General features: G+C 71.1%; 49 protein-coding genes (1 of these 49 cut by a window edge). 25 read left to right on the plus strand and 24 right to left on the minus strand.

Annotation, left to right across the window (positions count from 1 at the left end):
- Positions 1 to 57: 57 nt before the first annotated feature.
- Together MTQ12_RS09730 and MTQ12_RS09735 are read left to right on the plus strand one after the other, a co-directional pair.
- Positions 58 to 1224 (plus strand): thiolase family protein, encoded by a 1167-nt coding sequence (locus MTQ12_RS09730; RefSeq protein WP_247618436.1) that lies wholly within the window; start codon positions 58 to 60, stop codon positions 1222 to 1224.
- Positions 1225 to 1318: 94 nt separating this feature from the next.
- Complete coding sequence (locus tag MTQ12_RS09735; RefSeq protein ID WP_247618437.1) at positions 1319 to 2491, plus strand: TAXI family TRAP transporter solute-binding subunit; 1173 nt, start codon at positions 1319 to 1321, stop codon at positions 2489 to 2491.
- A 74-nt stretch (positions 2492 to 2565) separates the two neighbouring features.
- Here MTQ12_RS09735 and MTQ12_RS09740 read toward each other — a convergent pair whose 3' ends face one another.
- The 3 genes from MTQ12_RS09740 to MTQ12_RS09750 form a co-directional block, all read right to left on the minus strand.
- On the minus strand, positions 2566 to 4104 hold the full coding sequence (locus MTQ12_RS09740; protein ID WP_247618438.1) for a hypothetical protein: 1539 nt from the start codon (positions 4102 to 4104) through the stop codon (positions 2566 to 2568).
- Positions 4105 to 4184: 80 nt separating this feature from the next.
- On the minus strand, positions 4185 to 5639 hold the full coding sequence (locus MTQ12_RS09745) for a hypothetical protein (RefSeq protein ID WP_247618439.1): 1455 nt from the start codon (positions 5637 to 5639) through the stop codon (positions 4185 to 4187).
- 79 nt (positions 5640 to 5718) lie between these two features.
- Positions 5719 to 6888 carry a CoA transferase gene (locus tag MTQ12_RS09750; protein ID WP_247618440.1) on the minus strand — a complete coding sequence of 390 codons (1170 nt, stop codon included), beginning with the start codon at positions 6886 to 6888 and terminating at the stop codon, positions 5719 to 5721.
- A gap of 160 nt (positions 6889 to 7048) precedes the next feature.
- On the opposite strand from MTQ12_RS09750, the gene MTQ12_RS09755 reads away from it, so the two are divergent.
- From MTQ12_RS09755 to MTQ12_RS09775, 5 genes are read left to right on the plus strand one after another with little or no spacing between them, the layout of a single operon-like run.
- Positions 7049 to 8080 carry a phosphotransferase family protein gene (locus tag MTQ12_RS09755; protein WP_247618441.1) on the plus strand — a complete coding sequence of 344 codons (1032 nt, stop codon included), beginning with the start codon at positions 7049 to 7051 and terminating at the stop codon, positions 8078 to 8080.
- A 1-nt stretch (position 8081) separates the two neighbouring features.
- A complete protein-coding gene (locus MTQ12_RS09760) occupies positions 8082 to 9353 on the plus strand; it encodes an acyl-CoA dehydrogenase family protein (protein ID WP_247618442.1) in 1272 nt (423 codons plus the stop codon).
- A complete protein-coding gene (locus MTQ12_RS09765) occupies positions 9350 to 10381 on the plus strand; it encodes a phosphotransferase family protein (protein ID WP_247618443.1) in 1032 nt (343 codons plus the stop codon). The genes MTQ12_RS09760 and MTQ12_RS09765 overlap by 4 nt, the downstream gene beginning before the upstream one ends.
- Positions 10378 to 11223 (plus strand): SDR family oxidoreductase, encoded by an 846-nt coding sequence (locus tag MTQ12_RS09770; RefSeq protein WP_247618444.1) that lies wholly within the window; start codon positions 10378 to 10380, stop codon positions 11221 to 11223. Before MTQ12_RS09765 ends, MTQ12_RS09770 begins: the two co-directional genes overlap by 4 nt.
- Positions 11224 to 11266: 43 nt before the next feature.
- Positions 11267 to 11959, plus strand: a complete 693-nt coding sequence (locus MTQ12_RS09775; protein WP_247618445.1) for a histidine phosphatase family protein — start codon at positions 11267 to 11269, stop codon at positions 11957 to 11959.
- 99 nt (positions 11960 to 12058) lie between these two features.
- Here MTQ12_RS09775 and MTQ12_RS09780 read toward each other — a convergent pair whose 3' ends face one another.
- The 3 genes from MTQ12_RS09780 to MTQ12_RS09790 form a co-directional block, all read right to left on the minus strand.
- The gene (locus tag MTQ12_RS09780; protein WP_247618446.1) at positions 12059 to 14056 is read right to left on the minus strand and encodes an acyl-CoA dehydrogenase family protein; all 1998 of its coding nucleotides are present in this window, start codon (positions 14054 to 14056) and stop codon (positions 12059 to 12061) included.
- Between the two features lie 11 nt (positions 14057 to 14067).
- Positions 14068 to 14859 carry an enoyl-CoA hydratase-related protein gene (locus MTQ12_RS09785; protein ID WP_247618447.1) on the minus strand — a complete coding sequence of 264 codons (792 nt, stop codon included), beginning with the start codon at positions 14857 to 14859 and terminating at the stop codon, positions 14068 to 14070.
- A gap of 141 nt (positions 14860 to 15000) precedes the next feature.
- A complete protein-coding gene (locus MTQ12_RS09790; protein ID WP_247618448.1) occupies positions 15001 to 16113 on the minus strand; it encodes a YihY/virulence factor BrkB family protein in 1113 nt (370 codons plus the stop codon).
- 400 nt (positions 16114 to 16513) lie between these two features.
- Here MTQ12_RS09790 and MTQ12_RS09795 point away from each other — a divergent pair, with 400 nt between their 5' ends.
- A complete protein-coding gene (locus tag MTQ12_RS09795) occupies positions 16514 to 17092 on the plus strand; it encodes an NAD(P)H-dependent oxidoreductase (protein WP_247618449.1) in 579 nt (192 codons plus the stop codon).
- A 492-nt stretch (positions 17093 to 17584) separates the two neighbouring features.
- The gene (locus MTQ12_RS09800) at positions 17585 to 18259 is read left to right on the plus strand and encodes a 4a-hydroxytetrahydrobiopterin dehydratase (RefSeq protein WP_247618450.1); all 675 of its coding nucleotides are present in this window, start codon (positions 17585 to 17587) and stop codon (positions 18257 to 18259) included.
- A gap of 44 nt (positions 18260 to 18303) precedes the next feature.
- Here the strand turns inward: MTQ12_RS09800 and MTQ12_RS09805 are convergent, their stop codons facing one another.
- A complete protein-coding gene (locus tag MTQ12_RS09805; RefSeq protein WP_247618503.1) occupies positions 18304 to 18690 on the minus strand; it encodes a hypothetical protein in 387 nt (128 codons plus the stop codon).
- A gap of 74 nt (positions 18691 to 18764) precedes the next feature.
- The gene (locus MTQ12_RS09810; protein WP_247618451.1) at positions 18765 to 20597 is read right to left on the minus strand and encodes a glycerol-3-phosphate dehydrogenase/oxidase; all 1833 of its coding nucleotides are present in this window, start codon (positions 20595 to 20597) and stop codon (positions 18765 to 18767) included.
- A gap of 232 nt (positions 20598 to 20829) precedes the next feature.
- Here MTQ12_RS09810 and wrbA point away from each other — a divergent pair, with 232 nt between their 5' ends.
- Positions 20830 to 21426, plus strand: a complete 597-nt coding sequence (gene wrbA, locus MTQ12_RS09815; protein WP_247618452.1) for an NAD(P)H:quinone oxidoreductase — start codon at positions 20830 to 20832, stop codon at positions 21424 to 21426.
- 116 nt (positions 21427 to 21542) lie between these two features.
- Here wrbA and MTQ12_RS09820 read toward each other — a convergent pair whose 3' ends face one another.
- Entirely contained in the window at positions 21543 to 22604 is a 1062-nt protein-coding gene (locus tag MTQ12_RS09820) for an alcohol dehydrogenase (RefSeq protein ID WP_247618453.1), read from the minus strand.
- Between the two features lie 311 nt (positions 22605 to 22915).
- On the opposite strand from MTQ12_RS09820, the gene MTQ12_RS09825 reads away from it, so the two are divergent.
- Positions 22916 to 23284: an MmcQ/YjbR family DNA-binding protein gene (locus tag MTQ12_RS09825; protein WP_175406818.1), complete on the plus strand. Its 369-nt coding sequence runs from the start codon at positions 22916 to 22918 to the stop codon at positions 23282 to 23284.
- On the opposite strand, the gene MTQ12_RS09830 is transcribed toward MTQ12_RS09825, so the two are convergent.
- Positions 23268 to 23918 (minus strand): TetR family transcriptional regulator C-terminal domain-containing protein, encoded by a 651-nt coding sequence (locus MTQ12_RS09830; RefSeq protein ID WP_247618454.1) that lies wholly within the window; start codon positions 23916 to 23918, stop codon positions 23268 to 23270. The genes MTQ12_RS09825 and MTQ12_RS09830 overlap by 17 nt on opposite strands.
- A gap of 67 nt (positions 23919 to 23985) precedes the next feature.
- On the opposite strand from MTQ12_RS09830, the gene MTQ12_RS09835 reads away from it, so the two are divergent.
- Positions 23986 to 25020, plus strand: a complete 1035-nt coding sequence (locus MTQ12_RS09835; RefSeq protein WP_247618455.1) for an alpha/beta hydrolase — start codon at positions 23986 to 23988, stop codon at positions 25018 to 25020.
- A gap of 135 nt (positions 25021 to 25155) precedes the next feature.
- On the opposite strand, the gene MTQ12_RS09840 is transcribed toward MTQ12_RS09835, so the two are convergent.
- The 4 genes from MTQ12_RS09840 to MTQ12_RS09855 form a co-directional block, all read right to left on the minus strand.
- Positions 25156 to 26343, minus strand: a complete 1188-nt coding sequence (locus MTQ12_RS09840; protein WP_247618456.1) for an acyl-CoA dehydrogenase family protein — start codon at positions 26341 to 26343, stop codon at positions 25156 to 25158.
- A gap of 250 nt (positions 26344 to 26593) precedes the next feature.
- Positions 26594 to 27193 carry a hypothetical protein gene (locus MTQ12_RS09845; protein WP_247618457.1) on the minus strand — a complete coding sequence of 200 codons (600 nt, stop codon included), beginning with the start codon at positions 27191 to 27193 and terminating at the stop codon, positions 26594 to 26596.
- Positions 27194 to 27382: 189 nt separating this feature from the next.
- Positions 27383 to 28069 carry a response regulator transcription factor gene (locus tag MTQ12_RS09850; RefSeq protein WP_247618458.1) on the minus strand — a complete coding sequence of 229 codons (687 nt, stop codon included), beginning with the start codon at positions 28067 to 28069 and terminating at the stop codon, positions 27383 to 27385.
- Entirely contained in the window at positions 28066 to 29352 is a 1287-nt protein-coding gene (locus MTQ12_RS09855; RefSeq protein ID WP_247618459.1) for a histidine kinase, read from the minus strand. The genes MTQ12_RS09850 and MTQ12_RS09855 overlap by 4 nt, the downstream gene beginning before the upstream one ends.
- A gap of 132 nt (positions 29353 to 29484) precedes the next feature.
- On the opposite strand from MTQ12_RS09855, the gene MTQ12_RS09860 reads away from it, so the two are divergent.
- Positions 29485 to 30738, plus strand: a complete 1254-nt coding sequence (locus MTQ12_RS09860; RefSeq protein ID WP_247618460.1) for a type II CAAX endopeptidase family protein — start codon at positions 29485 to 29487, stop codon at positions 30736 to 30738.
- Here MTQ12_RS09860 and MTQ12_RS09865 read toward each other — a convergent pair.
- Positions 30725 to 32098 (minus strand): beta-eliminating lyase-related protein, encoded by a 1374-nt coding sequence (locus tag MTQ12_RS09865; protein ID WP_247618461.1) that lies wholly within the window; start codon positions 32096 to 32098, stop codon positions 30725 to 30727. The genes MTQ12_RS09860 and MTQ12_RS09865 overlap by 14 nt on opposite strands.
- A gap of 215 nt (positions 32099 to 32313) precedes the next feature.
- Between MTQ12_RS09865 and MTQ12_RS09870 the strand changes: the two genes are divergently transcribed.
- The 5 genes from MTQ12_RS09870 (at position 32314) to MTQ12_RS09890 (ending at position 39073) form a co-directional block, all read left to right on the plus strand.
- A complete protein-coding gene (locus MTQ12_RS09870; protein ID WP_282599288.1) occupies positions 32314 to 33963 on the plus strand; it encodes a histidine kinase in 1650 nt (549 codons plus the stop codon).
- Positions 33951 to 34586, plus strand: coding sequence for a response regulator transcription factor (locus MTQ12_RS09875; protein WP_247618462.1), 636 nt, complete (start codon positions 33951 to 33953; stop codon positions 34584 to 34586). The genes MTQ12_RS09870 and MTQ12_RS09875 overlap by 13 nt, the downstream gene beginning before the upstream one ends.
- A gap of 124 nt (positions 34587 to 34710) precedes the next feature.
- Entirely contained in the window at positions 34711 to 35643 is a 933-nt protein-coding gene (locus MTQ12_RS09880) for a DUF4097 family beta strand repeat-containing protein (protein ID WP_247618463.1), read from the plus strand.
- Between the two features lie 320 nt (positions 35644 to 35963).
- Positions 35964 to 37487, plus strand: a complete 1524-nt coding sequence (locus MTQ12_RS09885; RefSeq protein ID WP_247618464.1) for an amidase — start codon at positions 35964 to 35966, stop codon at positions 37485 to 37487.
- 80 nt (positions 37488 to 37567) lie between these two features.
- On the plus strand, positions 37568 to 39073 hold the full coding sequence (locus MTQ12_RS09890; protein ID WP_247618465.1) for an MFS transporter: 1506 nt from the start codon (positions 37568 to 37570) through the stop codon (positions 39071 to 39073).
- Between the two features lie 77 nt (positions 39074 to 39150).
- Here MTQ12_RS09890 and MTQ12_RS09895 read toward each other — a convergent pair whose 3' ends face one another.
- Positions 39151 to 40080 (minus strand): SDR family NAD(P)-dependent oxidoreductase, encoded by a 930-nt coding sequence (locus MTQ12_RS09895; protein WP_247618466.1) that lies wholly within the window; start codon positions 40078 to 40080, stop codon positions 39151 to 39153.
- Between the two features lie 305 nt (positions 40081 to 40385).
- Positions 40386 to 41474: a PhzF family phenazine biosynthesis protein gene (locus tag MTQ12_RS09900; RefSeq protein WP_137318276.1), complete on the minus strand. Its 1089-nt coding sequence runs from the start codon at positions 41472 to 41474 to the stop codon at positions 40386 to 40388.
- 281 nt (positions 41475 to 41755) lie between these two features.
- Between MTQ12_RS09900 and aqpZ the strand changes: the two genes are divergently transcribed.
- From aqpZ to MTQ12_RS09920, 4 genes are all read left to right on the plus strand, one after another.
- Positions 41756 to 42538 (plus strand): aquaporin Z, encoded by a 783-nt coding sequence (gene aqpZ, locus MTQ12_RS09905; protein ID WP_137318275.1) that lies wholly within the window; start codon positions 41756 to 41758, stop codon positions 42536 to 42538.
- 153 nt (positions 42539 to 42691) lie between these two features.
- Entirely contained in the window at positions 42692 to 43555 is an 864-nt protein-coding gene (locus MTQ12_RS09910; RefSeq protein WP_247618467.1) for an endo alpha-1,4 polygalactosaminidase, read from the plus strand.
- A gap of 180 nt (positions 43556 to 43735) precedes the next feature.
- Positions 43736 to 44260 carry an isopentenyl-diphosphate Delta-isomerase gene (gene idi, locus MTQ12_RS09915; RefSeq protein ID WP_247618468.1) on the plus strand — a complete coding sequence of 175 codons (525 nt, stop codon included), beginning with the start codon at positions 43736 to 43738 and terminating at the stop codon, positions 44258 to 44260.
- A gap of 86 nt (positions 44261 to 44346) precedes the next feature.
- Positions 44347 to 45171: an enoyl-CoA hydratase/isomerase family protein gene (locus MTQ12_RS09920; protein ID WP_247618469.1), complete on the plus strand. Its 825-nt coding sequence runs from the start codon at positions 44347 to 44349 to the stop codon at positions 45169 to 45171.
- A 67-nt stretch (positions 45172 to 45238) separates the two neighbouring features.
- Here the strand turns inward: MTQ12_RS09920 and MTQ12_RS09925 are convergent, their stop codons facing one another.
- Positions 45239 to 45658 (minus strand): cupin domain-containing protein, encoded by a 420-nt coding sequence (locus tag MTQ12_RS09925; RefSeq protein ID WP_247618470.1) that lies wholly within the window; start codon positions 45656 to 45658, stop codon positions 45239 to 45241.
- Between the two features lie 270 nt (positions 45659 to 45928).
- Positions 45929 to 46837 (minus strand): amidohydrolase family protein, encoded by a 909-nt coding sequence (locus MTQ12_RS09930; RefSeq protein WP_247618471.1) that lies wholly within the window; start codon positions 46835 to 46837, stop codon positions 45929 to 45931.
- A gap of 65 nt (positions 46838 to 46902) precedes the next feature.
- On the opposite strand from MTQ12_RS09930, the gene MTQ12_RS09935 reads away from it, so the two are divergent.
- Together MTQ12_RS09935 and MTQ12_RS09940 are read left to right on the plus strand one after the other, a co-directional pair.
- Positions 46903 to 47646, plus strand: a complete 744-nt coding sequence (locus tag MTQ12_RS09935; RefSeq protein ID WP_247618472.1) for a DUF402 domain-containing protein — start codon at positions 46903 to 46905, stop codon at positions 47644 to 47646.
- 263 nt (positions 47647 to 47909) lie between these two features.
- Positions 47910 to 48929: an NADP-dependent oxidoreductase gene (locus tag MTQ12_RS09940; protein WP_247618473.1), complete on the plus strand. Its 1020-nt coding sequence runs from the start codon at positions 47910 to 47912 to the stop codon at positions 48927 to 48929.
- A gap of 211 nt (positions 48930 to 49140) precedes the next feature.
- On the opposite strand, the gene MTQ12_RS09945 is transcribed toward MTQ12_RS09940, so the two are convergent.
- The 4 genes from MTQ12_RS09945 to MTQ12_RS09960 all read right to left on the minus strand — a co-directional run bounded on the left by MTQ12_RS09945 (position 49141) and on the right by MTQ12_RS09960 (position 52841).
- Positions 49141 to 49296: a hypothetical protein gene (locus MTQ12_RS09945; RefSeq protein WP_175406815.1), complete on the minus strand. Its 156-nt coding sequence runs from the start codon at positions 49294 to 49296 to the stop codon at positions 49141 to 49143.
- A gap of 350 nt (positions 49297 to 49646) precedes the next feature.
- Entirely contained in the window at positions 49647 to 50822 is a 1176-nt protein-coding gene (locus MTQ12_RS09950; RefSeq protein ID WP_247618474.1) for an asparaginase domain-containing protein, read from the minus strand.
- Between the two features lie 57 nt (positions 50823 to 50879).
- Complete coding sequence (locus MTQ12_RS09955; RefSeq protein WP_247618475.1) at positions 50880 to 51527, minus strand: DinB family protein; 648 nt, start codon at positions 51525 to 51527, stop codon at positions 50880 to 50882.
- A 171-nt stretch (positions 51528 to 51698) separates the two neighbouring features.
- Entirely contained in the window at positions 51699 to 52841 is a 1143-nt protein-coding gene (locus MTQ12_RS09960; RefSeq protein WP_247618476.1) for an ATP-binding protein, read from the minus strand.
- Between the two features lie 680 nt (positions 52842 to 53521).
- Between MTQ12_RS09960 and MTQ12_RS09965 the strand changes: the two genes are divergently transcribed.
- Entirely contained in the window at positions 53522 to 55303 is a 1782-nt protein-coding gene (locus tag MTQ12_RS09965; RefSeq protein WP_247618477.1) for an HNH endonuclease signature motif containing protein, read from the plus strand.
- A gap of 201 nt (positions 55304 to 55504) precedes the next feature.
- On the opposite strand, the gene MTQ12_RS09970 is transcribed toward MTQ12_RS09965, so the two are convergent.
- Positions 55505 to 56269, minus strand: partial view of a prenyltransferase gene (locus MTQ12_RS09970; protein ID WP_247618478.1) — the 3' portion only. The gene runs 99 nt beyond the window's last position; 765 of the gene's 864 nt are visible here — the last part of the coding sequence; its start codon lies off the right edge, out of view; the stop codon is at positions 55505 to 55507.

Raw genomic sequence — 56269 nt, forward strand, 5'->3', positions numbered from 1 at the left:
GCAGCCTATCGTCAGAAGCACCACCGTCCGGGACACCGCAGTTCAAGGAGACACCCGATGCCAGAAGCAGTCATCGTCGACGCAGCCCGCACCGCAGTCGGCAAGCGCGGCGGAGCCCTCCGCGACATCCACCCCGTCACCCTCGGCGGCCACGTGCTGTCCGCCCTCGCCGAGCGGAACTCGCTCGACCCCGCCCTCGTCGACGACGTCGTCTTCGGCTGCGTGGTGCAGGCCGGCGAGCAGTCCTCGAACGTCGCCCGCTGGTCCGCGCTCGCCGCCGGCTGGCCCGAGACCACCCCCGGCACCACCGTCGACCGCGCCTGCGGCTCCTCGCAGCAGGCGCTGACCTTCGCGATCGCCTCGGTCGTCGCCGGGCACTACGACATCGCCGTCGCCGGCGGCGTCGAGTCGATGACCCGCGTGCCCATGGGCACGAACCGCGCCAACGGACCCGGCAAGGCGTTCGGTCCGGCGATCTTCGAGCGCTACGGGCAGGAGGAGTTCAGCCAGGGCGTCGGGGCGGAGATCGTCGCCGAGCGCTGGGGCTTCGACCGCACCGAGCTCGACCAGCTCGCCCTCGACTCGCACGCCCGCGCGCAGGCCGCGACCGAGCGCGGGGACTTCGCCGCGCACATCGTTCCGCTCACCGGCCTGACCAAGGAGGGCGAGGAGTTCGAGTTCGCCGCTGACCAGGGCATCCGGTCCGGCGGCACGCTCGACTCCCTCGGCGCGCTCAAGACCGTGTTCAAGGAGGACGGCGTCGTCACCGCCGGCAACTCCTCGCAGATCTCCGACGGCGCCGCCGCGCTCCTCGTCATGACCGACGTCAAGGCCCGCGAGCTCGGCCTCGCCCCGATCGCCCGTGTCCACACCGCGACGCTCGCCGGCGCCGACCCGATCACCATGCTCACCGCACCCATCCCGGCCACCCAGAAGGCGCTGGCGAAGTCCGGGCTGTCGGCCGACGAGATCGGCGTGTTCGAGGTCAACGAGGCGTTCGCCTCGGTCCCGGCCGCCTGGATGAAGGAGATCGGCGTGGACTGGGACCGGGTCAACCCCAACGGCGGGGCGATCGCGCTCGGCCACCCGCTGGGCGCCTCGGGCGCGCGGATCATGACGGACCTCGTCCATCACATGCGCCGCACCGGCACCCGCTACGGCCTGCAGACGATGTGCGAGGCCGGCGGCCAGGCCAACGCCACCATCCTCGAGCTCATCGACTGACCTGTCGCGCCGGGCGTCACACCGCCCGACCCGCGGCGCGGCTCCCCGGGGCGATCCCCGCCGGCCGCACCCGACACCTGCAAGGAGACCCACGTTGACGCACCCCCACCGGATCCGGCGCACGCTCGCCGGGATCGCCGTCGCCGCCCTCGCCCTCACCGGCTGCGGTGAGATCACGAGCAGCGGCACCCCGGTGACCGAGTCCCAGGCCGGTCACCACGCCAACGGCCTGCCCAAGGCCACGGTGTGGACCGGCTACGGTGTGGGCACCTCGAACTACTCCGAGCAGGCCGCCGTCGCCGAGGCGCTGATCAAGGAGTACGACACGCAGGTGCGGATCCTCGGCTCGGACACCGGGGTCGGCCGGCTCACCCCGCTGCGCACCGGCCAGGCGCAGACGGCCCGGCTGTCCGACGAGGCGTTCTACGCCTTCGAGGGCAAGTACGAGTTCGTGTCCCCCGACTGGGGGCCGCAGGACCTCAGGACGTACTGGACCCCTCCGACCACCGTGGCCGTCGGCGTGGCGGGGAACTCCGGCATCGAGACCCTCGCGGACCTCGAGGGCAAGCGGGTGCCGTGGATGGCGGCCAACCCGTCCTCGCAGGAGAAGATCATGGGCATCCTCGCCTATGCCGGCCTCACTCCGGACGACGTCGTCAAGGTCCCGGTCGAGTACGGCGCGCAGCCGGAGATGTTCAAGAACGGCGGACTCGACATGGTGTACTTCGGGGCGCAGTCCTCGGCGATCATCGAGGTCGCCACCCAGATGGACTACCGGTGGGTCGACTTCGACGGCGACGCCGAGGCGGAGAAGCGGCTCCAGGAGTACGCGCCCTCCGTCGTCATCGAGGAGTTCGAGTCCGCGGTCGGCATGGAGGACACCGTCAAGCACGGCCCGACGTATGCGATCCAGATGACCACCTACGCCGACTTCAGCGTCGACGAGGTCTACGCGATGGTGAAGACCTTCCACGAGGCGTACCCGCTCTACGCGGACGCCACCGCCACGACGAAGGACTGGAAGTTCGAGGACATCGACTGGATGCCGATGGTGCTCCCGCACCACGACGGCCTGGTGAAGTACCTCGAGGAGCAGGGCCTGTGGACCCCGGAGCACGAGGAGCGCAACCAGCTGCTCATCGAGCGCGGCGAGACCCTGCGCGCCGGTTGGCCCGAGGTGCTCGAGTCCACCCCGGAGGACGAGCTCGCCGAGACCTGGGAGCAGTGGAAGGCCGAGCACGCGCCCCACATCCCGCGCGAGGACTGATCTCGCGAGGTCCGGCCCGCGCGAGGGGTGATGATCCCGCACGAGGACTGACTGCCGCCGTCTGACTGCCGCGCTCACCCAGCGGTGGCGTCCCAGAGCGCGATGAAGTCCTTCTCCCAGCGGGCCGGTTGCTCGCTGTACTTCTCGTAGCTCAGGTCGGTGGCGACGCCGTCCGCGGTGCTGTGGAAGCGCAGCTCGTCGTCGTCGATGCTGATCCGGATCGATGCGGTGCCGTCCCAGTCGCGCTGCCGGAGGAGCCGGACGATCTCCTCCCGCTCGGCCCGCGTGTGGGCCGTGGTCCGGTCCCGGGCGGCGACCGTGATCCCGAGGTCGAAGGTGCTGGGTGTGCCGTCGCCGGACAGGCCGCGCAGGTCGTCGACCGTCGAGGCGTCCCAGCCGGCCTCCCACAGCGCGGCGAGCAGCGGCACCTGCGCGGGCCACTGGGCGACCGCGGTGGCCGAAGTCGACCAGTGGGGGTCCGTGCCGATCTTCAGCGTGGTGTCCGGGCTCAGCGGCCATGCCTCGGACGCGGCGTAGTCGACGATGCGGCGCAGCGCATCGGCGTCCGGCACGCCGACGCTCACGGTGCTCCCCGCGGCGGTCCCGTCGCCGCCGAGCCCGGTCACCGTGCCGCCGCGCTCGACGATCGGCTCGATGACGACGAACAGGTCCTCGAAGCCCTCGTCGGGTTCGCTGGTGGCGAGCCCGTCGTCGGTGATCATGTCGACCTCCGTGCCCTCGCCGTAGCCGATCGGGCCGAGCTCGTTCTCGAGGTGCTCGAAGGCGGGGACGATGTCGGTGGGCGCGGGGACCTGGATCGACAGCGCGGTGTCCCTGCGCGAGGGGCTGATCTCCGCGCGCGTGAGCAGCTGGTCCGTCCCGGTGAGTGCTGAGTGGGTGTCGCGGAGCACGGGGAGGGTGCCGGGGTCGGCGAGGTCGAGGACGTACTCGATCGCGCTCGGCCGATCCATCTCCCCGCGGAGATCCTGCGGCGTGGGGTCGGCGGGTTCGTCCGCGGTCCGCGGCCGGTGGACGTCGAGTTCGTAGGGTCGGGTCCGGGCGGCGACGGATTCGGTCCAGGCGGCCATGTCGGTGCCCGGGTCGAGTTCGAGCACGATGCGCGAGCTCGGGCGCAGCGGGCCGGGGTGCATGCCGCCGAGCATCCCCCAGCCGCCCGGAAGATGGCCGGAGGCGACATCGGGGAGCGTGTGGAGGTACGGCAGCGCCGAGAGCGCCGGTGCGGTGGGCGGCGGGTCGTACAGGGTGTTCGGGAGACTCTCAGGGACGCTCGCGGTGAACTTCCCGCTCGTCGCGGTGACTGCGGGCGTGCCGCCGGGATACCGGAAGTCGTTGACGAGGTCGAACAGTTCCCCTGCGGTGTCGCCGAGCTCGTCCGCCGAGGCGTCGGTGCGGAGGTCCGCCTCGACCGTGCCGGGCGAGGTCTCGGTGGCCGAGGTGATGCCGGGCAGGGTGCGGATCTCGTCGACCAGCGCACCGATCGAGGAGCGCGGACGCGGATCGGAGATGCCCTGGCCGAACCGCTCGATCACGGAGCAGCCGGACGCCACGAGGAGGGTGACGAGGAGGCCGAGGGCGACGATGATCCGTTTCATGAGGCCAGCCTAGGAATGGGGCGGGTGCCGGGTGTGGCCGTGCTGTGCCAGGTCCGGCACACCTCGGCGGGGATCGCGGATCAGCCGGCGGTGGCGTCCCATTCGGCGAGGAAGTCCGCGGCCCAGCCGGTGGGCTCCCGGTCGGCTCCGTGGAGGGCCATGTACGGCTCCTCGGCCGCGCCGTCCGCAGCGGACCAGAAGATGAGGTGGTCGCCGGTCGCGAGCGAGATCTGGGCCCGGCCGCCCCAGCCGACTTTACGCAGCACGTCGATGAGCGCGGCCCGGCTGTCGGCGCTGGTGAGGTCCTGCGTCTCGGTGCGGTAGAGGCGGAGGTCGAAGTCGCTGAGCTGGTTGCCGGCTGACATCCGGACGGAGTCGAACCCGGCGTCCCACAGCGCGGCGAGCAGATCCGCGTGCGCCGGCCAGGAGCCGGCGGTGAAGTACGGCGAATCGTCGGGGTGGGAGGTGTGCTCGACGGAGAGCCGGGTGTCGGCGGACAGCGGCCAATCCGAGCCGCTCACCGCAGCGGACACGTCTCGCAGGGTGTCGCCATCCGGCATGCGGGCGGTGAGCGAGCCGAGCCGGAGGTCCATCGATCGCACCTCGGCCCCGGTCGCCTCGAGCAGCCCCCGGGCCTCGAAGAACGCGTCGACGTCGCCCTCGCCCCCGCCGACGGACAGTCCCTCCGCCGAAGCGACGCGCACGTCGTCGAGCCGATCAGGTCCGTACTCGGCTTCGAACGCCGCGAGGACCGCGGGGATGTCGCTGTCGGCGGGCACGGCCAGCGCGGTGTCCGGGGCGGTGTCGATGCTGCTGAGATCGGCGTCGATCAGGGTCGCGGAGACCGACTCGACGGTGTCGTGGAGCCGGACGAGGTCGGCGGGGAGATCCGGTCGGGAGAGGTCGAGGTCGATCGACACGTCCGGGGGTTCGGGCTCGGCGGCGCCGTCCGTCGTCTCCGCGGCTTCTCGATCGTCCGGCGGGAGCACCCGGATCTCGTCGTCGGTCATCGGGCGGTGGGCGGAGAGCCGGAGCTCGCGCGGGGCGGCCGCCGCGTCGCTGGTCCAGGTGCGCATGTCGGTCCCCTCCTGCAGCCGGACCGAGGCGCCGCTGCCGTCCCCGAGCGTGCCCTCCTCCACCGCAGGAAGGGCGTGGAGGAACGGCAGGTGCTCGAGGGCGAGCGGGCCCGGCTGCGGCACTCCCGGGCCGGCGCTGTGGTGGATGATGCCGATCTCGCCGGTGAACACCCCGCTCTCGAGGCTCAGTGTGGGCGCCCCGTCCGGATAGCGGTGCCCGTTGACGAGGTCGAACAGGGCCTGGGAGGTATCGGCGAGCTCCGCCTCCTGCGCCCCGGTGTCGAGCGTGAGCTGGAACTCGGATGAACCGGTCGCGATGACCGAGCCGACTCCGGCGAGCGCGGACGCCGCCTGCACGAACTCCGCATAGGTGGACTTCGGTCGGGTGTCGATGAGCCCGCACCCGGCTCCGCCGAGCAGGGCGAGGAGCAGTCCGAGGGCGACGAGGATCCGGTTCATGATGCCAGCCTAGGGATGGTGGCGGTGCCGGGCGTGGCGGTGGTGTGCCGGTCCCGGCACACCTCGGCCGCGGCGCGGGTCAGCTGTCGGTGCCGGCGAGCCAGGCGCGCACCGCATCGGAGTCCTCGCCGAGCTGCGGGGGCTCCTTGCGGTAGCTCGCCGGGGTGGCCGACATGCTCAGCGAGCTGCGCACGGTCGGCATCGACTCCGGGTCCTCGGTGTGCCAGATCGGGTCGATGCCGAGCTCACGCGCGGACTCGAGGCCCTCGCTGACGTTCTGCACCGGCGAGCACGGCAGGCCGGCGCCGCGCAGCAGCTCGAACCACTCGTCCTTGCCCTTGACCGACAGCGCGCGCTCGAGCAGCGGGCGCAGCTCGGCGCGGTTGATATTGCGCTTCTCCGGGTTGTCGAAGCGCTCGTCCGTGAGCAGCTCCGGGGTGCCGAGCACCTGGCACAGGCGGGCGAACTGGCCGTTGTTGCCGGCGACGACGATGAGGTCGCCGTCCGCGGTGGGGAACGCGTTGTACGGGTAGATCGTCGGGTGCTCCTTGCCGTTGCGGGTCGGGTGCTTCCCCGTCGTCGAGGCGACCTGGTACTGGTTCGCCATGGTGAAGATCGCGTTGGCCATGAGGTTGTTCTCGATGAGCTGGCCCTCCCCGGTGCGCTCCTTGTGGCGCAGGGCGGAGGTGATGCCCACGGCGGTCATCATCCCGGTCGTGAGGTCGAAGATCGACACCCCCGAGCGCACCGGCTCGCCGTCGGCCTCGCCGTTCATGTCCATGAGCCCGGCCATGCCCTGCACGAGCACGTCGTAGCCGGGCAGCGCCGCCCCCGCACCCGAGGTGCCGAAGCCGCTGATGTGGGCGTAGATGATGTCCGGGTTGATCTCCTTGACGCCGGCGTAGCCGAGGCCGAACTTGTCGATCGAGCCGGGCTTGAAGTTGTGGATGAAGACGTCGGCGCGGGCGGCGATGTCCTTCGCCACGGCGAGGTCGTCGGCATCGCCGAAGTCGAGGGTGATCGAGTGCTTGTTGCGGTTGACCGCCTGGTAGTAGCAGGCGCCGCCCTGGTAGGCCGGGGGCGTCCAGGCGCGGGTGTCGTCGCCGGTGGGGCTCTCGACCTTGATGACGGTGGCGCCGAGGTCGCCGAGGATCATCGTGCAGTAGGGGCCGGCGAGCACGCGGGAGAAGTCGGCGACGATGACGCCGGAGAGCGGGCCGGAGTTCGGTGCGGTGATGTCGATGGTCACAGGATTCATCCTTGAATGAGCAGCCGGTACGAGTCGTCCGATTCTCCCACAGGGCACCTCGGGCCCGGCAGGCCGGTCCCCGGTTCCGGGGCTTGACACTGCGCGCCGGATTCCATACGGTTCAAAAGACTCGAACGATTGTTCACTCAGGAGGTCAAAGGTGACCGGTACCACCGCTCCGGCCGGGATCGACCCGGTCACGGTCGGCCGCTGGATCGAAGACAGGTTCGGCGCCGCCGACGTGACGTACACCGTGCTCTCGATCGGCCGCTCGAACCTCACCTACACCGTCGAGGTCGACGGGCAGCCGCGCTGGGTGCTGCGCCGCCCGCCGCTCGGCCACACCGGCGGCAGCGCGCACAACGTCGCCCGCGAGGGCCGCATCATGGCCGCGCTCGGCCCCACCGACGTGCCGGTGACGAACGTGCTCGAGATCGTCGACGACCCGGCGGTCATGGAGGTCCCGTTCGTCTTCATGGAGCACTGCCCGGGCTTCCCCATCAACACCCCCGAGGACTGGGCCCGGATCCCCGATGCGGACAAGCGCGCCACCGCCTTCGGGATGATCGACACGCTCGCCGCGATCCACCGCGTCGACGTCGACGCCGTGGGGCTCACCGACCTGCGCCGGCCCGGCGGGCTCATCGAGCGCCAGCTGCGCCGCTGGCTGGGCCAGTTCGAGCAGATCACCCAGCGCGACATCCCGGAGATCAAGGAGGTCCACGACGTCCTCGCCGCAGAGATGCCCGAGGCCGCGGACTCCGTCATCGGGATCGCCCACGGCGACTACAAGCCGAACAACATGATCTTCGCCCCCGACGGCACGATCAACGCCGTCGTCGACTGGGAGCTCACCGCGATCGGCGAGGTGCTCACCGACCTCGGCTACTTCATCGCCATGCTCACCACCCCGGACGAGTACACGAGCATCTGGGTGCCGCGACCGGAGCACGGCTTCCCCACGAAGGCGGAGCTCATCGCCCGCTACGAGGAGCAGTCGGGCATCACCGCGTCGAACGTCAACTACTACGCGGCGTTCGCGATGTGGAAGCTCGCCTGCATCCGCGAGGGCGTCTACACCCGTCTCATCACCGGACAGATGGGTGACCTCGATTTCGATCCCGAGGAGGCCGGCGCCGGTGTCGAGCAGCTCGCCAAGCAGGCACTGACCATTCTCAAGGAGGAGAACTGACATGAGCTGGAACTTTTCGACCGAACCCGAGTTCGAGCAGAAGCTCGAGTGGATGCGCACCTTCGTGCGCGAGGAGATCATGCCGCTCGAGGTCGCCGACCTCGGCCCGGAGGCCTTCAAGGAGGTCACCGACGGGCTCAAGCAGCAGGTCAAGGACCAGGGGCTGTGGGCGGCGCACCTCGAGCCGGAGCTCGGCGGGGGCGGCTTCGGCCAGCTCAAGCTCGGCCTCATGCACGAGATCCTCGGCGCGAGCGCCTTCGCGCCGTCGATCTTCGGCAACAACGCCCCGGACTCCGGCAATGCGGAGCTGCTCGCGATCGCGGCTCACGACGAGCAGAAGGAGAAGTGGATGAAGCCGCTGCTCGCCGGTGAGCTGCGCAGCTGCTTCTCGATGACCGAGCCCGGCGCCGGCGCGGACCCGACGATGCTCACCACCCGCGCGGTGCGCGAGGGCGACGAGTACGTCATCAACGGCCACAAGTGGTTCTCCTCGAACGGCTCCCACGCGGACTTCTTCATCGTCATGGTCGTGACGAACCCGGACGCCGAGCCGCACGAGCGCGCCTCTATGATCATCGTCCCGCGCGACACCCCCGGCGTGAACGTGCTCCGCGACATCCCGGTTATGGGCCTGTCGCACGCCGCCGGCGACAAGGGGCACGCGGAGATCCTCTACGAGGACGTCCGGGTGCCGGCGGCCAACCTCGTCGGCGAGGAGGGGCAGGGATTCATGCTCGCCCAGAAGCGCCTCGGCCCCGGCCGCATCCACCACGCGATGCGCTGGCTGGGCCAGGGCAAGCGGGCCTTCGACATGATGTGCGAGCGGGTCGTCACCCGTGAGGTCAAGGGCTCGACGCTCGCGCAGAAGCAGATGATCCAGGACATGGTCGCGACCTCGAAGGCCGAGCTCGAGGCGGCCCGCCTACTCACCCTGCAGGCGGCGTGGAAGATGGACCAGGGCGGCACGAAGAACGCGCTCACCGACATCGCGATCATCAAGTTCTGGGGCGCGCAGGTGCTCTTCAACGTCATCGACCGCGCCATCCAGGTGCACGGCTCGCTCGGTATCACCGGCGATCTGCCGCTGGAGGAGATGTACCGCAACGCGCGCTCCGCCCGGATCTACGACGGCCCGGACGAGGTCCACAAGGTCACCGTGGCCCGGCGCGTGCTGCGCGACTACGAGCCGCACCCGGTGCCCAGCGAGCACATCCCCACCCGTACCGAGGAGGCGCAGAAGAAGTTCGCCCAGTACCTCGAGGCGGCCTCGTGAGCGAGGTCGACGACGCCGCGGTCGCCGCCGAGCACGCGCGCCAGGCCGGGATCGAGCTCGACACGCTCGCGGCCTGGCTGCGCGAGCAGATCGGCCCTGGCGAGATCACCGATCCGGACTTCCTCACCGGCGGCACCCAGAACGTGCTGCTCGGCTTCACGTGGAACGACGAGCGACTGATCTACCGCGGCCCGCCGGTGAACAAGCGGAAGAACTCCGACCAGATCATGCTCCGCGAGGCGCGCGTGCTCGCAGCCCTCGGCGGCAGCAAGGTGCCGCACCCGGAGTTCATCGCCGCCTGCGACGACCTCGAGGTGCTCGGCAACGCGTTCTTCATCATGCGCTCCGTGGCCGGGTTCAACGGGGTGAGCGGCGTGCCCGAGCACGTCGCCGCCGACCGCGACTGGCAGCACGCGATGGGCCTCGCCCACGCCCGCGCGATCGCCGAGCTCGGCAACATCGACCACGTGGCCGCCGGCCTCGAGGGCTTCGGCAAGCCCGACGGCTGGCTCGCCCGGCAGCCCGGCCGCTGGGTCGGGCAGCTCGAGAGCTACCGCGAGTTCGAGTCCTGGCCCGGGCTCGACCACCCCGGCGTCGAGGCGATCCCGGCCTGGCTCACCGAGTGGATGCCCGAGGCGCGCAATGCCGGGATCATCCACGGCGACTGCCACCCGGGCAACGTCCTCTTCACCCGGGAGGAACCGGGCGTGGCCGCGATCGTCGACTGGGAGCTGTGCACGCTCGGCGACCCGCTCCTCGACCTCGGGCACCTGCTCGCCTCGACCCACGGCCTCGCCCTGCCCGGCTGGCCTGCGAAGGACGAGGTCGTCGCCGCCTACGGCGAGACCAGCCGCTACGACGTCTCCGACGTCGACTTCTACCACGTGCTCGCGTGCTTCCGCTTCGGATCCATCCTCGAGGGCTCGCAGGCGCGCGCCTCGGCCGGGCTCGCCCCGGAATCGGTGGGCCGGCGGCTCCACGAGCGCACCGTGTCCCTGTTCGACCAGGCGATGGAGATCATCGGATGAGCACCGAGAGCACAGCACCTGCCCACGGCGGGAACGCGCCCGCCGAGGCGCCCGCCGGCGCCTCGGGAACCGGCCCTTCCGGCGCCGGCCGGTGGGGCTTCGACTTCACCGGGAAGCGGGTCGTCATCACCGGGGGCTCGCGCGGCATGGGGTACGAGATGGCGCGCGCCTTCTCCTCCCTCGGGGCCGAGGTGGCGATCGCCTCGCGCAAGATCGCCTCGTGCGAGGACGCCGCCGCCCGGATCACCGCGGAGACCGGCGGGCGCGTGCACCCCTACGCCCTGCAGGCCGCGGACTGGGACCAGTGCACGGAGTTCTCCCACCGGGTGTGGGACGAGCTCGGCGGCGTCGACGTGCTCGTCAACAACGCGGGCTCCTCGCCGCTGTACGACTCGGTGGCCGGTATCAGCGAGGAGCTCTACGACAAGGTCATCGGCCTCAACCTCAAGGGCCCCTTCCGGCTCTCCGCGCTGCTCGGGGAGCGGATGGCCGAGCGCGGGGGCGGGTCGATCGTCAACATCTCCTCGATCGCCGCGCTCCATCCCAAGCCCTCGACCGTGCCGTACTCCGCGGCGAAGGCCGGGCTCAATGCGACGACGATCGCCCTCGCCCACGCCTACGGGCCGAGCGTGAGGGTCAACGCCGTGGTGCCCGGCACCTTCCTCACCGACATCGCCAAGCACTGGGACATGGAGGCGTTCGGCAGGCGGGCCAAGAGCTTCGCCGCCGAGCGCGGGGGAGAGCCCGACGAGATCGTCGGCGCGGTGCTCTACCTCGCCTCGTCGCTCGCGTCCTACACCACAGGGGCGCTGCTCACCGTCGACGGCGGCGCTCCGAGCTGAGCGCGTTCCGGCTTCCCGACCGACCACCTCTGAACGGAGACCCATGAGCAACTTCCTCGGGCGGGCCCTCGGCACCGCACTGCTGACCCGCGTCGATGATGCGACGGACGTGTACCTCGTCCGCCACGGCCAGCAGGTGCGCGCCGGCAAGGACTCCCCGGAGTCGATGGCCTACGACGCCCACCTCTCCGAGCAGGGCCGTGCGCAGGCGCTCGCGGTGGGCGAGGCGCTCGCCGGGGCCGGGCTCGACGCGGTGTACTCCTCGAACCTTGCCCGCGCCCACGACACCGGGAAGGCGATCGCCGCCCATCACGGGGTCGAGGTCGTCGTGGACGAGCGGCTCAAGGAGGTCGGGATCTTCCGGGACGTGCCCGGCGAGCAGAGCTTCGAGCAGGCCGTCGGCACCGAGCGCGCGCTCGCGGCCAGCCGGCAGATGATCGAGACGCTGACCTGGGACTCGATCCCGCTCGGCGAGGGCTCGGCGGAGTTCCGCGCCCGCGTCCACGGGGCGATCTGGGAGATCGCCCGGCGCCATGCGGGGGACCAGGTTGCGATCGCCTGCCACGGCGGCGTGATCAACGCGTTCCTCGCCGAGGAGTACGGGCTGAGCCGCGACTTCCTGTTCCGGCCCGCCCACGCCGGGATCACCCGGGTGCGCTTCGCCGGAGACCGCGCGATCATGCTCACCGGCAACGAGATCGCCCACCTCGAGGCAGCCGACCTCCTGAGCTTCTGAACGGCGTCCTCTCGGCGCGTGTTCTGTTTCCTTCTCGAGTGGTCACTTGTCTTCGATTCTTCGCGATTCTCCGAAGAGAAGTGACCACTCGATGTGGGCTCACTCCGCGGGTGCGGAGTCGGTGAGACGGTCCCAGATCACGGGTTCGCCACCGGCTAGGGCCATGCGGCCGAGCTCGACGAGCGCTGCGTGCTCGCTGGTGCCGGAATCACGGGTGGCCCAGATGAGCTGGGTGAGGTGGTGGAGCGGGTACTCCGCGGTGATCCCGATCGCGCCGTGGAGCTGATGGGCCTGGGCGGCGATGAGCCCGCCGGCCTGAGCGGCGATCGCCTTCGCCGACAGCGCGGCGGCGGCTTGGGCGTCGGTGATGCCCGCGTCCGAGGCACCCACCGCCTCCGCCGCGGCCGTCGCGCCGCCGGCTGCCTCCTCACCGGCCCCGCTTGCGGTGGAGTCCGCACCGGGGGCGCGGAGCGCGTCGCCGGCGATCTCGAGGGCGCGGTCGTAGGACTCGACTGCGAGGTCGAGCTGCATGCGCATCCGTGCGATCCACGACTTCACCGCCGGGATCGCCGCCAGCGGCGCCCCGAACTGCTCGCGCTCGATGACGTGGCCGATGGTCAGCGCGAGGGCTGCCTCCCCGGCACCGAGGAGCACCGCGGCGTCGAGCAGCGACGCGAGCGCGGTGGCCTCCCGCTGTCCGAGCCCGGCACCGGTGTGCGCGGCGACGAGGTGCTCCGGCAGGTCCGCGGTGACGCCCAGGCGGGCGAGCCCGCGCACGATCGCCCCGGCATCGGCGAGGGACCCGCCGGACCCGCCGGCCGATTCCGGCACGGACACCCGCGTCCAGCCGAGGTCCTCGACCGTCGAGCGCAGCCGGTCCAGACCGGCATCGCTGCGATCGACGTCGAGCAGGGTGCCGCCGGCGACCTTCCCGGCGAGCTCGACGAGCTCCTGCGCCTCGGGGTCGGCCAGGCGCGGCTGCGGGGTGGCCTTCGACAGGTCACGCGGCAGCTCGAGCTTCGCGACGATGCCGAGCAGCACGTCCTCCGCCCCACCTCGGATCCCGAACGCCGGAGACGCCCACAGCGCCTGCTGGATGAGACCGGCGAGCTTCTCACCCGGGGTGGGAACGAGGCGGCGGGCGATGTCGATGAGCCCCTTCTCGAACCCGTTGCCGATGAACTTCGAGGCCGCCGCCAGCCGGATCGGCGCCTCCCCGGCGTCGAGTGCCGCGGCGATGCGGCGGTACATGTGGCGCAGCGCGGAGAGCTCCGCGACGACCTGTCCGAGGTCGCGCAGCGCGCCCTCGTCGGTGCGCAGACCGGGCGCGGCGAGCACTTCGGGCACGAGCACCCACGTCGACAGGGCCCGCTCGGGTCCGCCGCGCTCGAAGCTCAGCTGCTCGATCACCTGCTTCCAGCCCTCGCCCTCGGTGCCGATGAGCCGCTCGCGAGGAATGAACACGTCGGTGTAGCGGACCTCGTTGAAGTGGTGCTCGCCGGCGAGGTCGACGATCGGGGACACCTCGATGCCGGGGGAGTCCATGTCGATGACGAACTCGCTGAGCCCTTGGTGCTTCTTCTCCTCCTCCGAGGTGCGCGCGAGGATGTACATCGCAGTGGCGTTGTGCGCCTGGGTGGTCCAGATCTTGTGGCCGTTGAGGATCCACCCGCCCTCGGTGGGCACCGCTCGGGTGCGCACGCTCGCCAGATCCGAACCGGATTCCGGCTCGCTCATCCCGAGCCCGATGATCGCCCGGCCGGCGACGATGTCGGGCAGGATCGCCGCCTTGAGCTCCGGAGTCCCGGCGCGCAGCACCGCCGGGCCGATCTGCCGCTCGGCGATCCAGTGCGCCGTGACCGGAGCACCCACCCGCAGCATCTCCTCGGTCAGCGCCAACCGGTCGGTGTTCGGCCGGCCCTCGCCGCCGTGCTCGACCGGCCACGTCATGCCGAGCAGCCCGGCCTCGCCGAGCGCGCGGGAGAAGTCCCGGTCAACCGAGCGCAGCCAGCAGTCCACCGTCGGGGTGAACCGGCCGGCCGAGAGCCAGTCGTCGAGCAGAGTGCGGATGCGGGTGCGGATCTCGGTCGAGCTCATCGCCGGCCTCCTCAGCGTCCCTCGAAGCGCGGGGCGCGCTTCTCCTTGAAGGCGGCGACGGCCTCGGCGGAGTCCGCGGTGGACTGGATGACCGCCTGCTCCGCGGCGGCGTGGACGAGGTGGTCGGTGAGCGACTGGGTGCGCGCGATGCGGGTCAGGCGCTTGATCGTGCGGATCGCGATCGGCGGGCCGGCGGAGAGCGACTTCGCGAGCTCCATCGCTGCCGGCAGCAGCTCCCCGTCCGGGTGGTGGGCCATGGTGATGCCGAGCTCGGTCGCCTCGGCGCCGTCGATGAACCGGCCGGTCCACATGAGCTCGAGCGCGCGCTGCTCGCCGACGATGCGCGGCAGCATGTGCGCCCCGCCGTCGCCGGGCACCAGGCCGACGCGCACGTACCCCTGCGACAGCCGGGCCTCGGTGCCGATGAGGCGGATGTCGGCCATGAGCGCCATGTCCATCCCCGCACCGATCGCATCACCGTTGATCGCGGCGATATAGGGCTTCTCGAGGTGCTCGAGGGCGCGCGCGACGGCATGGACGTCGTCGGCGAGGTAGGCGCGGCGCTCGAGGGTCTCCGTCACCCCACCGAACTCGTCGAGGTCCACCCCGGCGCAGAACCCCTTGCCGGCACCCGTGATGAGGAGGACCTTGACCTCCGGGTCCGCCGCCGCGGTGTCGATCGCGGCGGCCCAGGCGGCGAGCAGCGCGCGGTTGAAGGCATTGCGACGCTCGGGCCGGTTGAGGGTGATGACAGCGACGCCGTCCTCCACCCGGTAGTCGATTTCGGGTCCGATCGAGGTCATGGGTGCTCCTTCGCACGCAGGGTCCGGCGGCGGCCGCCGCAGAACTGAACAATCGTTCAGGTACTGCTCCCGAGTCTATGGAGGCCTCCTGGTGCGGTCAACGAGTGCCCGCAGAGCGGGCGAGGGGCGTTCGGTGGGCTGTCAGCTGCGGGGCGCCTCGTCGGGTTCGGAGGTCTCGCCCGCGGAGATCCGCAGGGCGCGCGCCCGCTCGACGTCCTCGGCGAAGTTCTTCTCACGGGTGTCGCTCGCGGTGGTGTCGCGCGGCGGCAGCTGGATCTCCCGCTCGGCCGGCAGTCCCGCCTGGAGCTCGCGACCGCGCTCGAGCTCGGCATCGATCTCCGCTCCGAGGAGGAGCACCGCATTGACGATGTAGAGCCACAGGAGCAGGACGACGACGCCGGCGAGCGCCCCGTAGGTCGCGTTGTAGTTGCCGAAGTTCGTCACGTAGAAGAAGAAACCGAGGGTCGCGAGGACTGAGACGACGATCGCGACGACGGCGCCGATGCTGATCCAGCGGAACCGCGGCTGCTTGACGTTGGGGGTGGCGTAGTAGAGGAGCGCGACGACGACGATGACGACGCCGGCGAGCAGGAACCACTTGGCGATGTTCCACACCGTCACCGCCGTCCCGCCGAGTCCGATGAGACCGCCGATGAACTCCGCGATCGGGCCGGACACGACGAAGATCACGAGTGCGATCGCGCCGAGGGCCAGCAGGAGAGCCGTGAATAGGTACATCTGTGCGTTGATCTTGATGAGACCGCGTCCCTCGGGGACGTCGTAGATCCGGTTCATGGCCCGGCCGAATGCCTTGGTGTAGCCCGAGGCCGTCCACAGTGCGATGACGAGACCGAGGACGAGGCCGAGCCCGGGGGCAGGAGCGGTGAGGACCGCGGAGAGCGCCGGCTCGATGGTCTTCCACGTGTCCGCGGGGACCACGCGGTCGGCCTGCTGGAGGACGGTTTCGAGCGATCCGCTCTGGCCCACGAGGCTGAGCATGGACACGAGCGCGATGAGCGCGGGGAACGTCGACAGCACCATGCGATAGGTGAGTCCGGCGGCCAGGTCCATGCACTCGTCGTCGAGGTACTCCCGGTACGTCGTGCGCGCGATGTTCTTCCACGAGGGCTTGGTGAGATCGCTCGGGGAGTCCGGCTTGTCGGCGTGGGACGGGTGCCGCACCCGCCGGGGCGGATGCGCGGTGTCGTCGATGCCGGACAGGGGACTCTCGATGTGCTTCTCGTGGCTGGCCATGCCGGCTCCGTTCGCTGCGCGGGCGGGGATTGCATCAAGGGGTCTTGCGTGAGTGTACGCCGGTCGTACCGGGCGGCCGCGCGCCGGGCGGCCGGTGGCGCGGTGAGGGCGGTGGAGCGGTGAGGCCGGTGGAGCGGTGGGCGCCGGGCCGAGGGCGGTGCCGGGTGGCGGGCGCCTCGGCGGCGGTGGGGAGGAGTCGGTGGTGCGGTGCCGGGTGGGGCGGCGCTGTGAGGAAACCCTCACCAGCCATGGAATGATTCAACTTTGAACTAAGTTAGTCTGAGTGAAGACGCAGGGATCCGGGGCGTCGGTCGGCCACCGCCGCAGCACCGGCGGTCGCGGTAGTCCGGCTCCGCCGCACGGCATCCCCTCGACATCCGCCAACTCATACAGGAGAGACATGCTGAAGATCGCCATCATCGCCGGGACCAACCGACCCAATGCCCTCAACCCCCAGGTCGTCGACTGGGTGGCCCAGCAGCTCGCTGCCCGCGGCGGGATCGAGGCCGAGATCGTGCGCTTCGACGACTTCGATCTGCCGGTCCTCGATGAGCCGATCCCGGCGGGCGCGCACATGTACCAGAACGACCACACCAAGGCGTGGGGCGCTAAGCTCGCCGAGTTCGACGGCTACATCTTCGTCACTCCCGAGTACAACCACTCGGTCCCCGGCGGCCTCAAGAACGCCCTCGACTACGTCAGCCTCGAGTTCAACCACAAGGTCGCCGGCATCGTGAATTACGGCGCCGACAAGGGCGTGCGCGCGGCCGAGCACCTGCGCCTGATCCTTGCGAACTCGCGGGTCGCCGTGGTGCGCGACCAGACCTCCTTCAGCATCTTCACCGACTTCACCGACGGGCAGTTCGCCCCGCAGGAGGTCTCGGTCCAGCCGTTCGCCTCGATGATCGACGACATGGTGCTCTGGGGCGAGGCGCTCGTCGGCGCACGCGAGAAGCGCGCCGCGATGACCGACGCCTGATTCCACCCAGAGTGCAATTTCTTGCGGTTCCTGTGAACGGAACCGCGAGAAATTGCACACTTTCGGCACTCGACCTGCAGACGCCCGGCCTATCGGCACCCGGCCTCAAGGTGCAAGACTCTTCTGGCACTCGATATAGGAGCCCGACTTTCTTGGCCTTCGACCTATAGGCGCCCGACCTATCGGTGCCCGACTCTATTGGCGCCCGATTCGCGGGAGCGAAAGCGGCGCCCCACTCGCGTCGGGGCAGGCGGTATCGGGCTTGTCTCCGACGAACTGCGCGGTATCCCGATTCGAACGCGTCATTGCGCGCCTGGATCGGGATACCGCGCAGTTCGACGCGGAGCGCCTGTGACGCGGAGCGCCTGTGTCGAGGAGCGCCAGTGACCTTGCGATACATCGCGGATCGGTTCCCAGGAACCTTCGCATTTTGAGGTCTCGGGTGGGGGATCGGGGGCTGACACGGGCGCGCGGACACGGGATAATCGGTCCATGAAGATCCTCACCGGCGACGTCATCCGCGCGAACCTCCCCGCTCAGTGGCGCCTGATGAACCGGATCGTCCGCGCGCGGTTCCTCCCCGGGGACTTCGCCTCCGGCGTCCGCTTCGTCGACGCCGTGGCCGAGGCGGCGGAGACCGCCGACCACCACCCGGACATCGACCTCCGGTACCTCCACGTCGACCTCGCCCTTGTGAGCCACAGCGCCGGCGGGGTCACCCAGCGCGACCTCGACATGGCGGAGACGATCAGCGGGATCGCCGCCCGGCTCGGCGTGAGCGCCGCACCGGAGCGGCTCACCGAGATCGAGATCGCCCTCGACACCGTGCGCGCAGAATCCATCGCACCGTTCTGGGCCGCCGTGCTCGACGGCGACATCGGACGTGTGCAGGGCTCCGCGGAGTTCTTCTCGTCCTACGGCGGAACGGTCACGGAGAACACCGGCCAGGTGCCGCCGCTGTGGTTCCAGCTCGCCGAGCAGCACGACACCCCTCGGCAGCGCTTCCACCTCGACGTGTGGGTGCCCGACGACCAGGCGCAGGCCCGGATCGAGCGGGCGGTCAAGGCCGGCGGCAGCGTCGTCGACACCAGCCACGCCCCGAGCTTCACCGTCCTCGAGGACAAGCAGGGCAACCGCGCCTGCATCTGCACGAGCGGCGACTCCTGACCCGCGCCTCCGCCACGAGCCTCAGCAGAGGCCGGACCCGGGCCTCACCCGAGCGCGGCGAAGCGCTGCGCCAGCGCCGAGGAGGCACGCGCCCCGGCCCGGCACGTCGACATCGGCACCTGGCCGAAGACCGCACGCGGCAGCGGGTCGCGGCACAGCTTCGCGGTGCGGGGCTCGTCCCAGTCGATGAGGACGAACCACTCCGTGTCCTCCACGACCTCCCTCACCGTGCCGACCGCGCACAGCTCCTGGCGGCGCGACAGGTACGCCCAGATCCGATCACCCGAACGCATGGTCCGGTACCCGCTGCGCAGGCACCACCGTCCGATGGGCTGGGATCGCCCGATCGCCTCCCACACCGCGCTCGCGTCCCGGCGCGTGCGCCAGTCCGCAGGCAGATGCTCCGCATGCGCGGCGGGGTCGATCGGCAGGAGCCAATCGACCGGCCGGCGGGGCTCCCGGTTGCCCGTCGCGGGCGTCCGGTCCCTTGCACACGTTCCCGTGCTCACTCCCGGCTCCGGGCGGCGTACTCCGCGACCGCCTCGGCGTCGGTCCGCGTGCGCTCCGCCGCACGCTGGGCGGCGACCTCTGCGGTGAACCCCCGGAGCTCGGCGGCGGTCGCCTCGGCATCCCAGCCGAGGTCCGGGGCGATGAGCGCGGCGACCGACCGGGCCGCCTCCACGCCCCGGTCGGCGCACGCGAGGTCGCAGCGCAGCCGTCGGTGGAGCACGTCGGCGAGGTGAACAGCGCCTTCGGCTCGCACCGCATAGACCGCCTCGACCGCAAGGTGCTCCCGCGCCCCCGGCAGCGGCTCCGCGAGCTCGGGGCGCTCGTCGATGAGGTCGAGCAGCTCGCCGAGCAGCGAGCCGTAGCGGTGGAGCAGCCGGTCGAGGCGCGCGTCGTCCCAGCCGTGGGCGGCGAGGAGCCGCTCCCGGCGCGGGCCGGTGATCTCCGTGATGTCCGCGCCGAGCAGCGGCACGGATTCGGTCCGGCTGCGCGGGTGCGGGCGGCGGGCGCGGAGCGCGAAGTCCACCGCGTCCTCCGCCATCACCCGGTAGGTCGTGAGCTTCCCGCCGACGATCGCCGAGGCGCCCGGCGCGACCTCCTCGATCGCGTGCTCGCGTGACACCCGGGTGCTGTCGTCGGAATCCGCCGGCGGCTGCACGAGCGGGCGCAGGCCGGCGTAGGCGGCCACGACGTCGGTGCGCTCGAGCGGCTCGCTGAGCACGGCGTTGGCGTTCGCGAGCACCCGCTCGATGTCCTCGGCGGTGACGAGCGGATGGCTGACGCTCTCGCGCCACGGGGTGTCGGTGGTGCCGATGAGCCACAGCTCGTCCCACGGGATGATGAAGAGCACCGAGGTCTCCGTGCGGGTGATGACGCCGAGGCCGGGGTCGGCGGCGATGCGGTCCCGCGGCACGGTGATGTGGATGCCCTTGGAGGCGAGCACGCGCAGCCCGGCCGAGGAGCCGGCGAGCTGCTCCTGCCGCTCCGTCCACACCCCGGTGGCGAGCACGGTGTGGCGGGCGTGGATCGTGAACTCCTCCCCGGTGAGCTCGTCGCGGGCGCGCACCCCGACGATCGCCTCGCCCGCGCCTCGGCCCCGGTCGCCCGCGGCCGGTCCCACCTGCGCGGCCTCTTCCGGTGTGGCGGTGCCGGTCGCCTCGGTGGCGGCCGGCCCACCCGGTCCATCCGCTGCGGCCTCCTCCGACGCATGGAGGTAGCCGGTGACCGGGGCGTGGTTGGCCGCCACCGCGCCGTGGGCGACGGCCGTGCGGATCAGCGTGTGCGTGAGGCGGGCGTCGTCGACTTGCGCGTCGCCGTACTCGATCCCGCCGTGCTCGGTGCGCAGGCCGGGGAAGCGGCTGCGCAGGCCGCGCGGGCCGAGGTGGCGGTGGAGCGGCATCGCGCGGCGCGTCCCGGGGCGGATCGCCATCGCGTCGTAGAGCGTCATGCCCGAGCCGATGTAGGCGCGGTCGGCGACGGGGGAGTCGAGCGGGAACACGAAGGACACGGGGCGCACGAGGTGCGGGGCGAGGGTGGTGAGGAGCAGATCGCGCTCGCGGAGCGCCTCGGCGACGAGGGCGAAGTCGAGCATCTCGAGGTAGCGCAGGCCGCCGTGGACGAGCTTCGAGGATTTCGAGGAGGTGCCCGAGGCCCAGTCGCCCGCGTCGACGATCCCCACCCGCAGGCCGCGGGTCGCGGCATCGAGGGCGACGCCGGCGCCGGTCACTCCGCCGCCGACGACGAGGATGTCGAGCGGAGTCGCCGCCGAGGTGCGGGCCAGGGCGTCGATCGCCCGGGAGCGGGCGGCGGGGTCGAGTCGTCCGGTGCGCATTCTCATCACTCCTCTGCCGGTGCCCGGGGCGGCACCCGGCGGTCCGCGCCACCGATGTCGGGCGGCGGCACGTTCCGGCCCGGTCCGGCCCGGGTCCGGTCTGATCATCGTATCCACGTCCGCTGGGTATCCGGGCGGAATGCTGGCCGGGACCGGAGGCCGCTGACTAGGGTGAAGACGTCAGATGGTTCAGATTTCAACAGATCCGACCCGTGATCGAAAGGGGATCCACATGACCAAGCTCGCAGTGATCTACTACTCCGCCACCGGCCACGGCACGAAGATGGCCGCCGAGATCGAGCGCGCCGCCCAGGCCGCCGGCGCCGAGGTGCGCGTCCGCCACATCGAGGAGCAGGTCGACCCCTCGGTGTTCGCCGAGAACCCGGCCTGGAGTGCCAACTACGAGGCGACGAAGGACCTGCCCGCCGCCACCGGCGACGACATCGTGTGGGCCGACGCCGTGATCTTCGGCTCGCCCACCCGCTACTCCAACGTCACCGGCTCGTTCCAGTCGTTCATCGACACGCTCGGTGGGCTGTGGGCGCAGGGCAAGCTCGCGAACAAGGTCTACGCGGCCTACACCTCGTCCCAGACCGCGCACGGCGGGCAGGAGACGACCCTGCAGCACATGTACCAGATGATCATGCACTTCGGCGGCATCATCGTCGCCCCGGGCTACACCGACCAGCTCAAGTTCGTCGACGGCAACCCCTACGGCGTCTCGCACGTCACCGGCGGGGACAACCAGAACGAGCTCGAGCAGCCGACCATCGACGCCCTCGAGCACATGGCGAAGCGCGTTGTCGAGGTCGCCGGCAAGCTCGCCTGATCCGCACCCGCACGTTCATGCCCCGCAGAACCGAGCGGTTCTGCGGGGCATGAACGTGTCGGACGGTCTCGGTGAGGCCGGCCCGCCTTCGGTGCGGGCCGGGCGGCCTTCGGCGATCAGTCCGCGACGAGCACAGTGCGACCGCGCGACTTGCCCGCTGCGAGGTCCTCGAGCGAGGCGTTGATGTTGTCCGCGCTCAGCGGCAGCTCGACGATCGGGAGTTGGGGCAGGTCGTGGGTGCGCGCCAGCTCGACGACCGCCTTGAGTTCCGGCAGGCTGCCCACGAAGTTGCCCTGGATGGTGAACACCTGGAGGGCGAGCAGAGTCGTCGGGTAGGTGTGCTCGCCGCCGAACAGTCCGACGCTCACCAGCTGGCCGCCCTTCTGGAGCGCGCCGAGCGCCATCGACGCGGTGGCGCCGTTGTTGACGAAGTCGATCGCCGCGGCGATCTTGCCCCCGGCGGCTTCGATCAGACCGGCGGTCGGGTTCTCGACCTTCGAGTTGAAGGTGATCGTCGCCCCGAGCTTCTTCGCGATCTCGAGGTTCTCGTCGCTGACGTCGACGACCGCGATCTTCTGGTGCCCGAGGGCGTTGAGGATCGCGACGGCCATGAGGCCGACACCGCCGGCGCCGATCACGGCGACGACATCCTCCTCGCCGCGCGGGAGCACCTTGTTCACCGCGGAGTAGCTCGTCACGCCCGAGCAGGCGAGCGTCGCGCCCCAGGCCGGGTCGAGGTCACCGAGCTCGATGAGGTAGCGCTCGTCGGGAACCCAGACCTCGCGCGCGAATCCGCCGCGCAGGCCGACGCTGAGGTTGCGGCCGCGCGGGCAGTAGTTCTCGCGGTCCTCGCGGCAGGCCTGGCATTTGCCGCAGCCGATCCACGGGAAGACGATGTACTGCGTGTCACCGGGCTGCACGGTGGCCTCGGGCCCGGCGGCGACGACGGTGCCGACGATCTCGTGGCCGAACACCGCCGGCCACTGGACGCCGGAGGCCGCGATCGGCAGCTTGCCGGCCGAACCGAGATCGAAGTGCCCCTCCTGGCAGTGGACATCGGAGTGGCAGACGCCGGAGTGGGTGATGTGGATGATCACTTCCTTCCCGGCGAGCTCCGGGGTGGGAACCTCGATCTCCTTGACGGGCTCTCCGGGGCCGTGGACGGCGAAAACCTGCATCCTGATCCTCCTCGATCAACTGCGCATAAGCGGGTGCTCATATTCCATCACTCCCGGTGGCGGGTGTCGAGGCAGGTCCGCATGCTGGTGCACGGCGGCCGTTCGGACGCACGATGCAGCTGTTTCTCCGATGGACGAACGAATTCCGGCCCAGTGGCTTCGAAACAGAGGAGAAGCAGTTGCATCGGTGGGAAGCGGTCGCATTGAGGATGCAGGACCACGGGATTGGCGAGGTGTGCTGCGGGGTGGGATCGTGGTGGCGGCGGGGTGCGGGGCGCCTCGGCCGCGGGCTCCACGACGAGAGGGAAGACATGGACAGGGACGCAGTGCTCGCGTTCGTCGCCGACGAGTTCTCGATCGAACCGGATTTCCCGTGGATGCACCACCCGGACTACGCGGTGCTGCGGCACGCGGACACGGGCAAGTGGTTCGCGCTCGTCATGGACGTGCCCGCGGAGAAGCTCGGACTGGCCGGGGACGCGGTCCACGAGGTCATGAACATCAAGGTCGACCCCGACGAGCTCGATGCGCTGCTCGACGGCGGCGGCGTCCTCCCCGCCTATCACATGCACAAGGGCAGCTGGGCGAGCGTGCTGCTCGGCGACGCGGAGGATGCGCTCGACGCCGCCGAGGTGCAGTGCCTCATCCGTGCGAGCTTCGCCCTCACCCCCGGCTGGTGAGTGCGGCGATCTCCGATTCGATCACCGCCCGGGCGGATTCCGGCGCTGCGGTGCCGTGGAGCACCTCGTGCGCGAGTCCGTCGCGCAGGGCGGAGAGGCGGAGTGCGAGGGTACCGACCTCTGCGTGTGCGAGGTCCGGTCGGATCTGCGCGACGAGCTGTGCGATGAGCTCCCGCGTGCCGCCGAGCGCATCGTGGACGACTGCAGCGATCTCGCGATCCGCCATCGAGGCCGCGAGGTAGGCGGACCAGACGGCTGATCCGATCCGGGCCTCCTGCGTTTCGGGGATCTGCCCGGTGAGGAGCGAGCGGAGCGTGTCGACGGCGTGATCGGTCGCGTCGCCTTCATCGATCGGGGTTGCGCGGGACGATCGTGCGGGCTCGTCCCCGGGGATTTCGGATCCCTCTGGAGTCGACCGGAAACCCTCTTCCGCCGCCGCGACGATCGCGCGCACGCCGGCGAGGACGAGGTCGCGCTTGGTGGCGAAATAGTGCTGGATCCGGCCGATCGAGATCCCGCCGTGACGGGCGACCGCGGCGAATGAGACGCCGCTGATCCCCTCGGCGTAGATGGTGGACCACAGTGCGACGACGATCTCGCTGCGGCGCTCGGCGTGATCGACGATCTTGGGCATGTGACGACTGTACGGAACAACTCCTCTCCGTTTACAATATGCACATACTGCAAAAGGGGAGGTGCCCATGACCGAGGCAACCATGACCACCGAGGAGGACGCCCGGCCGACCGAGGTTCGGCGGCGCGGCGGCTGCGGATCCCGGGTCGCCCGAGCCGTGACGGTGCTCCTCGCGATCGTCGGTATCGTCGCAACCGGGGAGTTCTTCTTCGGAGCCCCGGGCGTCGGGCACTTCCGGACCGCCGAAGGCCGGGCCGACTACACCGAGTCGTACGACGCGGCGATGCGATTCCTGCCCGAGCCCACCGCGGTCCACGACCTTCCGACGGCGTTCGGGACCGTCCGCGCCTACGAATGGTCGAGCCCGGAGGCCGAGGGCACCGTCCCGGTCGTGCTCATCCCGGGAATGTCCTCGGGAGTCCCGATGTGGGCGGAGAATCTCGCGGGATTCGCAGCCCACCGCCGGGTGATCGCCTTCGACGCGATCGGGGACGCGGGGATGTCGGTGCAGGGGGTGCCGATCGCTTCGTTCGAGGACCAGGCGGAGTGGATCTCCGAGGCACTGGCCCAGCTCGCTCCCGACGGTGCGCACGTGGTCGGGCATTCCTTCGGCGGCGCAGGTGCCGCAGCCTATGCCCTGTCCCATCCCGGCGATGTCGCATCGCTGACCCTGCTCGAGCCGTTCATGACCGTGGCGAACCCGCCCGTGGGGAAGTTCGCCTGGGCGATGGTCGGATCACTGCCACTCATCCCCGAGGATCTGCGCAACCGTGCGCTCGGTGAGATCGGGGGAGTCCCCTACGATCCCGAGGACCCGGTGGCGCGCATGATCAGTGCGGGCAGCGAGCACTATCACTCCGCGCTCCCGATGCCGGCAGTGCTCGATGACGACGAGCTCCGTGCGCTCACCATGCCCGTGTACGCCGCGTTCGGCGATACCGACTCCCTGGCGGGCGAGGAGAAGGCGGCCGGTCGCGCCGACGAGCTGCTGCCGGACGCCGAGGTGACCCTGTGGGCCGGTGCCACGCACTCGCTGCCGATGCAGAAGGCCGAGGCGCTCGGCCGTGATCTCGCAGAATTCTCGTCCCAATCGGAGCGGTGACCCGGTTCCGAGCGCCAGGAGTGGGCGGCTCGGTCAAGTGACCTTCTGAGACAGCGAACTCCGGCGGTTCCTGAGAGCGGAACCGCCGGAGATCGCTGGTTCGAGCGTGGGGTCGAGCCGCGGTGGCTCGGCGCCTCAGCGGCCCAGGAGCTCGTCGGAGATGATGCGCATCTGGATCTCCGAGGAGCCCTCGAAGATCTTCGTCAGGCGGGCGTCGCGCCAGTGCCGTTCGACGGCGAAATCCTTGGTGTAGCCGGCGCCGCCGTGGATCTGCACGGCCTCGCTCGTCACCTTCTCCGACATCTCCGCGGCGAGGTACTTGACCATCGCGGCCTCCTTCGAGCACCGACGGCCGGTGTCGATCTGGGTGCACACGTGGTACATGAGCTGGCGGGACGCCTCGATCTGCGCGGCCATGTCCGCGACCTTGAAACGCAGGTGCTGGAAGTCGGCGAGCTTGTGGTTGAACTGGGTGCGCTGGTGCATGTAGTCGATGGAGTCCTCGAGCGCGGCCTGGGCCAGCCCGATCGAGCGGGCGGCGGTGTGGGCGCGGCCCACCTCGAGCCCGGACACTGCCTGGTAGAAGCCCTTGCCCTCCTCGCCGAGCAGCGCATCGGCGGGCAGGCGGAAGTTGTCGAAGTTGAGGTCCCAGGTCTTCCAGCCGAAGTACCCGATCTTGCGCGCCGGGGTGCCCGACATGCCTTCGGGGAACGTCCCGCGCTCCTTCTCGATGAGGAAGGCGGAGATGCCGCGGTGGCGCTTGCTCGGGTCCTCGTCGACGCTCGTGCGGGCGAAGAGGATGATGTAGTCGGCCTGGTCGGCGTAGGTGCACCACATCTTGGTGCCGTTGATGACCCACTCGCCGGTGGCCTCGTCCTTGGTCGCCTTGCACTTGATGTTCGCGACGTCGGAGCCGGCCTCGGCCTCGGACAGGGCGAATGCGCCCAGGTACTCGCCGGTGGCGACCTTGGGCAGGAGCCGCTGCTCCTGCTCCTCGGAGAAGCCGCCGCCCATGCCGTTGCCGCGGGCGAGCAGTCCGCCGACGCTCATCCAGGCGCGGGACAGCTCCTCGGCGACGAGGCAGTACTCGAAGACGCCGAGTCCCAGGCCGCCGTACTCCTCGGGGATGAGGATGCCGAAGAAGCCCATGTCGGCCATCTGCTGGACCATCTCCGCGGGGAACTGTCCCTCCTCGGGGTCGACCTCGTCGGCGATCGGCAGGACGACCTCGCGGGCGAACTGGCGCGCGAGCTTCTGGAGCTCGACGCGGTCCTCGGTCATGTAGTGCGGGGTATCGGGGCGCGGACGGGGCTTGTGCGTCATCGAACATCTCCTTTGCCACCCGAACGGACCTGAACCGATCGGGTATCAATCATTCGGGTTTCATGTTACAGCGAGAATCAATCGGTGGGACAGTGAGGTCCGCATCCCGGCCGAGGCGGAACGTACACTGGTCACCGCGCGGCCGAGGCGGCACGAGCGCCGGCATCGCGCGAACTGTGGGACTTACGACGGAGAGTGGTGGCATTGTTCGTCCTACTCTCCGCCGGAACCACCACACTTCGCCCGGCGGTCACCCGCCGGCGGCGCGCGCCTGGCGACGGATCAGGGTGCCGCGCAGGGCGCCGACGCCCACGAGTGCGAGCGTCACGCCCATCGCCATCGCGATGACCACCCAGTCGATGCCGAGGTCGGTCGACATCGTGAGCTCGTACACGACGATCGACAGCAGCGAGGCGAACACCGCCGGCACCGTCCAATTGGCCGACAGCCGGGAGGAGATCGAGATGAGCACGATCGCCCCGGCGGGCGCGGCCATGACGGACACCATCCAGACGGTGAGCACGACGAGCCCGGCGACGAGCGCCGAGGGCGGGCCGACGTAGGACTCCTCGACCTCCATCGGGTCGTGGGTGAGAGCGGCCGGCAGGAGCGCGAGCGCGAGCACCCCGAGGCACAGGTCGACGGAGAACATGACGATCGAGGGCTGGTCGTAGACGGAGCCGATCACCGGCCCGCCGAGCATGCTCACGGTCCCGGGGGTGAAGGCCTGCGTCATGTGGAACACCACCGACAGGGTGAGTCCACCGGCGGCGGCGATCCACCACAGGGTCAGGGTCCGGGTGCGCGACCGCAGGGGCCTCGGCCCGTTCGTCGACACCTGTTCCGTCATGCCGACCACTCTACAAACCGCACCCGCTCACAGAGCCACGGCCGACCCGGTGCGCCGGGGATCTCACGGGGAGTCCACATCCGGCCGGCGCCATCGTGCACTCCCGAAGCCGCCGTGCACTCCTGGAAACATCGTGCACTCCCGGAACCACTGTGCGCTCCCGGAACCGCGAGCACACGCCGACGCTCCTCACCGCGCTTCGAGGACGAGGATCGCGAGCTGCACCCGGTTGGTCACCCCGAGCTTGTCGAACACCCGCGCCACATGGGTCTTCACCGTCGGCAGCGACACGAAGAGCTGCGCGGCGATCTCCCCGTTCGTCATCCCCGCCGCCACGCACTCGGCGATCTCACGCTCGCGCGCGCTGAGCCCGGCGAGCGGGTCGGCCGGCGGTTCCGCGGCCGGGGCCGAGGCGCCGGCGAGGTCGACGAGACGCCGCACCACGCTCGGGCTCATCGCGTTCGTCCCCGCGGCCGCCGAGCGCACGGCACCGACGAGCTCGGCGGGCGGAGTGTCCTTGAGGAGGAAACCGACCGCCCCGGCGCGGAGCGCCTCGAGGATGAAGCCGTCGGTGTCGAAGGCGGTGAGCACGAGCACCCGGGGTGCACGGGCCGGGTCCGAGGCGCCCTCCACGATCGACCGGGTCGCGCCGATCCCGTCGAGGACCGGCATCCGGATGTCCATGAGGACGACGCCGGGCGCCCACCCGGGCATCCCGGCGAGCGCCTCCTCGCCGTTGCCCGCCTCGCCGACGACCTCGATATCGGGCGCCCCGCCGAGGATGAGGCGCAGGCCGGTGCGCATGAGCGGTTCGTCGTCGACGATGACGACGCGGATCCGTTCGGGTGCGGGGTTCTGGGCGTGCGGTGCGGTCATGCTCGTCGGTCTCCCGTCTCCCACGGCAGGGTCGCCGTGATGATGTGCTCGTCGTGTCCCGGGCCCGCCGGCCGCACCTCGAGGGTGCCGCCCACGAGCCTGACCCGCTCGTCGAGCCCGACGAGCCCGAGGCCGGACCCCGGCACGCGCGCCTCGGTCCCTTCCGGCGGCATCCCGACGGCAGGATCGGCCGGCCCGGGGTTGCTCACCCGGAGCACCACCGCGCGGCGGGCCGGGCTGACCGTCACCCGGACCGGCGCGCCGGGCGCGTGCTTCCGCGCATTCGTCAGCCCCTCCTGGACGATCCGGTACAGCGTGTGGGCGATGAGCGTCGGCGCCCGGGAGTGGTCGGCCGGTGACAGCGGCGCCTCCCAGGTGATGTCGACCGGGGTGCCGGCCCGGCGCGCCTCGGCGGCGAGCTCCTCGAGGTCGAGGCGCGGCGCGGTGTTCTCCTGCTCCTCGCGGAGCACCGAGAGCACGGCGCGCAGGTCGGCCGCGGCGGCGTGGGCGGATTCGCGGATCGTGGCCGCGCTCTCCCGGACGTCCTCCGGGTCGGTCTCCGCCCGGTACTCGAGCGCGCCGGCGTGCATCGCGATGAGGCTGAGGCGGTGGGACAGGGAATCGTGCATGTCGCGGGCGATCCGCGTGCGCTCGGCGATCCGGGCGCGGTCCTCCCGCGCGGCGGATTCGGCCTCGGTCATCCGGGCCTGCGCGAGAACACGCTGCCGGTTCTCGCGACGTCGCCTGCGGATCATCCCGATGAGCAGGGCGATCACCGGGATGACGAGGCTGAGCGCGAGGTACCCCCAGGCGAACCCCGGGTCCCCGTCGACGCCGAGGAGCTCGGCGACGAAGGCGCCCACGACATACGTCACGACGGCCGCCACCGGCCAGACGATGGACCGGCGGGAGCAGTGGGAGACGAGGACGACCACCGCGAGCGGCACTCCGAGCGGGGAGAACATCCCGAGTGCGATGACGAGGAGGCCGCAGATCAGCGCCGACCGCGGCCCGCTCGCGGTGCCGAGCGGGTCGGCCTCCGCCGCGGAGTGGCGGAGGGCGAACAGGGTGAGGACGATCCCCGCGACCCCGGTCACGACCTGGACCAGGAACAGCGCGTAGGCCCGCTCCTGGGGGATCGGCTCCACTCCCGCTGCCACCGGGTCGATGTACGTCCAGACGGTGAAGAGGAGCAGGCCGAGGCCGAGGAGCACGCCGGCGACCATGATCGTCGCGACCACCGCACGGCGGGTCCAGGGGTTCGGAGCGGGCAGAGTCGTCATCCCCTCGATCCTAGGGCGCGCCCGGGCCCGGCAGCTGTCGTCCGAAGGGATGATCCGACATCATCCCTTCGCCGCGCGCGTTCACCCCGCTGACCGATACCGCGGGCGTGACGAGGCGCGAAGACTGAAGACATGAACGAATACATCGCATCCTCCGCATCCCTGACCACCTCCGCCGCCCGATCCTCGGCGGCCCGACCCGCGGCCGGTACCGAGCCCGCCGCGGCACCCGGCTCAACCGCGGCGACCCCGGCGCCCAGCACCGCCGCCGCTGCGTCCGCCGCGCCCGTCCCGTTCCACCTCCTCGGCCGCGCGCACGGTTCCCACCGGTGGTGGCGCCCGCTGCTCATCCTGCTCGTCACCGGCGCGGCCTACCTCGTTCTCCTCGTCCTCGTCACCGTCGGTTTCGGCATCGCCGCGCTCCTGCCCGGCGGCACCCCGATCATCGAGACCTTCACCTCTGCGAAGACGGACATGGGCGCCCCGATCGTCCAGCTCTACTCCCTGCTGACCCTCATCGTCCTCATCCCCGCTTGCCTCATCGGCGTCCGGTTGGGAGGCGGACGCCCGGTCGGCACGCTGCTCTCCGTCACCGGCCGGATGCGGTGGGGCCTGCTCGGCCGGTCGATGATCCTGTCGCTCGTGCTCATCGGCGCCTCGATGCTCGTGTCCTCGCTGCTGGGCCTGGGCGAACCGATCCCGCGGCCCGTGATCGATGGGAGCACGCTCGCAGCCCTGCTCATCGCCCTGCTGTTCGTGCCCTTCCAGGCCGCCGCGGAGGAACTCGCGTTCCGCGGTGTGCTGCCGCAGGTCATCGGCGGCTGGCTGCGCCACCCCGCCTGGGCGTACCTCGCGCCGGTGCCGTTCTTCGTCATCGCCCACGACTACAACTGGATCGGCCTCATCGACATCACGGTCTTCGCCGTCGCGATGGGTGTGCTCACCCACCGGTCCGGCGGGCTCGAACTCGCGATCGGGCTCCACGTCGTCAACAACACGCTGATCTTCGTCCTCGCGGCCTTCGGACTCGTCGACATGAACGCCAGGGAGGTCCAGGCGATCGGGGTCGCCGTGGCGGTCGCCACCACGGTCGTGTTCACCGCCATCGCCCTGTGGCGACTGCCCCGCTGGGACCGGACCGGCCGCACCAACCTGCCCGGCCGCACCGATCAGTCCAACAGCCCCGATCAGGGCCGCGCCGCCGACCAGTTCCGCACCCCGGCTCCGGCGCTCGCCGGATCGGTCACCGGGCCCGAGGCGCCCGCCGGCACCCCTGCCCTGGTCGCCGTGACGGCTCCCACCGGGTCAACCGCTCCTACCGGGTCAATGGCTCCTACGGGGTCAACGGCACCCGCCGCCTACTCGCAGCCCCTCAGCCGGCGGTGAACCGGACCCCGGTGAACCCGGCCCGCCATGCCGCCACATCGGCGGCGAGCGCGGAGGCCGGGTCACCGGCGCCATCCGCACCGGATCCACGGCCGGCGAGTCCCGACTCGCCGGCCGTGAGTGCGCGCGCGATGAAGTCCGCGAGCTGCGGCATGTCGGCGACGGTGAGCCCGCGGCGAGCGAGCTCCGGGGTGCCGATCCGCAGGCCGTTCGTGTCGCCGGCGACCTCCGGCCCGGGCAGGCCGATCCCGTAGGCGAGCAGGTTCGCCCGTTCGAGCGCGGCGGCCATGACGGAGCCGCCGCCGAACGGCGCGGCGAGGAGTGCGAACTGGTGCGATTCAGTGAAGCCCTCCGCGCACCGGAACGGCGCGATGCCCCGGGCGGCGAGCTCCTCGGCGAGGACGCCGGCGGTCTCCCGCATGGTCCGCGCGTAATCGGCCCCGCACGCCTCCCAGTCCGCGAGCGTCACCCCGAGAGCGGCGACCGCGCCGACATCGAAGTTCGCGGTGAGCCCGGGGAACGCGATCGCCTCGATGCGTTCGGCGAGCTCCGCCTCGTTCGTCAGGACGAGGCCGTGGACCGGGCCGGCGAGGCTCTTGTAGGTGCTCATCGTCATGAGATGCGCGCCCTCATCGAGCGGGTTCGCCCACACCCCGCCGGCGATCATCCCGGACACGTGGGCTGCGTCGAACAGCACCCGCGCGCCCACCTCGTCGGCGATCTCGCGCACCCGGGCCACCGGGTGCTCGAACAGGTTGAGGGAGCCGCCGAGCGTGATGAGGCCCGGCCGGGTCTCCCGGGCGAACGCGGCGAGCGCATCGACGTCCACCGAGTAGCGCGCGGCGTCGACGGGCGCCTCGAGCGTGGTGATCCCGTAGAGACCGGCCGCCCCGTCGCTGTGGTGGGTGACGTGCCCGCCGATCGTCGCCGGCGAGGCGATGATCGAGTCCCCGGGCCGGCACGTCGCCATGAAGGAGTAGAGGTTCGCCATCGCCCCGGACATCACCCGCACCTCGGCGTAGTCCGCGCCGAACACGCGGCCGGCGAGCTCGGCGGTGATGACCTCGATCGCCTCGAGCTCCCGCAACCCGGTCTCGATCTTCGCCCCCGGGTAGCCCAGCGAGGTGCGCGGCCCCATGCCGGCGGCCAGCAGCGCCTCGGCCCGGGGGTTCATGACGTTCGAGGCGGGGTTGAGGTTGAGCGCCTGCTCGGAGTAGTAGCGCTCGCTGTCCCGTGCGAGCGCCTCGATCGCGGCGGTGATGCTCCCCGGGGCGGCGGTGTCGGCGAAGGTCTGCGCGGTGACGGCGGAGATCCGCTCGCGCGAGGCGGCGGGGAGCCACGGACGGGACGACAGGCGCATGGGGGTCCTCTCGGATGACGGCGGTCACACTCAGGCCATCCTCACCGATCCGCGGGTGGGAGACAATGGCCGGATGGAGGGCATGAGACGCAGCGAGGCGAGCCCGGCCGGACCCGGCGTCCGCCCGGCCCCCTGCCCCGGGTCGGGAAAACCCGAAGCCGGGTGGACGGTCCACCGCATAGTGGGCGCATGCCCGGAATCCGTACGGTGACAGCATGAATGAGAAATCCCCGCCCCCGCGGCCCGACGCACCGCCCGTCCACTCGTCCGACGACCCCCGGCCGGCCGCCCACGACGCAGTCCCCGCCGAGCTGCCCGGTCCCGAGGCGCCCGCCGCCGAGGTGCCCGCCACCCGGCCGATCCCCGCACCCGCCCCGACCCGCGAACACGCGACCGGCGAACACCCGACCCGCGAATACCCGGCCGGCGCCTCGGCCCCGACCGCCACGCTCGAGGCACCCGCCCCGGTCCGGCCCGCGGACCTCCCGCGCACCACGCACCTCGGGACGGGCCCTGGGGTCGGGGCCTCGGCACCCGGGGAACCCGCCACCGTCGCCACCGTTGCGTCGACCGCCACCGCCTCCACCGCCACCGGCGCACCCGAGCCGGCGGAGCGTTCCTGGAACCCCGCCCCTCCCGGGTTCCTCGGCGTCGCCAACGTCATCGTCTCCGCCGTCATCGGCGTGATGTGGCTGTGGCTGCCGATCTCGATCTTCTTCGTCGGCGTCGGCGGGATCTTCGCCGCCGGGGCCGGCATCATCTGCCTCTTCCTCTGGTTCCTGCTCCAGCGCGGGATCAACCACGTCGAGCGGCTCCGCGCCGAGGCGATCTACGCCGACGGCATCCCCGAACCGGCAGCACCGCGCTCCGAGCGCACCGGATTCGCCGGCTTCATCGACACCCAGTGGCAGATACTCCGCTCGAGCGGGTTCTGGCGCTCGACCGCCCACCACATCGTCAAGGCCCTCTACGGCTTCTTCGCCTTCACGCTCGCGATCGTCGGCGCCGGATTCGGACTCGTGCTGCTCGCCGGGGCCATCAACCCCGCCTCCGCGGAGATGCTGGCCTTCGGCGACCCGACCGCGATGGGCTTCCGGTTCCTCAACGGCGCGCTCGGCGTCACCTGCGTCCTCGTCGCCCTCGCCCTCCTGTGGTTCGCGCCCTACCTCGACCGGGCGCTCGACCGCGGTCTGCTCCCGGCCACCCAGGCCGCCGCGCTGCGCGCCGAGGTCCACACCCTCGACCGGGCCCGCGTCGGCGCCGTCGACGCCGCGACCGCCGAACGGCTGCGGATCGAGCGCGACCTCCACGACGGCGTGCAGCCCATGCTCGTCGCGATGTCGATGAAGCTCGGGATGGCGAAGTCGAAGTTCGACTCCCACCCCGACGACGCCCGCCAGCTCCTCACCGAGGCGCACGCGGAGAGCAAGGTCGCGATCACCGAGCTGCGCCAGCTCGCCCGCGGCATCCACCCCGCGGTGCTCACCGACCGCGGCCTCGACCCGGCGATCTCCGCGCTCGCCGCCCGCTCGGTGATCCCCGTCGACGTCCACATCGACCTGCCGCGCCGACCGGGCACCGAGGCGGAGTCCGTCGCCTACTTCGTCGTCGCGGAATCGCTGACGAACATTGCCAAGCATTCCGGTGCCGCCCGCGCCCGGGTGAGTATCGTGGGAGACGGACGATCGATGCAGATCAGCGTCACCGACGACGGACGGGGCGGAGCGCAGGTGAATCGCACCGGCAGCCGCACCGGCCTCGCCGGGCTCGCCGACCGGGTGACCTCCGCCCGCGGCACGCTCAGCCTCACCAGCCCGGCAGGCGGACCCACCACCATCGTTGCGGAGGTGCCATGCGCATCGTGATCGCCGAGGACTCCGTCCTCCTGCGCGAAGGAATCGTCCGACTGCTCACCGAGTTCGGCCACGAGGTGACGAGTGCCGTGAGCGACGCCAACGGACTGCTCGCCGCCGTCAACACCGACCGCCCCGACCTCGCCGTGCGGATGCCTCCCACCTTCACCGATGAGGGCATCCGGGCCGCCGTCCTGCTGCGCCGCCAGAACCCGGAGACCGGCGTGCTCGTCCTCTCGCAGTACGTGGAGGAGCGCTACGCCGCCGAGCTCATCGCGGAGAACACCGGCGGGTTCGGGTACCTCCTCAAGGACCGGGTGGCCGACGTCGACGACTTCCTCGCCGCCGTCACCGAGGTCGCCTCCGGCGGCACGGTGCTCGACCCCGAGGTCGTCACCCAGATCCTCGTCCGCTCCCGCAAGCAGGACGGTCTGGCGACGCTGTCACCGCGCGAGCGGGAGGTCCTCCAGCTCATGGCGGAGGGAAAGTCGAACGCCGCGATCGCCTCGACACTGTACCTCAGCGCCGGGGCGGTGGAGAAGCACATCAGCTCGGTGTTCACGAAGTTCGGCCTCACCGCCGACACCTCGGAGAACCGGCGCGTGCTCGCCGTGCTCCGCTTCCTCCGCGCCTGACAGCCCGAGAGCCTGACCACCGGCCCGGTCGACTCCGTGTCCGGCCCGGACGGCGAACTCGCCACCGGCCCGCGGCCGGGCCCCCGCATCGATCTTCTGCACCGCAGTCCCGAAAGGACACGCCATGTCATCCCCCAGCACTCCCGGACCCGCCGGCATGAACCCCGGCGCCCGCCTCACCATCCGCCTGATCATCGCCGTCATCGCCTGCATCGCGCTCATCCTGCCGCTGACCGGCGCGATCATCGACTTCACCAAGCGCGTCAACACCTATGAGACCCCGGAGACCGTCGACCTGCCGGAGACCATGTCCGAGCTCGTCGTCGACGCGAGCAACGCCCGCGTCCGGATCGTCACCACGCCGGGGAAGACCGGCTCGGTGTCCTTCCACTACCGCGGGTCGAGCGCGGAGGACCCCGCAGTCTCCGTCGACGTCTCAGGCGGCGTCACCACCGTCGGGCTCACCGGGCTCGGCGACTCGATGCTCGGCAGCAACAACGACCGGGTCACCCTCACCGTCGAGGTGCCCGAGTCCCAGGCGCAGGAGCTCGACGTCACGAGCACCTCGAACTTCTCCCACACCGCGATCGACGGGACCTACCGCTCGGTCGTCGCGGAGACGAACTCCGGCTACCTCGAGGCCGATGTCGTCGCCGACTCGCTGCGCCTGCAGACCGCGACGGGCGCCGTGCGGGCATCCGGCAGCGTCGGCACCGCGGATTTCGACACCCAGTTCGGCGCCGTCGAGATCGACGACCTGTCGGTCGCGAAGAAGCTCACGGTCGACACCGACACCGGTGGGGTCGAGGCGCGGCTCGGCACGCGGACCCTCCCGACCGAGGGCATCGACATCAACGGCAAGACCGGGGCCGTCGAGCTCTTCGTCCCGGAGATCGTCGACGTCGAGGACACGGAGGCCACCGGGTACCGGCTCAGCACGCGCTCGACGAGCGGCATGGTCGACATCGCGATCGACGAGGCGCCCGCCTCCGCCGAGGTCGTCATCCCGATCACCCTCGACGCCACCTCGGGCTCGGTGTCCATCGCGTACCGGTGAGCCCGCGCAGTCGGTGACGACCGGATCCGGGAACGATCATCGGTCCGGCAGATCGACCGGAGCGGACGGTCGTCATCGCGTCTCGCTCGCACCGAACGCCGGCGCCTCCCGTTCGAGGGGAGGCGCCGGCATCGCGTGTCAGGCCGCCGTCATGCGTCAGCTCCGTGTCGGATGTCGGGCCCGTGTCGGATGTCAGGCCCGTGTCGGATGTCAGGCCCGTGTCGCCTCGGGCGCGTCTGCGCCCGGCCGGGCCGGGAGCCGGAGGAGCGCGGTCCGATGACCTCTGTCCCCGTGCGGCGGATGTGGGGTAGAACGGAGCCATGGACCCTGCGCCTCACACGGACCCCGCATCTCACGTCGACCCCGCCTCCCGCACCGACGCTGCTTCCCACACTGCGCCTGACTCGCTCGTCGATCTCGTCGCGTTGGCTGCCGCTCTCGGAGACCGCACCGCTTCAGCCGAGCAGAGAGTGGAGGCCGCGCTGCAGGCCTGCCACACGGAGGGTCGGCGCCTCAACGCCGTCGTCGCCCCACCGCACGTGCCCGCGACCCAGACGGAGCGCGTCGCCGAGCACGCGCGGACCGCCGCGCGGGAGGCCGATGCCCAGCGCGCCGGCGGGACCCCGCGCTCCCGGCTCGACGGGGTGCCGTTCGTCATCAAGGACGTCATCGACCTCGCGGGGGTCACCACGACCATGGGATCGACCGTGCGGCCCGAGGAGCCGGCGGGCGCCTCGGCCGAGGTGGTCCTCCGGTTCGAGGAGATGGGCCTGGTGCCGGTGGCGAAGACGACGTGCCACGAGCACTCCTACGGGATCCTCGGCGAGGAGAGCGCCCACGGTCGCGGCGTGAATCCGCTGCGACCGGGTTTCCTCACCGGCGGGTCGAGCTACGGCTCGGCGATCGCGGTGGCCGCTGGGGTCGTGCCCGTGGCAATCGGCACCGACACCGCCGGGTCCGTGCGCGTGCCCGCGGCCTGCGCCGGGATCACGGGATTCAAGCCCACGCTCGGCCGGGTGCTGAAGGGCGGGGTCGCCCCGCTGTCCACCACGCTCGACACCGTCGGATTCTTCACCCGGACCCCGGCGGAGATGCAGGTCCTGTGGCAGGAGTGGACCGCGCACGCCGAGGCCGCGCGCGCCGAGGCCGCGCGCGCCGAAACCTCGCACACCGAGACCTCGCACACCGAAGCCCCGCTGAGGCTCGGCCTGCTCACCACGGAGGTCGCCGACTGCGGCCCGGAGTGGATGGCCCGCCGCGCCGAACCCGCGCTCGCGGAGCTGCCCGGGGTGTCGCTCACCGCGGTCGACCCCACCCCGTTCGCCTTCGACCGGATGCCGGACGTCTTCGCGCGCATCCGCGGCTACGAGACCTACCGGATCCACCGTGCTGCGCTCGACGCCGGCCGGCGGGACTTCCAGCCGCAGATCCTCCGCAACCTCGAGGGCGACGCGCGGATCACCGACGAGGCCCACGCAGCGGCGTTCGAGGAGCTCCATGCGCTCCGGGCCGCAGCGCGCGCCCAGCTCGACGAGCTCGACGCGCTCGTCCTCCCGACGCTCGGCACCGAGCCGGTGGAGTGGGCGGCCGCGAACCAGCACGTGCGCGATCAGTTGCGTCTCTACACCCAGCTCATCAACCTGCTCGGCTGGCCGGCGATCTCCGTCCCCGTCGACCTCCTCAGCGGCCGCGGGGCGTCCGAGGCGCACGGTGCCGCCGGGGTGCGCAGCGTCCCCGAGGTGCGCGCGGGCATGTTCCCCGCCTCGGTGCAGCTCGTCATGGCCCCGGGCCGGGACACCGCGCTCGTCGACCTCGCGGTGCGGCTGACCGCATCGGCGGAGTGACCGCCCCGGCAGCACGACCTCGCCCTGTGACCGAGCTCGCAGTGCGGGCGGCAGGGGCGGACCACTAGACTCGGGAGGCCATGGAACCAGCCGAGCAGCCGCGCACCTCGCCTGCGGTGCGCGCCCACCACGCGCGCGCCCGGCTCGGCGTCTCCCTCTTCTTCTTCCTCAACGGCTTCCTCGTCTCCGGGCTCCTCACCCGCCTGCCCGAGGTCAAGGGCCTCCTCGCCCTCACCGAGGTCGAGTTCGGCTTGATCATCGCCGCCCTCCCCGTCGGCTCGATCGCCGCTGCCGCCCTACCCGCCCCGCTCATCCGCCGGTTCGGCGCCGCAGCGGTCGCGAGCGCGGGGACCGCGGTGCTCGCCCTCGTGTTCACCGCCGCGGCTGCCGTCGCCGCCCTCGGGCCCGGGGCCGAGGCGGGAACGGGCCCCGGGTCCGGCGGTCCGGCCGCCTGGGCCCCTGCGATCCCGTGGATCGTCGCCGCACTCATTGCGCTCGCCGGATTCCTCGACGCCGTCGTCGACGCCGCGCAGAACGTCCACGGGCTCATCGTCGAGCAGGCGCGCGGGACCTCGATCTTCAACTCCCTCCACGCGATCTGGAGCGTCGGCTCGGTGACCGGCGGCGGCCTCGGCCTCCTCGCCTCCACCCTCCGCATCCCGCTGTGGGCGCACCTGAGCGTGAGCGGCGCGATCGGCGTCGGCCTCGCGCTCTGGGCGTGGCGACTGTCCGGCCCGAACCCCTTCGCGTCCGACCGCACGGGCCCTGCACCCCGCAAGCGCACCGTCATCCCCGACGAGGACGATTCCGGCGAGACGACCGACGCCACGGGGACGACCGACGCCACGGGGACGAGCGCAGAACCGGGGAGGAGCGCGGCGGATGCGAGACCGGCAGCCGGGACCACCGGTGCCGAGGAGACCGGCACTCCGGACGGCACCTCGGTGGGGGACACAGCCGGAGGCGAGGCGGCACGGCCGGCGTCGAGCGCCTCGGGCCCGGACCGGTCAGCCGCCCCCTCGAAATGGGCGCTCCTCGCCGGCGTCATCGCGCTCGGCCTGCTCGGCGCCTTCGTCGAGGACCTCGGCATGAACTGGTCCTCGCTGTACTTCAGCGAGGTCGGCGGAGTGGGCGTGCAGTTCGCCGGGATCGCATTCGTCGTCGCGCTCACCGGGCAGCTCATCGCCCGCTTCACCGCCGACCGGCTCACCGACCGGATCGGACGCCCCGGCGTCGTGCTGTCCGGCGGCGTGTGCGTGACCATCGGCATGCTGCTCGCGATGGGTGTCGCCCAACCGTGGGCCGTGGTCGTCGGGTTCTTCCTCTCCGGCTACGGATCCGCGACGTTCATCCCCACCGCCTACGCCGCGGCCGGGATGATCCCCGGGTTCGGCCACGGCATGGGCATCACGCTCGCCAGCTGGGCGCTGCGGATCGCGATGCTCAGCTCCTCGCCGCTCATCGGCCTCACCGCCGGGGCGCTCGGGCTGCGGTACGCGCTCGTCATCACCGTGGTCGCCGGCCTCGGTGCGATCGTCCTCGCCTTCACCCCGGTGCTGCGGAGCGTCGACACCGGCAGACGGTGAGGCCGCCCCGCGGTGAGGCGGTCGCGCGGTGGATGGCCCCCGGCGGGATGGTCCCCGTCGGCCAGCCGGCGGTCGGCTCAGGATTCGTCGGCGAAGCCGGTGTCCGCGGCGATGCCCTCGATCTCGTCGAGCGCGGACAGCCGGGAGCCGAATTCGCCACGGGCGGTGGCGAACGCCTCGGGCCCGAGAGGCAGGTGGAGCGGCCTGTCGGGGCGGTGGGCGAGGTCGACGAGGATCTCCGCGGCGCGCACCGGATCGTTGGACTGCTTACCGGAGCGGGCGCGGTACTTGGTGAACTCCTCGGCGAGGATCTCGGTGTAGGCGGGGTGCTCCTCGCCCCAGTCGTGCGAGCGGCCGGAGAAGTCCGTGCGGAACGGGCCGGGTTCGGCGAGCGTGACCGCGATCCCGTGCGGGGCGACCTCGAGCGCGAGGCCCTTCGACAGTCCTTCGAGTGCGAACTTCGACGCGGAGTACGCCGCAGCGCCCGGGCTCACCCGGAATCCCGCGACCGAGGACATCTGCACGATCCAGCCCCTGCCGGCCGCGCGCATGTGCGGGAGCACCGCACGCGTGAGCTCGACGACGCCGAACACATTCGTGTCGAACAGGCGGCGCAGCTGGTCCATGCTCCAGGACTCGACCGCGCCGCGCAGTCCGTAGCCAGCGTTGTTGACGAGCACGTCGATGCGCCCGAAGGCGTCGATCGCCGCGTCGACGGTGCCGGGGATCTGCTCGGAGCGGGTGACGTCGAGGGCGGCGGTGCGCACGGTGTCGGGGAACTCGGCGGTCAGCGGTTCGAGGGTCTCGGGGCGGCGCGCGGTGGCGAGCACGCGGTCGCCGGCGGCGGATGCGGTGCGCGCGATCGCGAGCCCCAGGCCGGAGTTCGCACCGGTGATGAACCAGGTCAGCGGGGCGCGGTCGGGGGTGCAGGTGGGATCGGCGGCGGCATGCGCGGCACTGGTGTCGGGGGAGTCCGTGGGGGCGGGGGTGGGATCCGGAGCGGTCATCGTGCCTCCTCGGCGTCGGGGCGGGTCTTCAGAATACGTGCGCGGGCCGGGTCGAAGTGAGGTTGCGTGGTCGGTGGAACGGCAGCCCAGATGTGCGGGCGGCAGAGTGCGTGCAGCCGGTGGGGCCGGTGGGCGGCAGGGCGTGCGCGTGTGCTCGGGGCCGGTCGAGGCCGGCACGCTCCGTCGACCTGCCGTTTCTGCCCGATCCCCATCGACCTGTCACGTGTGCTCGATTCGGAACCCGAAACTCGAGCACGAGTGGCAGCTCGATGGTGCGATCACTGCGCTTCAGCCTGCGGGAATCCTCAGCCGAGGTCGGCGGTGCCGGTGAACACGGTGCGCGTGGAGCCCGACACCCAGATGTCCTCACCGACCTGCTCGATCCCGACGATGCCGGTGCGACCCACCTGCGTGCCCTGCGAGGCGGTGTACCTGCGCGGTGCGATGCCGGCGCCGATGAGCCACTGCGCGAGCCCGGCGTTGAGGCTGCCGGTCACCGGGTCCTCCGGCACGCCGACGCCGGGGACGAAGGCACGCACCTCGTAGTCGGCCGGACGCACGGGGTCGTAGGTGCTGGATGCGGTTGACGTGCCCTCAGCGTGCTCCGGGCGTGCCGCGTGCGCATCGCCGGCCTGGGTCACCTCGTGCTCGATGTGCGCCTCGGCCTCCGGGTAGGCGCCGATGACGCCGAGGCGGAGGTCGCCGACGGCGGAGAAGTCCGGAGTGAGGGAGCGGACGAGCGCGGCGTCGCGGACGAGGATCCCCATCCAGCCGGGCCCGTTGTCCACCCAGCTGCTCGCGACGACATCGTCCTCGCGCAGGCCGAGGGCGGCGACCGCTGCGGCGAGCGTCTCCGCGTCGACCGGACCCGAGCGCATGAGCGGAGGAGCGGCGAAGGCGATGGCGGCGTACGCCTCGGGTGCGGGCGATGCCCCGGTCCGGATCGATGTGTCCGTCGATGCATCTTCAGAGGGGCCCGCCTCGCGAGGGGCGCTCCCGCCGCCCAGGCGGAGGGTGACGAGCCCGGCCCCGCACTCCTGGACGAGGGTGCCCGCGGAGCGCGGTGTCCCGCCGGCCTCGAGCCAGGCGTGGGCGGAGCCGAGCGTCGGGTGCCCGGCGAAAGGCAGCTCGCCGCCCGGCGTGAAGATCCGCAGCCGGTAGTCCGCTCCCGCGTCGGTGGGAGAGAGGAGGAACGTCGTCTCGGACAGGTTCGTCCAGCGCGCGAAGGCCGCCATCGTCGCCTCGTCGAGGCCGCCGGCGCCGTGGACGACGGCCACCGGGTTGCCTCCCAGGGGAGCCGAGCCGAACACGTCGACCTGCCGGAACGCGCGGGGGCCGCTGACAGACTGGTCGGCGGTCGTGTCGGAGGAGCTGCCGAGGGGTCGCGAAGTCATGGGGCCAGCGTATCCCCGTGCCGGTTCCGTCTCCCCGCTCCCTGATCCGAGCCTGCCGACCCGAGCCTGTTGAACTGCGCCTGTTGAACCGTGCTGCCCGAGAGTGCTGTGCTCATCGGCGTCTGGACGGTGCGTGCCCAGCCTCTCTGCGCCTTCCCGCCGTCTCGCGCCTCGCTGTCGTGACCGTCAGGGCCGTCGTCGACGCCCGAGCGTAGGAGTATACTGATGGCGCATCGAGCACATGGCCCTCCCGGCCGGCACTCCCACCGAAAGGCCGCACCATGACCTCCCCCTCGCTCGTCTCCAAGCTCTCCGCCGAGTTCCTCGGCACCTTCGTCCTCGTGTTCGGCGGCTGCGGATCGGCGATCTTCGCCGCCTCCGTCATGGACGCGGACAACGGCGTGAACATGGGCATCGGATTCGCCGGCGTCGCCCTGGCGTTCGGCCTCACCGTCGTCGGTATGGCCTACGCCGTGGGTCACGTGTCCGGCGGCCACTTCAACCCGGCCGTCACGCTCGGCGCCGCGCTCGCCGGCCGCCTGCCGTGGCGCGATGCCCTGCCGTACTGGATCACCCAGCTCGTCGCCGGCGTGGTCGCCGGCGGCGTCCTCCTCCTCATCGCCACCGGTCGCCCCGAGTTCTCCATCGCGGAGAACGGCTTCGCGACCAACGGCTACGGCGAGTTCTCGCCGAACGGATACTCGCTCGCGGCGGTGATCGTTTGCGAGGTCGTGCTCACCGCGATCTTCCTATACGTCATCCTCGGTGCCACCGACAACCGCGCTCCGGCCGGCTTCGCACCGCTCGCGATCGGCCTCACCCTCACTCTCATCCACCTCGTGTCGATCCCGGTGTCGAACACCTCGGTCAACCCGGCCCGCTCGTTCGGCGTCGCGGTGTTCGCCGGCGGCGATGCGCTCGCACAGGTATGGGTGTTCTTCCTCGCCCCGCTCGCCGGTGCCGCGATCGCCGGCCTGACCTACGGCTTCCTGTTCCCCAACACCTCCGAGGTGCTCGAGGAGCGGCCGGAGCCGGTCGACCGGGTTCAGCGCCGGGACATCTGAGGCGGATCGGGCAGGCCTGCGGGACCAGAACCGGTGTCACGATGACCGTTCGAAGGCGCACAGGCCTCCTGCGGGACCAGAACCGGTGTCACGATGACCGTTCGAAGGCGCACAGGCCTCCTGCGGGCTGCAGGGGCCGCCGGTGCCGTAACCGTGATCGTGCTCGCCGCGGGGTGCGCCTCGGGTGATGGTCCCGGATCCGGTGATGATCCCGGTTCCGGCGCGGGCACCTCGGTGTCCTCCGCCCCCGTCACGTCCCCCACCGGGGAGATGACGGGGGCGTCGTCGTCCCCCGGGGTGGAGGGCGCGCCGCCCGGAGCCACGGTTCCTCCCCCGGGAGCGAGCTTCCACATCCAGTACGAGGGCGCGGTCGACTTCGGGCTCCCCGTCGACGTCTACGACCTCGACGGCGACGACACCGCGGAGACGGACGTGCGCGGTCTGCGCGACCGCGGCGTCTATCCGATCTGCTACCTGAGCATCGGGACCGTCGAGGACTGGCGCGCCGATGCATCCGACTTCCCCGCCGAGGTCATCGGGGAGCCCTATGAGGAGTGGCCCGGTGAGCGGTGGCTCGACATCCGCCGGCACGAGGTGCTGCTGCCGATCATGTCGCGGCGGATCGAGAACTGCGCGGACAAGGGATTCCTCGCGATCGACCCCGACAGCATCGACGTGTTCAGCAACGATTCCGGCTTCGGTCTCACGGAGGAGGACGCAGTCGCCTACATGCGGGCGATCGCGGACATCGCCCACGAGCACGGGCTCGCGATCGGACTCAAGAATGCCGGGGAGATCGTGCCCGAGGTCGTCGACCTCGTCGACTTCGCGGTGCTCGAGCAGTGCCTCGATCTGGGCGAGTGCGACTGGTACGCCCCCGTCGCCGAGGCCGGGAAGGCGGTCTTCGACATCGAGTACGTCGGGCGGCTCGCGGACGTGTGCGCGGCCGCACCGGCCGGCTTCACCGTCGTCCGCTCCTGCCTCCCGCTGTCGGGTGCCATCGAACGCTGTGCGTGAAGGGCTCCGGCGCGGAGCGAGCGTGGGGACCCTCTGCGGGGGACGGCGTGCGCGGGGCCTCACCGGCAGGCGTCCGCGCAGGCCCCTCCGTTAGGGTGGGAGGACGTCCTGCGGACTCACCCTCGGCATCGCGCAGTGGGCCGAGCGCGGGAATCCGCCCCGACTCCTGGAGGTCCGATCGTGGCCGGCACTCAAGAGCTCGTCGTCCTCCTCGCCGACGACGGCACCCCGACCGGCACGGCGCCCAAGGCGTCGGTCCACGACCTCGATACCCCGCTCCACCTCGCGTTCTCGTGCTTCCTCCACAACGACGCCGGCGAGGTCCTCATGACGCGCCGCGCGCTGAGCAAGCGCACCTGGCCCGGGGTGTGGACGAACTCGTTCTGCGGGCACCCCGGCCCCGAGGAGCCCTTCGCCGCGGCCATCGAACGGCGGGCCCGGCAGGAGCTCGGCTGCGCGGTCACCGACATCACCGAGGTGCTGCCGGACTTCCGGTACCGCGCCGTGGACGCCACGGGCGTGGTGGAGAACGAGATCTGCCCGGTGTTCACCGCCCGCCTCGTCGGCGAGGTGCGGCCGAGCGCCGATGAGGTCGCGGAGTTCGCGTGGATCGCCCCGGACGACCTCGGCCGCGCGCTCGCCGCCGCTCCCTTCGCCTTCAGTCCCTGGCTCGCCGAGGAGTGGGCCCAGCTCAGCGGCGAGTGATACGCCGGCTGCGACCGCCGGCTGCGACCCGACCGGAATGTGATCCGCGCCATACGCCCCGGCCGCGGGATCGATACTCTGATGCCATGGATTCCGACACCGCCGCCGTGACCGCCGTCCGCCTCGACCGCCCCGAGCCCGGGATCGCCCGCCTCACCTTCTGCCGCCCCGAGCGGATGAACGCCGCCGACATCGGGTTCATCGCCGAGGCGAAGCAGGCCCTCGCCGAGGTCGACGCCGACCTCGACATCCGCGCTCTCGTCCTCACCGGGGAGGGGCGGGCCTTCTGCGCCGGTCTCGACCTCACCGGCTACGGCGATGATGACCTCGTCGAAGCGCAGGGCACGGTGCCGCGGGCGATGGCCCGCCAGAAGGAGATCGCCGACCTCGTCGCACGGATCCGGGGCCTGCGGGTGCCCGTCATCGCCGCGGTCAACGGCGCCACCGCCGGCGTCGGCCTGTCGATGCTGTGCGCCTCGGACATCCGCTACGCGGTGCCGGGGGCGAACTTCACCGTCGGCTACATCCGCGCCGGATTCTCCGCCTGCGACATGGGCCTGTCCTGGCTGCTGCCCCGGATCGTCGGCGCCGGCCGCGCGCAGGAGCTCATGCTCACCGGCCGGCGCTTCACCCCGGCGGAGGCCCAGCAGTTCGGGCTGCTCGCCGATGTCGTCGAGCCCGGAGCGCTCATGGACAGGGCGCTCGAGACAGCCCGGCAGATCATGCTCAACGCCCCGATCTCGGTCGAGTTCACCAAGGAAGGACTGTGGAAGAGCCTCGAGATCCCGTCCTTCGAGGCCGCCGTCGAATTCGAGAACCGCCAGCAGATCTACACCGCGATGACCGAGGACCGCTCCGAGGCCACCGAGTCGTTCCTCGCCAAGCGCGCCCCGCAGTACCGCCGCCGCTGAACCTGCGAGCGTCGGGCGACGGCCCGGCAGATCTGCGGGGCGGGCTCCGGATCAGTGCTCATTCGGATCAGTGCTCGTTCGGATCGTTCTCCTGGTCCTGCTTGGTCGCGTGCACGGTTCCGCGCACGTGGTCGGCCGGGCCGTAGATCGCGTAGACCTTCATGGGCTCGTCACCGATGTTGACGACGTTGTGCCAGGTCCCCGCCGGGACGAAGATCGCCCAGTCGTCGGCGACCTCCTCCTCGAAGGTGACCTCGGTCTCGGATGGGCCCATGGTCACCCGGCCGCGGCCCTGCTCGAGGCGCAGGAACTGGTCGTTGTCCGGATGGACCTCGAGTCCGATGTCGTCACCGACGTCGATCGACATGACGGTCAGCTGCAGGTGCTCTCCGGTCCACAGCGTGGAACGGAAGTTGTCATTGGCCCGCGTGGCCTCCTCGATGTCGAGGGTGTAGGGGCGGGGGCCGTGATCGGTGAGGTCGGTCATGATCGCTCCTTTCCGGGGACGGGACATCTGCCCGGTCGACCCTGCTCCTCCCCGCGCGGTCCGAAACCTGCGCAGTGGGGGAGGAATGATTCGATTCTACGGCGGCGACAGGCCTCTCACCAGTAAGAATAGGCTCATCTCAGTGAGGTGAGCCTGGCCTGAGCACACGGCACCGGTCGGGCCATCACCTGCTGCTCCGGGGGTCGGCCCAGTGCGTATCTCCGCGTCGAAACGCACTGGAGAGACCCCGGTGACGAGCAGCTCGGACTCTCAGGTCCCGTCGATCCCCATGAGCCGGGCGCCGTTGTCCCACAGCACCGCGCGCAGCCAGTCGTCGCCGAACCCCTCGTCCGCACTGCCGAGCCGACACAGCGCCTGGAGCTGGTGGGAATAGGGGTAGGGGATGTTGGGGAAGTCCGAGCCGAGCACGATCCGCTCTCGCAGCCCGGGCAGCCGCGCCCGGTAGGCCGCGTCGAACGGCGTGGTGGCGTTCGTGAAGCCGGTGTTGAACATCGTCGTGTCGAGGTGGACCCCGGGGTACTGCTCGGCGAGGTCGGCGAAGGCGTGGTACTCCGGCATCCCCATGTGCGCGATGACGAGGCGCAGCTCCGGGTGGTCGGCGAGCACCCGGGCGACCGCCTCGGGACCGGTGTGCCTCCCGGGCCGAGGTGCCGAGCCGGCATGGATGACCACCGGCAGCCGGGCGGCGGCGAGCGCCTCCCACGCGGGGTCGAGGAGCGGGTCGGCCGGTGAGAACGCCCCGACCTGGATGTGGACCTTGAACAGCCGGGCCCCGGAGCCGATCGCCCGCGCCACGTACTCGTCGACCCCGGGTTCCGGGTAGAGGGTGGCGCAGTGGAGGATGTCCGGAGCGGAGGCCGCGAACTCCGCATTCCAGTCGTTGAGCCATGCCGCCATGCCCGGCTTGTGCGGGTAGGTGAGCGCGGGGATGCGGGCGAGACCGAGCTCGCGGGCGATCCGCAGGCGGGTCGGGGTGTCGAAGCGGTACGTGATGGGCCAGGCGCGGCCGTACCCGGCGGCGGCCTGATCGAAGTAGTCCCACACCTTCGCGAGCATCCGCTCGGGGAGGAAGTGCACGTGGATGTCGGCGAGGCCGGGAATCCCGAGCTCGGAGAGGAACCGGGGGACGTCCGCGTCGTCGCGGGGTTCGATGGTCATGGGCACCACTGTAGGCGTGCGGCGAGGGGTGAGGCCGAGTGAGCACGGTGCGCGACAATGGCTGCATGCACGAGCACGAGTCCCCGAGGGAGCACAGCGCCGTCCGCGATCCGTTCCCCATCACCCTGCCTGCCGGCACCCGGCCGGTGGGTGAGGGTCCGTTCGCCGCACCGGGCGACCTCGTCCGCTGGCGCTTCCGGCGCCTCGACTTCGATGCGGTCGGCGGCGAGGTGGTGCAGCCGATGCGCGTGGTCCGCGATGACCCGCGCGGCATGGTGCTGTGGCTCGCCGGTGGCACCGCGACGGCCGACCTGCGGGTGCGCGGCTTCGAGGATCTCAACCCGCACGAGGTCGATCACGCGGTGCGCTTCGTGCCCGTCGACCGCGCGCCGGGCCGCGTGCCGATCCTCCGGCGCTGGCACGGGCGCGGGGTGCTGCGGATCGTCCCGGCGGGCATGCCCTTCTCCGTCTGGGTGTTCCGCACCGCCGAGGGTCGCTTCCGCGGCTGGTACGTCAACCTCGAGCACCGCCACCGGCGCCTCGGCATCGCGGACCTCTTCACCAGCGACCACATCCTCGACCTCGTCATCGACCCGGACGGAACGGTGCGCCGCAAGGATGACGACGAGCTCGCGAGCGCCGTCCGCTACGGCATGTGGACCGAGGAGATCGCACAGGTCGTCGAGGAGCACGCACGGCTGGCGCTCGCGGAGTTCGCCGCCGGTCACTGGGCCTTCTCCGAGGAGTGGACCCGCTGGGATCCGGACCCCGCCTGGCCCGTCCCCGGACCCGAGGCGGTCGCCGGCTGAGTGCCGGTGGGTGCCTCGGGCGCGGGGAGGGGTGCGCCGGATGCACGCGAGCGATGAGTGGCGCTCACCGGGCATTCTGGTCGTCGACCCATGGCCGAGCCGGAACCGGTCAGCATAGACTGGTGCGCAGGCCTCTCCTGCGGACTCCATGGCCGCGGGCGCCGCACCGAACAGAACGTTGTGAACAGAACCGCACCGAACACCACCAGCGCTGACCGGCAGACCTGCTGATCAGCCGTCGAACAGCAGCCGAAGGAGTTTGCATGTCCGAGTCGAACCGCCGTATCCGTCTCGCCTCCCGCCCCGTGGGCGTCCCGCAGCCGGAGGACTTCACCCACGACGACGCCCCGATCGGGTCCCCCGGTGAGGGCGAGGTGCTCCTCCGCACCCGCTACCTGTCGCTCGATCCGTACATGCGCGGACGCCTGTCCGACGCCAAGTCGTACGCGAAGCCGGTCGAGATCGGCGACGTCATCGTCGGCGCCACCGTGTCCGAGGTCGTCGAGTCGAACTCCCCGAAGTTCTCCGCCGGCCAGACCGTGCTGTCCTACGGCGGCTGGCAGTCGTACTCCGTCGAGCCGGCCGCCCAGCTGCGCCTCCTCGACCCCGAGGCCGCACCGGTCACCACCGCGCTCGGTGTGCTCGGGATGCCGGGCTTCACCGCCTACTCCGGCCTCCTCGAGATCGGCCGCCCGCAGGCCGGCGAGACCGTCGCGGTCGCCGCCGCCACCGGGCCGGTGGGCTCTGCCGTGGGGCAGATCGCGAAGATCAAGGGCTGCACCACCGTGGGCATCGCGGGTGGGCCGGAGAAGGTCGCCTTCCTCGAGGAGCTCGGCTTCGACGTCGCGCTCGACCACCGCGGCGATGACCTGCGCGGTGCCCTCAAGCAGGCGGTGCCGCAGGGCATCGACGTGTACTTCGAGAACGTCGGCGGACCGGTGTGGGACGCGGTGCTGCCGCGGCTCAACACCTTCGCCCGCGTCCCGGTGTGCGGGCTGGCCGCCGGCTACAACGCGACCGAGGCGCCTTCCGGGCCGGACCGGTCCGCCGCCCTCATGCGCAACATCCTCACCAAGAGCCTGTTGCTGCGCGGCTTCATCCAGACCGAGTTCGTCGAGTCGATGTTCTCCGACTTCCTGCGTGACATGGGCCAGTGGGTGCGCGAGGGGAAGGTGAAGTACCGCGAGGACATCACCGAGGGCCTCGACAACGCGCCGCAGACTTTCGTCGGCATGCTTGAGGGGAAGAACTTCGGCAAGACGATCATCCAGGTCGGCGAGTGAGCATCCGGATCGGGTGCTGAGCCGAGCCGAGCCGAACCCAGTCACTGAGCTGAGCTGAGTCGAACTGGGCCCGAGGCCGGGCGCTTGCCCGAGCCTGCGTGTGAAGAACGCGCAGCGCGCGCCCGGCGGTCGAACCGCACACCCGACGACGGCGGCCCTACGGAGATCCGGGGGGCCGCCGTCGTGGTGTCGGGCTCGGGAGAGCTGGGCGTCAGTCCTCGTCGTCGGCGTCGATGTGCGGGGTGCCCTTGTCGCGGCGGCCCTTGACGACGAGCGCGGTCACCGCTGCACCCACGAGTGTGCTCGCCAGCGCGATGAGGAGGCCCGCACCCTCGTAGGGCGAGCGGTTCGGATTGTCCTTGGTCATGACGGACCCTTTCTGGCGGGCGGGGCGGATGAGCGGTTCGCGGACGGCACAGATCGCGCTGCAACGGTGGAACGCCCCGGTGGGTGCAACACGCCCGTCGGTGAGCGCGTCCGGCGACGGGTGTCTACTACGGCAACAGTACGGCCTGCCGATCTGTTCCCTCTGGACATCGGACGGCCTGGGTGAGACTACGGGAGGCAAGGTGCCGTGTGGTGAGGTGCGGCGCGGTGGAGTGTGGTGAGGGGCGCCAGCGGCGAGGGAGGACGAGGCCAGTGGCGACCCGCCGGATTCGGAGGGATCTGCTGGTCCGGTCCGAGCGGCCCCCACGACCCCATCTGCTGTCCGACCGATCAGCGGAACGCGGCTAGCACCTCGGCGGGGTCGACCCCGCAGGCGAACGCGAGGGTGAGTGCGATCCTCGCCTTCCGCGCATCGAGCAGGCCGGCCGGCAGCAGACCGCGGCTCAGCAGGTCGATCTCCGCACCCGGGTAGCCGTAGGTGTCCTCGAGCGTCGCCCCTGCCCCGGTGCGTGAGGCGAGGACCACCGGCATCCGCACAGCCAGCGCCTCGACGGCCTCCACCGCGCGGGCGGCCACGTGACCGCCGCCCACTCCGGCGAGGACTGCGCCCGAGTACCCGGCCTCGGGAAGCGTCGCGAGGAGCTCGAGCCCGTCGTCGAAACCGACGTCGATGTGTGCCACGCGGGGGAAGTCGAGGTTCGGGGCGTGCGCGGTATCTGGGGCGGCGTCGGCCCCGGAACCGCGGGGCACTGCGAGTCCGACCGGCAGGGTGCGCGGGGCAGGGAGGTGCGGCAGCCGGACGCGGTCCTCGGCGACCCAGCCGAGCGCTCCCACGACCGGGCCCGAGGTGAACGGCGAGACATGGCTCGTGTGCGCCTTGCGGACGAACAGCGGGTCGTGCACCTCGTCGGCGAACACGAGCGCGGCGCGCAGCCCGGCGGCTTCCGGGGCGAGCGCGGTGAGCGCGGCTGCGCGGACATTGGCCGGGCCGTCCGCCCCGGGGAGCGTGGGATTGCGCATGGCGCCGGTGAGGACGATCGGGGTGCCGGAGTCGTTGAGGAGCGAGAGCGCGAACGCGGAGTCCTCGAGCGTATCCGTGCCCTGCGTGAGCACGATGCCGTCGGCGCCGTGCTCGGCCGCACGTCGCGCGGCGAGCACAGTGCTGAACAGGATGCCGAAGTCGATGCTCCCCGACCCCACCTGCGCGAGCTGCTCCGCGCTGACCTGCGGGGCGCCGCCGGGCAGGGTGTCGAGGCGGGCGGCGGCCGTGATCTCCTCGGCCGTCACCGTCGGTGCGACCCCGCGGGCCGGGGCAGTGGGTCCGGTGCTGTCCGTGCGATCGGTGTTGTTGGCAGGGCCGGTGCTACTGGTAGGGCCGGTGCTGTCGGTGCGATCGGTGCTGCTGGTAGGGCCGGTACGGCCCGTGCTGTCGGCGCTGTCGGTCGGAGCCGGCGATGTGCTCGAGGCGATGGTGCCGCCCAGGGCGATGACGTGGAGAGTGCGCATGGGAGTCCTCGCGGGAGTCGGGTCGGGGTGGAGGAAGCGGGCGGGGGCGCCGAGCATTCAGGCGGGGTCGTTCCCTGCCCGGAGGTCGCCTGCCCGGTGGCCGGCGGCCCGGTGGTCGGGGGCCCGGTCGCCGCCCGCCCGGAGCTCGGCTGCCCGGAGGAGGTCGAGGGTGATCTCGAGATGGCCGAGGTGCTGGCACAGTTCCTCGAACACATGGAGCAGGACTCCGAACGTCGACTGCGACCACGGTCCGTACCCGGTCGCCGGGGCGACCGGCGGGCTGTTCCAGTCGGTGGCGGTGAGGTCGGCGAGGAATGCGGCCCGCACCTCGGCGGCGGAGACGAGGAGATCGGCGACCCGGCCGATGGCGCTGAACTCCGCCTCCCGATCGCGCGGGACCCGGATGCCGAGGTTGACCGTCGACGACCAGCGCCGCATCATCCCCAGGCAGTGGGTGAGCAGGACGAAGGGGGAGTTCGCGCCGGGCACGGGCGGAACAGCGTTGGCGGTGGCGTCGTCGAGGGCGCCTACCGCATCGATGATCTCGTCGAGCTTGACCAGGGTGAAGCCGACGAGCGTCCGCACGTGCGGCGGCAGATCGCCACGGGTGTGCTGCGGGGCGACAGGGGCGTGCGGGGGTTCGGGGGTCTGCGGGGAATCCGGGGTCTGCAGAGGATCCGGGGTCTGCGGGGTGGGGTCGGCCACGGCGGGTCCTTCCTGCGCGGGGCCGGTCCGGCCCGATGACGCCTCGCCGGCCCGAATGCCGACGAATCCTGCTGCGGCCGACGATACCTGGTGAGGAATCGAGGGCTGCAGCAGGACCGGCGGACATCTCGGCTCGGCAGCCGATCGCGATCGACGATTCCGTGTACCCGGTCAGCGGGTGAGCAGGTATTCGCGGGTGTAGGGCATGGTGAAGCGGACCCATCCGCGGCCGGCGGGCTCGATGACGCCGCGGGTGATGAGGCGGGCCCGGTAGACGCTGCCGTACTTCGCCGTCACGCCCATCCGGCGGGCGACCTCGGCGGTCCGGGAGCGGTCGTCGTCGGCGGCCATCGCGAGGACGTAGCTGCGCTCCTGGTCGGTGAGTCCTTCGACGGTCGGCTCGTGGATCTGCCGGTGCATGGCAGTGCGCGCCCGGGCCACCGACTCCTCGACGTGCTCGACGGAGATGACGTCCTCGTCGCCTGCGGCTCTCCACGCGTGGTCGCCGATGAGCTGGATGAGGAACGGATAGTGCCCGCTCGCCCCGATCGCCAGCTCGAGGGCTTCGCGCGTGATCGTCTTGCCGGCCTGCGTGATCGGCGCCTCGAGCGCGATCCGGGTGTTCTCCGGGCTGAGGTTGCCGAGCGTCACCCGCTCGGCCCGCCGGAGGTAGGTGGAGACCTCGTCGTCGATGAGGCTCGTGATCGTCTGCGGCAGGCCGGCGGCGACGAACGCCACCGGCGCCTCCTGACTGAAGGCGTAGGCGATCGCATCGGTGACGCGGCGGAGCTCGTCGAGCTGCGAGCGGTGCACCTCGTCGAGGGTGAGGACGAGGCCGGTGCCGTGGGCAGCGAGGATCTCGAGCGCTCGCATGAGGTGGTGGCGGAAGTCAGGGGTCAGGGGGTTGGTGGACTCCGTGCGGGTGGTGAGCCCGCCGGCACCGAACGGCAGGGTGAACCCGACGACGGAGGATTCGACGGTGTCCGCGGCATCGAGGCGGGCGAGGAGCTCGGGCAGCCGCGCCTCGGTCAGGCTCGTGGAGAACCCGGGCGAGGCCTGCGCATGGACGGTCATCCATTGGCGGCTCGCCGCGACCTCGTGGAAGACGTGGAGGAGGACGCTCTTGCCGACGCCGCGCTGGCCGGTGATGAGCGTGGCCCGGCCGGTGGCGCCGGGGCCGCTGTCGAGCGCGTAGGCGAAGTCGTTGACCTCGCCCTGCCGGCCCACGAGGGCCGGTGGGATGACGCCGAAGGTCGGGGTGAAGGGCGAGGGGGAGGCACCGGGTACGGGCGGCGGTGGGATGGTGACGCTCATCGTCCGTGGTCCTCCGATTGCAGTCCTGATGCTGCAGTTTGGATTTGTTTAGATTCTTGAGAATACCGTGGCCAGGCGTCGGGCGGTAGGTGGAAGGGTGGCTGCCGGCAGGGTGGTTTCTCTCCGGGTGGGGGCCGGGGCCGCCCGGGGTGGGTTTGGAGGTGTTTAGTCGGTTTGGATTTGACTCGCTGAGCTCGGAATCGAACGACCGACGAGCGGAGCGTGAGTGAGTGAAAAAGTATTCGAACATTCTCAGCGCAAGCTGTTCCAATCGTTGCTTCGATCGATTAGTATTAGAACACGGCGAGAGGAACCGAGCAATGTCGGCCAAGCGAGCACCCACGGTGGACGAGCAGATCTTCGCTGCCTGTGCGGCGGCAGGTGCAGGTGGAGGTGCAGGTCCAGCGGACCCCGAATACACCGTCTCCACGGACCCAGCGCGCTTCTCAGCGCCCTCGACTCTCCTCGGCGTCTACGACATGCTCTCGGCAGAGGATGCAGAACGCGGTGTCGGTGTGTTCCCCTCTGACCCGAGTCCCCATGTCCCCGCGAGTTCTTGTGCCTCCGGACGTCCCCGGGGCGAACCGGTCGATCGCGGCACTGCGATGCTCGCGGAGGAGGAGATCCGGTTCGAGCGGCTCCATGAGCGGGTGCGAGCCGCTGCGCGTCAGCGGGATGTCGTGGCGCTCGAAGAACTCGTCGCCCTCGCCCAAGCTGCTACCGGTTATCTGGCCACGACGCACAGCGCGGACGAGATCCGTGCCCTGTTCGAGCTCGAGGACGATCTCGATGCGGAGCGAGTGCCACCGGCCGTCCCGTTCAGATATGCGGCGCGGGAGTCGCTGAGGGCGGGATTCGACATCACTCTGGCGCACCGGCTGTCGATGACGACGGCGCGTGCGACGAGCGCGGCCGCCGACAGTCTGCTCGCGTACTACGGGCTGCCACGTCTGAGGCACGCAGTGCTCACCGGGGAGGCGTCATGGACGAAGCTGCGGACCGTGATGAAGAAGACCCGCGACCTGTCGCTCACGGATGTCAGGAGGATCGACGAGTTCGCGTGTGCCCAACCGCACGATCTGACCCCGCACCGACTGGGAGTGCTCGTCGATCGGCAGGCGGCGCTCATCGCCGGCCGCGAGAACCTGGAGCACGCCCGCAATCGGCATCGAACGGTGCAGATCGAGCGCTGGCGGGACGGCACCGCGCGCCTGACGCTGACCGGTCCGACGACCGCGCTCGATGCCCTCTATCAGCGCACTCGTGCGATGGCACGGGCGATCACCCTGAATCACGCCGATGCGTTCGGCCTCGATCGCTCCCGCCAGGCAATCGTCGATCCGCGCAAGGTCAACGAGCTCATGTTCGACATCATCACCCGCGCCACCGGCCGGATCGACGTGACCGTCGCCGAGGTCGACGGCCCCGCGACCCCGAACAACAGCTTCCAGCCCGGTCCCGAGCGCCCTGCGGGCACGGGTGCAGGCGCGGGAACCGCGGCCCGGCAGAGTGCGGATCCAGGCGGCGAAGACACCACGGCCGCACGGGCAGGTTCCGATACCCGCACCGGCAGCGCACACGATCCACCACCCGATACGCCTCCACCGACTCACCGACACACCGGGTCGAGAACGCGGAGAATGCGGAAGCTCAGCGGCCTCAGCGAGGTCCCCGACCTGGGGGAGTCGGAGACTGCATACATCCACACCGTCACGCTCACCTGCCCCACCCACGACGATTGGCTGCGCCGCCAGGCCGCGGTCACCGTCACCGTACCCGCGATGTCGCTGCTCGATGCAAGATCCGGCGGTGCGGACATGCCCGGCGAGCTCCACGGCACGAGCCCCGTTCCCGCGGAGATCGCCCGCAGCATCGTGGCACTCGCACCGCACCTCGAGCGGGTTCTCACCGATCCGGTCGACGGCACCGTCCTGCCGATCGCGGCGCAGAAGTACCGGATCCCGGACGCTCTGCGGCGAACAGCCGAATCGCAATGGCACACGTGTGCGGCACCGGGCTGCGACGTGCCTGCTCAGTACTGCGAGATCGACCATCTGATCCCCTTCGACCACGCCGACCCTCAGGCCGGTGGCCGGACGGAGCCGCGGAATCTCCACCCGCTGTGCAAACATCACCACGACTGCAAGACGCGCGGCATCATCAGTGTCGAATCCCAGGAGGAGACGGAGGGCTTCGTCGGCGGTGAGCCTTGTGCAGGCGGCGCGTGCCATGCTGGCGGCGATCCCCGTATCGCCGGTGACTCAGATCAATCGACCGGTTACCACGCAGACTGCGGAACCCATGTGACCGGCACAGTATGGCGAGCCAGTTGCGCCGACGCGATCACCACCCGTCCGATGCGCAACCCGATCCACACCGAGCACGCCGCCCGGCTCGCAGCGCATCAGCCGCGCGATCGGACCGATCGGTCGACGGGCGGTGACGAGGCCGGCACTACGTGAAACGTCGACTCCGAGATCAGCTGGTCAACTTTCCAACACCCCGGGATCGTCACCGGGAATCGTCACTGCCCTCCGCGTCGGAGAGCGACCGCGGGCTCCGCTCGTCACCTGCATTCGCAGCGCTTCGCCGTACTGGACCCGGAGGAGATTCACCCCAGCCTCCATCCGGAGGAGCTGCGCCCTACTCCACCCGGAGGAGCTTCACCCCAGTGCGAACCAGAGCATGAGCATGGTGACGAAGAAGCCGACGACGTAGTTGAGCCAGAGGAACACCGACCAGCCGCGGTGCGCCTCGGCCGAGGTGTCGTCGGTGATCGACCAGAACCGGGCGGAGTTCACCGCGTAGGGCAGCGCGAGCAGTCCGGCGAGCGGCACCGGCCAAGAGGTGAAGACGAGCAGGGCCCCGGCGAGCAGGTACACGGATGTCGTCAGACGCACCGTGGCCCGTGCGCCGAGCACGGTCCCCACCGAGGCGAGACCTCCTTCGCGGTCGGGCACGATGTCCTGCACGGCGCCGAAGGCCTGGCTCGCGATCCCCCAGAGGAAGAATGCGGCGAGCACGAGCCAGCCGTCCCGGCCCACCGGGTCGCCGAGTAGCGCGAGGGCGAACCATGCGGGCGAGGAGAAGTGGGTGGACGAGGTGAGCGAATCGAGGACCGGGATCTCCTTGAAGCGCAGACCCCTGACCGAATACGCGAGCACCGCGAACATGCTCAGTGCGAGTACGGCAGTGGACAGCACCGTGCCGAGGACGACGAACGCGATGAGGAACGGGACGCACGCCACCGCTGCCGCGATGAGGATCCGGCGGTGCTGCTCGGGAGAGGCGAGGTGCCCCTCGACGCCGCCCTTGCGCGGATTCCGCAGATCCGACTCGTAATCGAAGACGTCATTGATGCCGTACATTGCGAGGTTGTACGGCACGAGGAAGAACACGACGCCGAGCACGAACACGAGGTCGACCCG

The sequence above is a fragment of the Brevibacterium sp. R8603A2 genome, assembly GCF_023072605.1.
Taxonomy (GTDB): Bacteria; Actinomycetota; Actinomycetes; order Actinomycetales; family Brevibacteriaceae; genus Brevibacterium; species Brevibacterium pityocampae.

What these genes read in the sequence shown, in the direction of transcription:
- MTQ12_RS09835 (WP_247618455.1), top strand. Translation starts at nt 23,986, where the DNA reads ATGACCGAGGCAACCATGACCACCGAGGAGGACGCCCGGCCGACCGAG.
- MTQ12_RS09795 (WP_247618449.1), top strand. Translation starts at nt 16,514, where the DNA reads ATGCTGAAGATCGCCATCATCGCCGGGACCAACCGACCCAATGCCCTC.
- MTQ12_RS09930 (WP_247618471.1), bottom strand. Translation starts at nt 46,837, where the DNA reads ATGACCATCGAACCCCGCGACGACGCGGACGTCCCCCGGTTCCTCTCC.
- MTQ12_RS09845 (WP_247618457.1), bottom strand. Translation starts at nt 27,193, where the DNA reads ATGACGGAACAGGTGTCGACGAACGGGCCGAGGCCCCTGCGGTCGCGC.
- MTQ12_RS09860 (WP_247618460.1), top strand. Translation starts at nt 29,485, where the DNA reads ATGAACGAATACATCGCATCCTCCGCATCCCTGACCACCTCCGCCGCC.
- MTQ12_RS09830 (WP_247618454.1), bottom strand. Translation starts at nt 23,918, where the DNA reads ATGCCCAAGATCGTCGATCACGCCGAGCGCCGCAGCGAGATCGTCGTC.
- MTQ12_RS09840 (WP_247618456.1), bottom strand. Translation starts at nt 26,343, where the DNA reads ATGACGCACAAGCCCCGTCCGCGCCCCGATACCCCGCACTACATGACC.
- MTQ12_RS09935 (WP_247618472.1), top strand. Translation starts at nt 46,903, where the DNA reads ATGCACGAGCACGAGTCCCCGAGGGAGCACAGCGCCGTCCGCGATCCG.
- MTQ12_RS09880 (WP_247618463.1), top strand. Translation starts at nt 34,711, where the DNA reads ATGTCATCCCCCAGCACTCCCGGACCCGCCGGCATGAACCCCGGCGCC.
- MTQ12_RS09820 (WP_247618453.1), bottom strand. Translation starts at nt 22,604, where the DNA reads ATGCAGGTTTTCGCCGTCCACGGCCCCGGAGAGCCCGTCAAGGAGATC.
- MTQ12_RS09945 (WP_175406815.1), bottom strand. Translation starts at nt 49,296, where the DNA reads ATGACCAAGGACAATCCGAACCGCTCGCCCTACGAGGGTGCGGGCCTC.
- MTQ12_RS09785 (WP_247618447.1), bottom strand. Translation starts at nt 14,859, where the DNA reads ATGACCTCGATCGGACCCGAAATCGACTACCGGGTGGAGGACGGCGTC.
- MTQ12_RS09760 (WP_247618442.1), top strand. Translation starts at nt 8,082, where the DNA reads ATGAGCTGGAACTTTTCGACCGAACCCGAGTTCGAGCAGAAGCTCGAG.
- MTQ12_RS09730 (WP_247618436.1), top strand. Translation starts at nt 58, where the DNA reads ATGCCAGAAGCAGTCATCGTCGACGCAGCCCGCACCGCAGTCGGCAAG.
- MTQ12_RS09885 (WP_247618464.1), top strand. Translation starts at nt 35,964, where the DNA reads ATGGACCCTGCGCCTCACACGGACCCCGCATCTCACGTCGACCCCGCC.
- MTQ12_RS09895 (WP_247618466.1), bottom strand. Translation starts at nt 40,080, where the DNA reads ATGACCGCTCCGGATCCCACCCCCGCCCCCACGGACTCCCCCGACACC.
- MTQ12_RS09875 (WP_247618462.1), top strand. Translation starts at nt 33,951, where the DNA reads ATGCGCATCGTGATCGCCGAGGACTCCGTCCTCCTGCGCGAAGGAATC.
- MTQ12_RS09925 (WP_247618470.1), bottom strand. Translation starts at nt 45,658, where the DNA reads ATGACCGACCTCACCGATCACGGCCCCCGCCCCTACACCCTCGACATC.
- MTQ12_RS09920 (WP_247618469.1), top strand. Translation starts at nt 44,347, where the DNA reads ATGGATTCCGACACCGCCGCCGTGACCGCCGTCCGCCTCGACCGCCCC.
- MTQ12_RS09890 (WP_247618465.1), top strand. Translation starts at nt 37,568, where the DNA reads ATGGAACCAGCCGAGCAGCCGCGCACCTCGCCTGCGGTGCGCGCCCAC.
- MTQ12_RS09810 (WP_247618451.1), bottom strand. Translation starts at nt 20,597, where the DNA reads ATGCGCACCGGACGACTCGACCCCGCCGCCCGCTCCCGGGCGATCGAC.
- MTQ12_RS09960 (WP_247618476.1), bottom strand. Translation starts at nt 52,841, where the DNA reads ATGAGCGTCACCATCCCACCGCCGCCCGTACCCGGTGCCTCCCCCTCG.
- aqpZ (WP_137318275.1), top strand. Translation starts at nt 41,756, where the DNA reads ATGACCTCCCCCTCGCTCGTCTCCAAGCTCTCCGCCGAGTTCCTCGGC.
- MTQ12_RS09850 (WP_247618458.1), bottom strand. Translation starts at nt 28,069, where the DNA reads ATGACCGCACCGCACGCCCAGAACCCCGCACCCGAACGGATCCGCGTC.
- MTQ12_RS09790 (WP_247618448.1), bottom strand. Translation starts at nt 16,113, where the DNA reads ATGGCCAGCCACGAGAAGCACATCGAGAGTCCCCTGTCCGGCATCGAC.
- MTQ12_RS09855 (WP_247618459.1), bottom strand. Translation starts at nt 29,352, where the DNA reads ATGACGACTCTGCCCGCTCCGAACCCCTGGACCCGCCGTGCGGTGGTC.
- MTQ12_RS09900 (WP_137318276.1), bottom strand. Translation starts at nt 41,474, where the DNA reads ATGACTTCGCGACCCCTCGGCAGCTCCTCCGACACGACCGCCGACCAG.
- MTQ12_RS09800 (WP_247618450.1), top strand. Translation starts at nt 17,585, where the DNA reads ATGAAGATCCTCACCGGCGACGTCATCCGCGCGAACCTCCCCGCTCAG.
- wrbA (WP_247618452.1), top strand. Translation starts at nt 20,830, where the DNA reads ATGACCAAGCTCGCAGTGATCTACTACTCCGCCACCGGCCACGGCACG.
- MTQ12_RS09865 (WP_247618461.1), bottom strand. Translation starts at nt 32,098, where the DNA reads ATGCGCCTGTCGTCCCGTCCGTGGCTCCCCGCCGCCTCGCGCGAGCGG.
- MTQ12_RS09740 (WP_247618438.1), bottom strand. Translation starts at nt 4,104, where the DNA reads ATGAAACGGATCATCGTCGCCCTCGGCCTCCTCGTCACCCTCCTCGTG.
- MTQ12_RS09825 (WP_175406818.1), top strand. Translation starts at nt 22,916, where the DNA reads ATGGACAGGGACGCAGTGCTCGCGTTCGTCGCCGACGAGTTCTCGATC.
- MTQ12_RS09950 (WP_247618474.1), bottom strand. Translation starts at nt 50,822, where the DNA reads ATGCGCACTCTCCACGTCATCGCCCTGGGCGGCACCATCGCCTCGAGC.
- MTQ12_RS09940 (WP_247618473.1), top strand. Translation starts at nt 47,910, where the DNA reads ATGTCCGAGTCGAACCGCCGTATCCGTCTCGCCTCCCGCCCCGTGGGC.
- MTQ12_RS09770 (WP_247618444.1), top strand. Translation starts at nt 10,378, where the DNA reads ATGAGCACCGAGAGCACAGCACCTGCCCACGGCGGGAACGCGCCCGCC.
- MTQ12_RS09775 (WP_247618445.1), top strand. Translation starts at nt 11,267, where the DNA reads ATGAGCAACTTCCTCGGGCGGGCCCTCGGCACCGCACTGCTGACCCGC.
- MTQ12_RS09745 (WP_247618439.1), bottom strand. Translation starts at nt 5,639, where the DNA reads ATGAACCGGATCCTCGTCGCCCTCGGACTGCTCCTCGCCCTGCTCGGC.
- MTQ12_RS09780 (WP_247618446.1), bottom strand. Translation starts at nt 14,056, where the DNA reads ATGAGCTCGACCGAGATCCGCACCCGCATCCGCACTCTGCTCGACGAC.
- MTQ12_RS09870 (WP_282599288.1), top strand. Translation starts at nt 32,314, where the DNA reads ATGAATGAGAAATCCCCGCCCCCGCGGCCCGACGCACCGCCCGTCCAC.